This is a genomic window from Shewanella sp. FJAT-52076 (assembly GCF_019457455.1).
GTDB lineage: Bacteria > Pseudomonadota > Gammaproteobacteria > Enterobacterales > Shewanellaceae > Shewanella > Shewanella zhangzhouensis.
Genome location: NZ_CP080415.1, coordinates 270,001 through 327,671, shown reverse-complemented (window position 1 = coordinate 327,671; position 57,671 = coordinate 270,001). Strand labels below are relative to the sequence as shown.

The 57,671-nt window shown below is 56.0% G+C and carries 41 protein-coding genes and 2 rRNA genes (2 of these 43 only partly in view); 22 read left to right on the top strand and 21 right to left on the bottom strand.

The window, feature by feature from the left end; all coding sequences use genetic code 11:
• Nucleotides 1-619, bottom strand: partial view of a LacI family DNA-binding transcriptional regulator gene (locus K0H79_RS01510; protein WP_220077076.1) — the 5' portion only. Its footprint begins 389 nt before the window's first position; only the first 619 of its 1,008 coding nucleotides appear in the window; the start codon lies at nt 617-619; the stop codon falls past the left edge of the window.
• Between the two features lie 290 nt (nt 620-909).
• Here K0H79_RS01510 and K0H79_RS01505 point away from each other — a divergent pair, with 290 nt between their 5' ends.
• Genes K0H79_RS01505 through K0H79_RS01480 form a run of 6 tightly spaced genes read left to right on the top strand, consistent with a single transcriptional unit; the run spans nt 910 to nt 11,334 of the window.
• Complete coding sequence (locus K0H79_RS01505; RefSeq protein ID WP_220077075.1) at nt 910-3,258, top strand: GH92 family glycosyl hydrolase; 2,349 nt, start codon at nt 910-912, stop codon at nt 3,256-3,258.
• A gap of 54 nt (nt 3,259-3,312) precedes the next feature.
• Nucleotides 3,313-4,551, top strand: a complete 1,239-nt coding sequence (locus K0H79_RS01500; RefSeq protein ID WP_220077074.1) for a sugar MFS transporter — start codon at nt 3,313-3,315, stop codon at nt 4,549-4,551.
• Nucleotides 4,548-5,561, top strand: coding sequence for a carbohydrate kinase (locus K0H79_RS01495; protein WP_220077073.1), 1,014 nt, complete (start codon nt 4,548-4,550; stop codon nt 5,559-5,561). Before K0H79_RS01500 ends, K0H79_RS01495 begins: the two co-directional genes overlap by 4 nt.
• Nucleotides 5,558-6,745: an AGE family epimerase/isomerase gene (locus K0H79_RS01490; RefSeq protein ID WP_220077072.1), complete on the top strand. Its 1,188-nt coding sequence runs from the start codon at nt 5,558-5,560 to the stop codon at nt 6,743-6,745. Before K0H79_RS01495 ends, K0H79_RS01490 begins: the two co-directional genes overlap by 4 nt.
• Nucleotides 6,746-6,802: 57 nt before the next feature.
• Nucleotides 6,803-9,088 carry a GH92 family glycosyl hydrolase gene (locus tag K0H79_RS01485; protein WP_220077071.1) on the top strand — a complete coding sequence of 762 codons (2,286 nt, stop codon included), beginning with the start codon at nt 6,803-6,805 and terminating at the stop codon, nt 9,086-9,088.
• A 23-nt stretch (nt 9,089-9,111) separates the two neighbouring features.
• A complete protein-coding gene (locus tag K0H79_RS01480; protein ID WP_220078056.1) occupies nt 9,112-11,334 on the top strand; it encodes a GH92 family glycosyl hydrolase in 2,223 nt (740 codons plus the stop codon).
• Between the two features lie 55 nt (nt 11,335-11,389).
• On the opposite strand, the gene pulA is transcribed toward K0H79_RS01480, so the two are convergent.
• The 4 genes from pulA to K0H79_RS01460 form a co-directional block, all read right to left on the bottom strand.
• Nucleotides 11,390-15,715 carry a pullulanase-type alpha-1,6-glucosidase gene (gene pulA, locus K0H79_RS01475; RefSeq protein ID WP_220077070.1) on the bottom strand — a complete coding sequence of 1,442 codons (4,326 nt, stop codon included), beginning with the start codon at nt 15,713-15,715 and terminating at the stop codon, nt 11,390-11,392.
• Nucleotides 15,716-15,767: 52 nt separating this feature from the next.
• Complete coding sequence (locus K0H79_RS01470) at nt 15,768-18,698, bottom strand: TonB-dependent receptor (protein WP_220077069.1); 2,931 nt, start codon at nt 18,696-18,698, stop codon at nt 15,768-15,770.
• A 287-nt stretch (nt 18,699-18,985) separates the two neighbouring features.
• A complete protein-coding gene (gene yjjG / locus K0H79_RS01465) occupies nt 18,986-19,675 on the bottom strand; it encodes a pyrimidine 5'-nucleotidase (RefSeq protein WP_220077068.1) in 690 nt (229 codons plus the stop codon).
• Between the two features lie 108 nt (nt 19,676-19,783).
• Nucleotides 19,784-21,217, bottom strand: a complete 1,434-nt coding sequence (locus K0H79_RS01460; protein WP_220077067.1) for a sodium:alanine symporter family protein — start codon at nt 21,215-21,217, stop codon at nt 19,784-19,786.
• A gap of 116 nt (nt 21,218-21,333) precedes the next feature.
• Between K0H79_RS01460 and K0H79_RS01455 the strand changes: the two genes are divergently transcribed.
• Entirely contained in the window at nt 21,334-21,702 is a 369-nt protein-coding gene (locus K0H79_RS01455; RefSeq protein WP_220077066.1) for a PleD family two-component system response regulator, read from the top strand.
• Between the two features lie 243 nt (nt 21,703-21,945).
• Nucleotides 21,946-22,554 carry a paraquat-inducible protein A gene (locus tag K0H79_RS01450; RefSeq protein WP_220077065.1) on the top strand — a complete coding sequence of 203 codons (609 nt, stop codon included), beginning with the start codon at nt 21,946-21,948 and terminating at the stop codon, nt 22,552-22,554.
• Between the two features lie 419 nt (nt 22,555-22,973).
• Here K0H79_RS01450 and K0H79_RS01445 read toward each other — a convergent pair whose 3' ends face one another.
• The gene (locus K0H79_RS01445) at nt 22,974-23,435 is read right to left on the bottom strand and encodes a very short patch repair endonuclease (RefSeq protein ID WP_220077064.1); all 462 of its coding nucleotides are present in this window, start codon (nt 23,433-23,435) and stop codon (nt 22,974-22,976) included.
• On the bottom strand, nt 23,425-24,633 hold the full coding sequence (locus K0H79_RS01440) for a type II restriction endonuclease (protein WP_258405449.1): 1,209 nt from the start codon (nt 24,631-24,633) through the stop codon (nt 23,425-23,427). Before K0H79_RS01440 ends, K0H79_RS01445 begins: the two co-directional genes overlap by 11 nt.
• A gap of 156 nt (nt 24,634-24,789) precedes the next feature.
• Here K0H79_RS01440 and dcm point away from each other — a divergent pair, with 156 nt between their 5' ends.
• Nucleotides 24,790-26,451, top strand: coding sequence for a DNA (cytosine-5-)-methyltransferase (dcm, locus tag K0H79_RS01435; protein WP_220077062.1), 1,662 nt, complete (start codon nt 24,790-24,792; stop codon nt 26,449-26,451).
• 366 nt (nt 26,452-26,817) lie between these two features.
• Here the strand turns inward: dcm and K0H79_RS01430 are convergent, their stop codons facing one another.
• Entirely contained in the window at nt 26,818-27,321 is a 504-nt protein-coding gene (locus tag K0H79_RS01430) for a lactoylglutathione lyase family protein (protein ID WP_011758396.1), read from the bottom strand.
• 253 nt (nt 27,322-27,574) lie between these two features.
• Here K0H79_RS01430 and K0H79_RS01425 point away from each other — a divergent pair, with 253 nt between their 5' ends.
• On the top strand, nt 27,575-28,543 hold the full coding sequence (locus K0H79_RS01425; RefSeq protein ID WP_220077061.1) for a LysR family transcriptional regulator: 969 nt from the start codon (nt 27,575-27,577) through the stop codon (nt 28,541-28,543).
• Between the two features lie 8 nt (nt 28,544-28,551).
• Nucleotides 28,552-29,241: a sulfotransferase family protein gene (locus K0H79_RS01420; protein ID WP_220077060.1), complete on the top strand. Its 690-nt coding sequence runs from the start codon at nt 28,552-28,554 to the stop codon at nt 29,239-29,241.
• Nucleotides 29,242-29,319: 78 nt separating this feature from the next.
• Here K0H79_RS01420 and K0H79_RS01415 read toward each other — a convergent pair whose 3' ends face one another.
• The 5 genes from K0H79_RS01415 to K0H79_RS01395 form a co-directional block, all read right to left on the bottom strand.
• Complete coding sequence (locus K0H79_RS01415; protein WP_220077059.1) at nt 29,320-30,756, bottom strand: MFS transporter; 1,437 nt, start codon at nt 30,754-30,756, stop codon at nt 29,320-29,322.
• A 155-nt stretch (nt 30,757-30,911) separates the two neighbouring features.
• Nucleotides 30,912-31,679, bottom strand: coding sequence for a prolipoprotein diacylglyceryl transferase (gene lgt / locus K0H79_RS01410; RefSeq protein WP_220077058.1), 768 nt, complete (start codon nt 31,677-31,679; stop codon nt 30,912-30,914).
• Nucleotides 31,680-31,761: 82 nt separating this feature from the next.
• Nucleotides 31,762-32,826 (bottom strand): phosphotransferase enzyme family protein, encoded by a 1,065-nt coding sequence (locus K0H79_RS01405; RefSeq protein WP_220077057.1) that lies wholly within the window; start codon nt 32,824-32,826, stop codon nt 31,762-31,764.
• Nucleotides 32,819-33,685 (bottom strand): NTP transferase domain-containing protein, encoded by an 867-nt coding sequence (locus K0H79_RS01400; protein ID WP_220077056.1) that lies wholly within the window; start codon nt 33,683-33,685, stop codon nt 32,819-32,821. The genes K0H79_RS01405 and K0H79_RS01400 overlap by 8 nt, the downstream gene beginning before the upstream one ends.
• 84 nt (nt 33,686-33,769) lie before the next feature.
• The gene (locus tag K0H79_RS01395) at nt 33,770-35,251 is read right to left on the bottom strand and encodes a hypothetical protein (protein ID WP_220077055.1); all 1,482 of its coding nucleotides are present in this window, start codon (nt 35,249-35,251) and stop codon (nt 33,770-33,772) included.
• A 187-nt stretch (nt 35,252-35,438) separates the two neighbouring features.
• Here K0H79_RS01395 and gmk point away from each other — a divergent pair, with 187 nt between their 5' ends.
• The 8 genes from gmk to K0H79_RS01355 all read left to right on the top strand — a co-directional run bounded on the left by gmk (nt 35,439) and on the right by K0H79_RS01355 (nt 44,911).
• Entirely contained in the window at nt 35,439-36,062 is a 624-nt protein-coding gene (gene gmk, locus K0H79_RS01390; RefSeq protein WP_220066403.1) for a guanylate kinase, read from the top strand.
• Between the two features lie 77 nt (nt 36,063-36,139).
• Complete coding sequence (gene rpoZ, locus K0H79_RS01385) at nt 36,140-36,418, top strand: DNA-directed RNA polymerase subunit omega (RefSeq protein ID WP_011758386.1); 279 nt, start codon at nt 36,140-36,142, stop codon at nt 36,416-36,418.
• A gap of 24 nt (nt 36,419-36,442) precedes the next feature.
• Nucleotides 36,443-38,542 (top strand): bifunctional GTP diphosphokinase/guanosine-3',5'-bis pyrophosphate 3'-pyrophosphohydrolase, encoded by a 2,100-nt coding sequence (gene spoT / locus K0H79_RS01380; RefSeq protein ID WP_220066402.1) that lies wholly within the window; start codon nt 36,443-36,445, stop codon nt 38,540-38,542.
• A 25-nt stretch (nt 38,543-38,567) separates the two neighbouring features.
• A complete protein-coding gene (locus tag K0H79_RS01375) occupies nt 38,568-38,951 on the top strand; it encodes a RidA family protein (protein WP_220066401.1) in 384 nt (127 codons plus the stop codon).
• A 68-nt stretch (nt 38,952-39,019) separates the two neighbouring features.
• The gene (gene trmH, locus K0H79_RS01370) at nt 39,020-39,745 is read left to right on the top strand and encodes a tRNA (guanosine(18)-2'-O)-methyltransferase TrmH (RefSeq protein WP_220077054.1); all 726 of its coding nucleotides are present in this window, start codon (nt 39,020-39,022) and stop codon (nt 39,743-39,745) included.
• A 415-nt stretch (nt 39,746-40,160) separates the two neighbouring features.
• Nucleotides 40,161-41,816, top strand: a complete 1,656-nt coding sequence (locus K0H79_RS01365) for an AMP-binding protein (RefSeq protein ID WP_220077053.1) — start codon at nt 40,161-40,163, stop codon at nt 41,814-41,816.
• 224 nt (nt 41,817-42,040) lie between these two features.
• Nucleotides 42,041-43,300, top strand: coding sequence for an anaerobic sulfatase maturase (locus K0H79_RS01360; RefSeq protein ID WP_220077052.1), 1,260 nt, complete (start codon nt 42,041-42,043; stop codon nt 43,298-43,300).
• A 39-nt stretch (nt 43,301-43,339) separates the two neighbouring features.
• Complete coding sequence (locus K0H79_RS01355; RefSeq protein ID WP_220077051.1) at nt 43,340-44,911, top strand: arylsulfatase; 1,572 nt, start codon at nt 43,340-43,342, stop codon at nt 44,909-44,911.
• 67 nt (nt 44,912-44,978) lie between these two features.
• Here the strand turns inward: K0H79_RS01355 and argH are convergent, their stop codons facing one another.
• From argH to argC, 5 genes are all read right to left on the bottom strand, one after another.
• Nucleotides 44,979-46,349, bottom strand: a complete 1,371-nt coding sequence (argH, locus tag K0H79_RS01350; RefSeq protein ID WP_220077050.1) for an argininosuccinate lyase — start codon at nt 46,347-46,349, stop codon at nt 44,979-44,981.
• Nucleotides 46,350-46,430: 81 nt separating this feature from the next.
• Nucleotides 46,431-47,654, bottom strand: coding sequence for an argininosuccinate synthase (locus tag K0H79_RS01345; protein WP_220077049.1), 1,224 nt, complete (start codon nt 47,652-47,654; stop codon nt 46,431-46,433).
• Between the two features lie 50 nt (nt 47,655-47,704).
• Nucleotides 47,705-48,610 carry an ornithine carbamoyltransferase gene (locus K0H79_RS01340; protein ID WP_203325726.1) on the bottom strand — a complete coding sequence of 302 codons (906 nt, stop codon included), beginning with the start codon at nt 48,608-48,610 and terminating at the stop codon, nt 47,705-47,707.
• 3 nt (nt 48,611-48,613) lie between these two features.
• Entirely contained in the window at nt 48,614-49,402 is a 789-nt protein-coding gene (gene argB, locus K0H79_RS01335) for an acetylglutamate kinase (RefSeq protein WP_203325725.1), read from the bottom strand.
• A gap of 15 nt (nt 49,403-49,417) precedes the next feature.
• Nucleotides 49,418-50,398 (bottom strand): N-acetyl-gamma-glutamyl-phosphate reductase, encoded by a 981-nt coding sequence (argC, locus tag K0H79_RS01330; protein WP_220077048.1) that lies wholly within the window; start codon nt 50,396-50,398, stop codon nt 49,418-49,420.
• A gap of 271 nt (nt 50,399-50,669) precedes the next feature.
• On the opposite strand from argC, the gene argE reads away from it, so the two are divergent.
• From argE to K0H79_RS01315, 3 genes are all read left to right on the top strand, one after another.
• Nucleotides 50,670-51,821, top strand: coding sequence for an acetylornithine deacetylase (gene argE / locus K0H79_RS01325; protein WP_220077047.1), 1,152 nt, complete (start codon nt 50,670-50,672; stop codon nt 51,819-51,821).
• 141 nt (nt 51,822-51,962) lie between these two features.
• Nucleotides 51,963-54,626 carry a phosphoenolpyruvate carboxylase gene (gene ppc, locus K0H79_RS01320; RefSeq protein WP_220077046.1) on the top strand — a complete coding sequence of 888 codons (2,664 nt, stop codon included), beginning with the start codon at nt 51,963-51,965 and terminating at the stop codon, nt 54,624-54,626.
• Nucleotides 54,623-55,159: a DUF1439 domain-containing protein gene (locus K0H79_RS01315; RefSeq protein ID WP_220077045.1), complete on the top strand. Its 537-nt coding sequence runs from the start codon at nt 54,623-54,625 to the stop codon at nt 55,157-55,159. Before ppc ends, K0H79_RS01315 begins: the two co-directional genes overlap by 4 nt.
• A 61-nt stretch (nt 55,160-55,220) precedes the next feature.
• Here K0H79_RS01315 and K0H79_RS01310 read toward each other — a convergent pair whose 3' ends face one another.
• The 3 genes from K0H79_RS01310 to K0H79_RS01300 all read right to left on the bottom strand — a co-directional run.
• A complete protein-coding gene (locus tag K0H79_RS01310) occupies nt 55,221-56,495 on the bottom strand; it encodes a CinA family nicotinamide mononucleotide deamidase-related protein (protein WP_220077044.1) in 1,275 nt (424 codons plus the stop codon).
• A 195-nt stretch (nt 56,496-56,690) separates the two neighbouring features.
• Nucleotides 56,691-56,806: ribosomal RNA gene (rrf, locus tag K0H79_RS01305) — 5S ribosomal RNA — on the bottom strand.
• 124 nt (nt 56,807-56,930) lie between these two features.
• Nucleotides 56,931-57,671: ribosomal RNA gene (locus K0H79_RS01300) — 23S ribosomal RNA — on the bottom strand (it continues 2,153 nt past the right edge of the window).

Below are 57,671 nucleotides of genomic sequence, written 5' to 3'. Positions count from 1 at the left end.
CCTCACCCTTTAGCACACTCATAATGCCCGTGAGGCGATCATGGTGAATTTGGCTGCGGCGCTGGCCGGCGATGATCCCGAAATGCCTATGGCCAAAGCCTATCAGATGGTGGGCCAGGGCCCTGCCTGCGGCGTGGTTATCGAGCTCGATAAAGGGATACTTGCGATCTCCCTCGATACGTTCGCAGACACTGACCATGGGCACAGTGGCGGCCAAATCGGCATCGTTATCGGAAAAAGGAAAGGAATGATCCAGTTGGATCAGGCCATCGGCCCTGTTGGTGAGCACCATGCTGGCATACTCATGCTCCCGAGCTTCGAGCCCCTGGGTATCGCCGAGCAGCACACAATAGCCTTTTTCCTGGGCCGCCTGCTCTATCCCTTCGATAATCCGCATAAAAAACGGGTTCACCAGGTTGGGAACCAACACTACTATGGCATTGGATTTACCGGTTTTAACGCTGGTTGCCATCCAGTTTGGACGATAACCGGCTTGCTTTACTGCCTGCATGACCTTGGCACGGGTTTGCTCGCTGACTCTTTCCGGGCTCTTTAATGTCCTTGAAACAGTCGCGGTGGAGACACCCGCCAGTTCACTTACCTTCTTAATATTGGTCATTAAGTATTGAATTTCCTGATGAATATGCCATCGGGCCTGAGATAAGGCATTGCAAGCAGCTAGATTTTTACCGTAACAATCATAAAACAAATTAGCACTTTAAGGAAGATGTAATCGATACCATTGCAAGCTCAAATAGCAGATTTAATGCTTTATATGGGGATTTTACCGGGTAAACGATACGATAACCTAGACTGCATAAATGTAATCGATTACAGTGAGACAAATCCCCCTACAAAGTCACAAGTGGGCAACATGCTTGTGACCGGATAACCTGGAGACAGAAAATAATGATAAGGTCCAAGGTCTGTATTGCTGTCATAGGACTGTCGCTGGCCGCATGCCAGACAAGCAATCACAGCGCATCTCCCACACACGCAGCTGCCACACAGCCAACCAATCTGGTCAGTCAGGATCTGGTGCAGTACGTGAACCCCCTGATGGGAACAGACTCCAAGTTCAGCCTTTCCAATGGCAACACTTACCCGGCCATCGCCACGCCCTGGGCTATGCACTTTTGGAGCCCCATGACGGCGCCCATGGGCGACGGTTGGACCTACAAGTACGACGACGATACCCTGCGCGGCATCAAGCAGACTCACCAGCCCAGCCCCTGGCTCAATGATTACGGTGCCTTTTCCCTGATGGCGGTGACCGGTGAGCTCAAGTTTAAAGAGGATGAGCGGGCCTCCTGGTTCTCCCACAAGGCCGAAACCGTCAGTCCGGATCACTACTCTGTGTACTTGGCCGACTACGATGTCACCATGGAGGTCACGCCCACCGAACGGGCGGCCCAGTTCAGATTCACCTTCCCCGAAACCGAGCAGGCCTACATTCTGCTGGATGCCTTCAATAAAGGCTCCATGGTTCGCATCCTGCCGGAGCAGCGCAAAATTGTGGGTTATGCCCGCAATAACCATGGCGGTGTACCCGACAACTTCCACAACTACTTTGTGATTGAGTTCGATAAAGATTTCGAGCTGACCCACACATGGCACAATGATTGGGCATTACAGCCAAACCAGCTCAAGAGCGAAGGCGAGCATGTGGGTGCCATCATCGGCTTTAAAACCCAGCGCGGTGAGCAGGTGCATGCCAAGGTTGCTTCCTCATTTATCAGCCCGGAGCAGGCCGAAATTAACCTGCGCCGCGAAATTGGTGAGCAGAGCTTTACCCAGACCCAGGCCGCAGCCAGACAAAGCTGGCAAAAGGAGCTGTCGCGCATCCGGGTAGAAGATCAGGACATGGAGCAGGTAAAGACCTTTTACTCTGCCCTCTATCGGGTGCTGCTGTTTCCACGCAAGTTTTACGAGTACGACGCCAACAACCAGCTGGTCCATTACAGCCCCTATAATGGCGAAGTCCTGCCCGGATATATGTTTACCGACAATGGCTTCTGGGACACCTTCCGCGCCGTATTCCCCTTCTTCACCCTGATGTATCCAGAGCTGGATGCCCAAATCATGGAAGGTCTGGCCAATACCTACAAAGAATCCGGCTGGTTGCCTGAGTGGGCCAGCCCCGGCCATAGAAACGTGATGGTAGGCTCCAACTCGGCCATCAACATTGCCGATGCCTATTTAAAGGGGATTCGCGGATTTGATATCGAAACCCTGTACGAGGCCGCCAGGAAAAACGCCGAGGTAAACGAAGGCCGACCCATGACATCCGTGGGCCGCGAAGGCGTGGATTACTACAATAAGCTGGGCTATGTCCCCTATGATGTGGGCATCAATGAAAACGCCGCCCGAACCCTGGAATACGCCTTTGCCGACTTCAATCTGTACAAGCTGGCCGAGGCCCTTGGCAAAACCCAGGACGCCGAAATGTTCAGGCAGCGCGCCTATAACTATCGCCACCTGTTTGATACCGAAACCGGCTGGATGCGCGGTAAAAATCAGGACGGCAGCTTCCAGTCGCCCTTCAACCCGCTCAAATGGGGTGATGCCTTTACCGAAGGCAACGCACTGCACTACAGCTGGTCGGTGTTTCACGATATTGAAGGCCTGAAGCAACTCATGGGCGGCCAACAGGGCTTTATCGACAAGCTGGATCAGGTGTTCGATATGCCGCCGCTGTTCGATGATTCCTACTACGGCTTTACCATCCACGAAATCCGCGAGATGCAAATCGTCAACATGGGCAATTACGCCCATGGCAATCAGCCTATCCAGCACATGATTTATCTCTACAATCATGCCGGTCAGCCCTGGAAGGCCCAGCAAAAAGTCCGTGACGTGATGAATCGTCTCTATTCGGCAACCCCGGATGGTTACTGTGGCGATGAGGATAACGGCCAAACGTCGGCCTGGTACGTGTTCAGTGCACTGGGCTTTTACCCGGTCACACCGGGCACCCCCGAGTATGTGATTGGCAGTCCCCTGTTCGACAAGGTCACCCTGACACTGGAAGACGGAAAGACCTTCGTTATCCAGTCAGACAATAACCTGGATGCCAACCCCTATATTCAGCAGGCCTTGCTCAATGGCAAGACCTTGAACCGGAGCTGGCTCGATCATCATGAGATCCAGGACGGTGGTACCCTGAACTTCGACATGGGTGCCACCCCCAATAAAGCCTGGGCCAGCGATGCCAATGCCCAGCCTTACTCCATGTCGTTGGAAATAACGCGTCCTTAAACCATGTCCCTGAAACAAGGACGCGTCAGCGTCCTTCGACACACGAGAACCACTATGGCAATGATTCCATCAACTCCAGCACAGGGCGGACAGGGCAAAAGCAGCCACTTTGCCTTTGCCGCCATGACGACGCTGTTTTTTATCTGGGGCTTTATCACAGCCCTGAACGATATTCTGATCCCACACCTGAAAGCGGCCTTCGAGCTCAGTTACACCCAGGCCATGCTGGTGCAGTTTTGCTTCTTTGGCGCCTATTTCATCGTCTCGCCCTTTGCCGGCAAGCTGATTGAAAAAATTGGTTATATCCGCGGCATAGTCACAGGTCTGTGTACCATGGCAACCGGCTGTTTGCTGTTTTACCCGGCGGCAGAAGTCTCGGTTTACGCCCTGTTTTTGCTGGGTCTTTTCGTATTGGCGAGCGGCATCACCATATTGCAGGTATCTGCCAACCCCTATGTGGCGATTTTGGGGCCTGAGCGCACTGCGGCCAGCCGCCTGAGTCTGGCCCAGGCCATCAACTCACTGGGCCATACCCTGGCCCCCCTGTTTGGTGCGGCGCTTATTTTCGGTGCCGCAAGCAACGCCCATGCGGTGCAGCTGCCCTACCTCATTCTGGCCGGTGCCGTACTGCTAACCGCCGTGGGCTTTGTGTTTTTGAAGCTTCCTGCCCTGCAAACCGACCACGAAACCCATGTCAGCGCCAACGACAGCATTTGGCAGCACAAACACCTGGTGTTGGGCGCCCTGGCCATCTTTCTCTATGTGGGCGCCGAAGTATCAGTTGGCAGCTTTTTGGTGAACTATTTTTCCGAGAGCCATATTGCCGCCCTGACCGAGCAGGAGGCCAGCCGCATGGTGTCTTACTATTGGGGTGGTGCCATGGTGGGCCGCTTTGTGGGCTCAGCCCTGACCCGCATTCTGCAGCCAACCTATGTGCTGGCCACCAATGCCCTGATGGCCATACTGCTTTTAGTCCTGACCATGAACAGCAGCGGCTCTCTGGCCATGTGGTCTGTGCTGGCGGTGGGTTTCTTTAACTCCATCATGTTCCCCACCATCTTCACCCTGGCCATCCGAGGCCTCGGCCCCTTAACCAGCCGGGGTTCGGGTTTGCTGTGTCAGGCCATTGTGGGCGGTGCCATACTGCCGCTGCTGCAAGGCGTGGTTGCCGACAGCAGCTCGGTGCAGTTCAGTTTTATCATCCCCATGGTGGCGTATTTGTATATCGGCTGGTATGCCCTGCGTGGCAGCAAAGCCTGTGAAAAAGCCAAGATTGTAGAGGCCCAGTCATGAAAAAAATCCTGTGTTTTGGTGAGGCGCTGATTGATTTTCTCAACATAGGTGCCAGCCATCAGGGACCCCTTACCCTCCCGGAGTTCCGTCAGTATCCGGGCGGCGCACCGGCCAATGCCGCCGTTGCCGTTGCCAGACTTGGTGGCCACGCCTGCTTTGCCGGTCAGGTAGGCCAGGACCCCTTCGGGGAGTTTCTGGCGGCCGCGCTGCAGGAATACGGCGTGGATACCCGCTTCCTGCTCAAGCATCCCGAGGCCAAAACCGCGCTGGCCTTTGTGATGCTGGATGCCGATGGCGACCGCAGTTTTTCATTCCATCGCCATGAAACCGCCGATGTGATTCTGACTCAGGAACAGGTAAGCGACGACTGGTTCAGCGGCGACACCATAGTGCATTTTTGCAGTAACACCCTAACCACGCCGCAGATAGCCCAGTGCACCCGTCATGTGCTGAATCAGGCCAGAAGCGCCGGCAACCTCATCAGTTTTGATGTGAACCTGCGCCATAACCTCTGGCCCCAGGGTGCGGCAGACCGCGCCCTGGTGAATGAACTGGTAAAACAGGCCGATGTGGTTAAGTTTTCCCGTGATGAGCTGGAGTATCTGGCCGGTGGCGACTCGGATACTTACATCCGTGAATGCCTCGCCAGCCAGTGTCAGCTATTGCTGGTAACCGACGGCGCCAACCGTATCGACTATTTCACCGCCGGGCATCAGGGGCACCTGCAGCCACCCAAGGTTAAGGTGGTGGATACCACAGCCGGTGGCGATGCCTTTATCGGCGGCTTCCTCTATGGTCTGGGTTGTATGGAGAATGCCAATGCCGTCTTCGCCGACACCCGGGAGCTTGAGTCCCTGCTGCTGTTTGCCACCCACTGTGGGGCCTACGCCGTGACCCAGCCCGGCGCCTTCCCGGCCCTGCCGGGACTGACCGATATCCAGACACAGGCGACCCAGCATGGGCACTCGATTGCTGCCTTTAACCCCGTTTTATTCCGGAGCCAGGTATGAACTTTTTCTCCCAGACGTTTCTTCTCGAACATTGCCAGAGCATTTTGGATTTCTACACCGACCGGGTAGTGGATCCCAGCGGCGGCTATCACCAGAATTTTCTGGATGACGGCAGCCTGTTCGATACCCACTTCAAGCAGCTGGTGAGCAGCACCCGTATTCTGGTGAACTATGCCACCGCAGGTATCCTGTTTGCCCGTCAGGACTATCTGGATATCGCCAAACATGGCCTGGATTATCTGGAGCAGGTGCACTGGCAGGCATCCAGCCAGACCTACGCCTGGACACTGGATAATCACAAGCCGCTGGACATGACCCAGCAGGCCTATGGATATGCCTTTGTGCTGCTGGCCTATGCCGCGGCCCGCAAGGCGGGGCTGGTTGAGGACGACAGCAAGCTGCAACAGGTATACGACTTGCTGGAGCAGCGTTTCTGGCAGGCCGAATATGGCCTCTATGCCGATGAAATCAGCCCAGAGGGCGTGCTCAGTCCATACCGTGGCCAGAATGCCAATATGCACCTGTGTGAAGCCATGCTGGCGGCCTTTGAAGCCACGGGCAAGAGCCAATATCTGGAGCGTGCTACCCTGCTGGCACAGAATATTGCCGTGCGTCAGGCGTCACTGACTGATGATCTGGTGTGGGAACACTACACCCCCGAGTTCAAACCGGACTGGGATTACAACAGGGACGACCCCAAGAATCTCTATCGCCCCTGGGGCTTTCAGCCCGGGCATCAGACCGAATGGGCCAAATTGCTGCTGATCCTCAATCGCCATGCACCTCAAGCCTGGCAGATTGAACGCGCATCCTCTTTGTTTGACCGCGCCTATCAGCAAGCCTGGGACAGTCAGGATGGTGGCCTGGTTTACGGGTTTGATCCCGAAGGCAACTGGTGTGACGATGACAAATACTTTTGGGTACAGGCCGAAAGCTTTGCCGCTGCCGCCATGCTGCATCAGGTGACCGGCGAAGATAAGTACCTGACCCAATACGATGCCCTGTGGCAGTACAGCTGGGCCCACATGGTGGACCATGAGTACGGTGCCTGGTTCAGGGTGCTGAAAAAGGACAACAGCAAGTATTCCAATCAGAAAAGCGCCGCCGGAGCCAAGTGTGACTACCACACCCTGGGCGCCTGCTTCGAAGTCCTGCGCGTGCTCGGCCACCCGGCACTGAAATAAACCGACCAGGAGGCCCGTGGATGCGGGCCTTTGCTTACCTGACTCCATGAGGATGTGATGAAAAAGATTGCCGCACTGCTGCTGACCGCGTCCCTGGCAGCATGCAACCAGCAACCCAGCCAGGTGCAAAGCCACGAGCAAAGCCCGCAACCCACAGAGCTGCCAAACGAGCTCCAACCGGACGAGGCGCCGGATCCTGTCGCCTACGTCGACCCCTTTATTGGCACCGATGGCAAGGGTAAAACCTTCCCCGGCGCCACCGTGCCCCACGGCATGGTGCAGCTCAGTCCCGACAATGGCCGTACCGGCTGGGACTGGATAGCGGGCTACTTCTACCCCGACAACATCATTGCCGGCTTCAGCCATACCCATTTGTCCGGCACAGGCGCAGGGGATCTCTATGACATCTCCTTTATGCCCCTGACCCGGCCTTTCAAGCGGGTGCAAACCGAGGGCGGTCCGGCGGATGGCACCCTAGTGTCCCATTTCAGCCACGACGAAGAGCAGGCCAGCCCCGGTTATTACCGGGTCAGATTGCAGGACTACGATATCAAGGTGGAGCTGACCGCTGCTGCGCGCTCCGGCCTGCAAAGGTACAGTTTCCCAGCCTCGGCCAATGAAGGCGTGGTGCGGCTCGATTTGGGTTATAGCCGTAACTGGGACAAAACCGTCGCGACCCATGTGGAGATAATCGATGCCTACAGCATTGGCGGGTATCGTAAATCCACCGGCTGGGCCGAGGACCAACGGGTGTATTTTTACAGCCGCTTCTCCCAACCCATCGCCAGTCAGCAGCTGTTTGTAGATGGCAAACTGTCTGTTGATGATAAGCCGGGAGTTCAAACCCGGGCCTCTGCTGAAAATCTGGCGCTGGAACTTAACTTCGATTTCGGCGAAAGCCAATCAAAGGACAGGTCTTTGCTGGTGCACACCGCCATCAGCTCGGTGAGCATAGACAATGCCAGGGCAAACCTTGAGGCCGACGGCAAGCTGCTGGACTTCCCGGGCACCCTGGCCGCCGCAAAAGATGCCTGGCGCGGCGAGCTTTCCCGAGTCAGAGTATCGGCCTCCGAGGATAACCTCAGGCAGTTTTACACCGCCATGTACCATGCCTCCCTCGCCCCCCGACTCTTCTCGGATACCGATGGCCGCTACAAGGGGCCGGATGGCGCAATCCATAAAGCCGAAGGCCATCCACGCTACGAATTCTTCTCCCTGTGGGATACCTTCCGGGCGCTGCACCCCTGGAAAACCCTGGTCGATCAGGCCCGCACCCGGGAAATGATGGACAGCATGATGGACCATTACCGGGTAGCGGGACGTTTACCCGTGTGGATTTTTCAGGGCAATGAAACCGACATGATGATGGGGTATCACTCGGTGCCGGTATTGGTCGATGCCTATCTGAAGGGCCTTACCGATATTGATGGCGAAGACTTGCTCAATGCCGCCCTGCAGAGCGCACGGCAAGACGCATTTGGCCTGGCGAGTTACCAGCAGCTGGGGTACGTCCCCTACACGGAGCGCAAGTGGAATGTGGCCCTGACGCTGGAATACGCCTTCGATGACTGGGCTATCGCCCGCCTCGCCAAAGCCTTGGGCAAAGACGATATTTATCAGGAATTTGCCACTCGGTCACAGAACTATCGCCGCCATTTTGACTCCCAAACCGGCTTTATGCGCGCCCTGGATGCCGATGGACAATTCCGTCTCCCCTTCGACCCCAACGCCTATCACCCGGAAGACTACTGTGAGGCCAATGCCTGGCAATACAGCTTCTTTGTGCCACACGATGTGGCGGGTATGGTCGGGATGATGGGCGGCAAGGCCAGTGTCAGTGCCAAACTGGATGCCATGTTCAGTACCGGGCAGGCCGTGGAGGAGTTTCCCGAGTGGATCTCCGGCTATATCGGCCAGTATGTCCACGGCAATGAGCCCAGCCACCACGTGCCCTACCTCTATCAATATCTGGGCGAAGCACATAAAACCCAGGCTCTGGTGCGGCAGATAATGCACGAGCTTTACACCACGGCGCCCGATGGTCTGGCGGGTAACGAAGATGCCGGGCAGATGTCGGCCTGGTACCTGTTCAGTGCGCTGGGCTTTTACCCCGTGGACCCGGTATCCGGTGAATATGTGCTCGGCAGCCCCGAGGTCGACAGCGCCGATATCCAGCTTGAAAATGGTAACGTCTTTAAAATTCGCACCATTAATCAAGGACCTGAGCATGTTTATGTCAAACAGGTCACTTTGAACGGCAAGCCATTGAACGGATATATTTTACGACATTCAGATATTCTGGCCGGTGGTGAACTGGTCTTTACCATGAGCCCTCAGCCATGACAGCCAAGCCTAAGTCCTCAGCCATGAACAAATTCCTGTTTGGTCTGCTCCTGACCAGCTGCTCTGCCCTGGGTGGCAACAGCCAGTACGTGAATCCCTTTATCGGTACCTCAAACTTCGGCGCCACCCACCCCGGCGCCCAGTACCCCAATGCCCTGGCCTCGGTGGCGCCCTTCAACGTGGCCCATGGCGGCGAGCAAAACAAGTTTGAAAAAGATGCCGCCTGGAACTCGCGGGTGTATATCCACGAGAACCGCTACCTGACGGGATTCAGCCACCTGAATTTAAGCGGCGTTGGCTGCCCCGATGCGGGCGTATTGCTGCTGATGCCCACCACGGGGCCACTCGAGCTCGATGCCCGGGAGTACGGCAGCAGCTACAGCAATGAGCAAGCCAGTCCCGGCTACTACAGCGCTCAGCTGGACAAATACGCCGTCAAGGCCGAGGTCACCAGCAGCCTGCGCACCGGCTTAAGCCGTTTCACCTTTCCGGCAGGCCAATCCCATGTACTGCTTAACTTGGGGCTGGGTCTGACCAACGAAACCGGCGCCAGCCTTAAGTGGGTTTCAGAGCAGGAAGTAGAAGGCAGCCGTATGCTGGGGACCTTCTGCTACCACGACGAAGATGTGCGGCCGGTGTTTTTTGTGGCCCGCTTCAGCAAGGCGCCCAAGACCTTTGGGGTGTGGAAAAAAATGCCCCGCTACCAGAATGTGGAAGCTGACTGGATTGGCTACAACGACAGCATCAAGCCTTACCCTGGCTATCGCCAGCTCGTGTCCGGCGATGATATCGGTGCCTGGCTGAGCTTCGATACCCGGGAGCAGGAGGCCATCGAGGTCAAACTGGGCATCTCCTTTGTGAGCATCGAAAATGCCAGGGAAAATCTCGATACAGAGCAGCCCGGGTTTGAGTTCGACAAGCTGAAGACACAGGCGCAACAGGCCTGGGACGGCCTGCTGGACAGAGTTGAGGTTGAAGGCAGTGACGAGCAAAAAACCTTGCTCTACACCGCCTTGTACCACAGCCTTATCCACCCCAATATCCTGCAGGATGCCAACGGCGATTACCCCTTGATGGGCCAGCAGGGCGTTGGCAACAGCAAGCAAAACCGCTACACGGTGTACTCGCTCTGGGACACCCACAGAAATGTGCATCCTTTGCTGAGCCTGCTCTACCCCGAGCTGCAGGCAGATATGGTGCGCTCGGCGGTGGCCATGGCCAAAGAGAGTGGCTGGCTGCCCAAGTGGGAGCTCTATGGCATGGAAACCCAGGTGATGGTTGGCGATCCTGCCACGGCCATGATTGCCGACAGCTATCTGCGCGGTATCCGGGAGTTCGATGTCGAGGCCGCCTATGGAGCCATGGTACGGGCAGCCGAGCAGCGCGAGCACAACCTGCTGAGGCCGGAAAACCCGGATTATCTGACGCTTGGCTATGTGCCCGTGGACGATGAAGGCCCCTACGATGGCAGCGTGGCCACCAGCCTGGAATACTACCTGGCCGATTTCAACCTGGCACAGCTGGCATTGGCGCTGGGTAAACAGGCCGACCACGACAAGTATCTCGCCAGGGCACTGAACTACCGCAAGCTGTTTGATGCCGACACCGGCATGCTCAGACCGAAAAACCGCAAGGGTGAGTGGCTGACCCCCTTCGACCCTGAACTTGGGCGCAACTTCGAACCCGCCCCGGGCTATATCGAAGGCAACGCCTGGAACTATCGCTTTTATGTGCCCCACGATACCCCGGGGCTGATAGAGCTGCTCGGTGGGCCGGATGCCTTTTTACGCCAACTGGATGCCACCTTCGACACCGGCAACTTCGATATGGCCAATGAGCCCGATATCACCTATCCCTTCCTGTATAACTACGTCGAAGGCCAGAGCTGGCGAACCTCCCAGCGAGTCAGAGAGCTGATTGCGGCGCATTTTGGCACTCACCCAGGTGGCCTGCCCGGCAATGATGACACAGGCACCATGTCTACCTGGCTGGCCTTTTCCATGTTGGGGATTTACCCGGTGAGCCCAGGCATTATGGATTATGCGCTGTTTCGCCCAAGCTTCAGCAAGGTCAGGATCAAGCTTGATCCCGACTACTATCCCGGCAAGGAGTTTGTGATTGAACACCGTGCCAGCGAGTCTCAACCGGATAAAGCCGAAGCATTCCTATTGAATGGCCGCAGCCTCAACAGACCGTTTTTGAACCATCAGGACATAGTCAAAGGCGGCGTGCTCAAGGTGGAGTAGCCCGATAAGAAGACAAAAAAATAGCCGCCCAAGGGCGGCTATTTTTATTGTCAGGTTAATTCACCCTGGTCACTGTCAGACTGGGTGCCTTGGGGTCTGGGCCTGCTACAGTGAAGCGGTAAGTGCCGGCATCAAGCACATTGAGCTTGAGGTTGGCGCCCTTGGCCGCCAGCGGCTCGGCCTCGTCCAGCGCCACATCGGCAACATCGCCTGACAGGGCACCGAAATCCACTGTGCTCCAATCTGAGCTTGCCACCTTGAACTCAACCGCACCGGCGGCGAGGCTGACTTCGGTGCTGTAGACGCCCCCGCCCTGATGCATCAGGGGGTTGTCTGTGCCCCAGCCATTCATGCCGCCGCGCAGGTACACCTGGGTGCCGGCAAAAATGTCGGTCTTGTACACGGTCAGCAAAGGCTCGCTGCGGTTCGACAGGTCGAAGATAAAGCTGTAGCTGGTGTCCTCATCAAAGTTCATGCTGAGGTTGCCACCCTTCACGGCCAGGAATTTCTCCACGCCCAGGGTCACGCTGCCATCGGCCTCACCGCTACCAAAGTCCACTGTGCTCCAGTCGCTGGAGGCAAGCTTAAAGCCCTTGCTGCCGGCGGTGAGCTGTACATCGACCCGGTAAACGCCGCCACCCAGATAGGTCATGGCGTTGTCGGTGCTCCAGCCGTTCATATCACCGCGCAGGTACACCTGGGTACCGGGGAACGGCTCCTCGTTATACACGGTCAGCTGCGGGTTATCCTTGTCACTGGCATCGAGGGAGAACACATAGGTCGCCGCCAGTGCTGCGCTGAACTTAAGGTTGGCACCCTTGGCCGCCAGTTGCTCGGCCACGCCCTCTTCCACATCGGCAACCTCTGCAGACACACCACCAAAGTCCACCGTGTTCCAGTCTTCCGACGCCAGCTTGAACTCATAATCGCCGGGTGCCAAGGTGATAGCCACCCGGTATTCGCCGTTGCCAACGTATTGCAGCGCATTGCCTGTGCCCCAGCCATTCAGGCTGCCACGGACATACACAGTGGTGCTGCCATAGGGCACCACATCGGGAGCGCCCACGGTGGCATTGGCCGACAGACCTTCGCCCTGCGCCGAGCCCTGGGTCTTAACAAACACCGCCGTGGTGTAGGCAGGCACGGTAAAGGTGCCCTCGTTATCGCCTGCGCTGAAGCTGGCGCCGCGCACCCTGGCATCGATGGAAGATGCCTGCAGCGGATGCAGGCTGAAGCCCGCGGCCGTGGGTACGGTATGGGACTGGCTGCTTGCCGTGCCATTGACCATGACCACTATGGCGTCAACCGCAGGGTCGAGATCGGTCAGACCCGCACCATCATCCAGGCTCATCACAATCACACCCTGGGTTTGGCGCTTGCCCACGTTGTGGAAGCCAACCCGGGCAATGATGTCCTCGGCGGTGGTCAGACGGAACAGCTTGCTCTGGTGACGGATTTGCAGAAACTCGCCGAACACCTCGGAGGCAAAGCCTATCTCACTGGCCGAGGCCGCGGTATTGGGGTTGGCCGAAATACCGGTGATGGTATTCCAGTTGCCCTGATTGTCCTGTGCCAGAGGCAGACCCACGTTCCAGTTGTTGCCGGACTGGGTGAAGTCCACATAGTTGAACCAGTCACCGGAGTCGTAGCTGTTGCGGTCCATGGACTTGGAGCGCAGCATGTCGCCACCCAACTGCAGGAAGGGAATACCCTGACTCAGCAGTGGCACAGTGGCAGCAATATTCTGGGTCCTAACCCTGTCTTCCAGGCTCATGCCCACGGGGAGGCTGTATTGCAGCTTGTCCCACAGGGTCTCGTTATCGTGCTTGGACACATAGTTGATGATGTCGGCCGGATCGGTGGCATAGGCCGTGGGCTGTGAGTTCCAGCTGAAGCTGCTGCCCTTGGCCGAATTGCCGTTAAAGTCCTTGAGCACATAGTCCTTGAGGTTACCAGCCATGGACAGCCTCAGGGTGTCCTGATCCCGCAGCACTTCGTCCTTGAGTTCAGTCTGGAACAGACTGCCACCACGGATGGCTTCACGAATTCTGTCGTTGAAGCTGCCCACCTCGGTGCCGGCCAGATTGGCCTGGGTGGCCTGCTCGAACAGGCGGTTGTCGGCCACCTCGCCGAAGTTCCAGCCCTCACCGTAGAAGTAGGTGTCAGGATCCACAGCACGCACCGCATCCCGCGCCGCCAGCATGGCCGACTTGGGAATATGGCCCATGATGTCGAAACGGAAACCGTCGAAACCGAAGTCCAGCGCCAGCGACACCAGGGTGTCGTTCATCAGCTTGGCCATCATGGCGTTTTCGGTGGCGGTGTTTTCGCAGCAGGTAGAGCGCTGCATGGCACCGGTCACAGGGTCGTAGCGGTGATAATAGCCGGGCACCACCTTGTCGAGCACTGAGTTGTCATACAGCCCGGAGGAGCTGGTGTGGTTGTACACCACATCGAGCACGGTGCGAAGACCAATGCCGTGCAGCGCCATGTTCATGGCTCTCAGTTCTTTCACTCTGGCCACACCATCGGGGCTGGAGGCATAGCTGCCCTCGGGTGCCAGGAAGTGCTGTGGGTCGTAGCCCCAGTTGAAGCCATCCAGACCACGCATGGCATTCACCAGTGCCTGGGCATCGGCGGAGCCGGGCAGGCTGTCTTCCAGCAGGCTCTGGATGGTGGCGCCCTTGTCCTTGGTCTTACAGGCATCGGCACTGTCGTTAATCTTGCTGCACAGCGTGCCCAGGGTGTCGGTCAGCTCTACCCGCTCATCTTCCAGCTCGTTCACCGTGGCCATGTCGGTCACAGGCAGCACATGGAAGTGAGTCAGGCCCTTCTGTGCCAATGAACGCAGATGCTCCACAGGGGCCGAACCCTCTTCGGTGAAGGCCAGATACTTGCCGCGGTTGGCGGCGCTGGTGCTCTCGTCACGAATGCTGAAGTCGCGGACATGGCCCTCGTACACCACTATGTCTTCGGGGTCTGCCACCTCGGGCACCGCATGGCCATCCCAACCCTCGGGCATGGTGTCGGTGTCACTGAGGTTAACAAACTGGCTGAAACGGCCATTGGCAGACACGTTCACCGAGTATGGGTCGGTACTCTCGACGGTTTCGAGCTTTTTGCTGACCGGATGATACAGGGTCAGTTCATAGCGGTAATAGCGGCGGTCCAGCCCGGTGCCGGTGAACGACCAGATACCGGTGGCCGGGTCTTCGGTCATGGCCTCGCTACGGGTCAGGTTTTTCGCATCGTCATACACCTTGAGGGTCACGGCCTGAGCCGTGGGGGCCCAGAGTCTCGCGGTAACCGCATCGCCATCGTAGCTGATCCCAAGGTTTGCCTCATTGGCATCGGCATCGCCGGAGGTGTAGAGGTCATCCAGGGCCCGCGCTTGTTGTACAAAGGTGGCGTAAAGGGGCTTGCCGTCGGCATCGAAGGCGGCCATTGCCAGCTGCGCCTTGGCCAAAGATTTGGCCTCTTCGGCGCTGACATCCAAATGATAGGCCTGCCAGGACGCCAGCTCAGGCGCTCTCGCCTGCTGGGCCTCGGTCAGTTCAGTGGCAGTCAGTACATGGCTGCCGCCACTGATGCCGCTGTCATCTATGGTCAGGTCGGCCTTGGCGGAATAGTGCAGCCGCACCTCGGCCACGCCTTCTTCGGTTTGATCCCACAAGAGCGTCTGACGGTCGAGCCAGTGGGCACTCATATTGCTGAACACCGCAGGCTGTGGGCCCAGATTGAGGATGGGATACTCAAATACTGAAGGGGTGCCATGGAGGGTAAAGTTCATCCGCACGAACTTTTCGTCATCCTGCTTGAGGGGCATCTTGAAGTCGCCGTCACCCAGGGCCTTGCCGCTGCCCTCGGTGCCCACGTGGATGATGAAGTTACCGCACTCGCCGTAGCCTTCCTTGAGGTTAAGGATCCAGTAGGCGCCGTAGTTGGGGTCTATGCCATCAAACTCATGGCCATTGGCCCAGTCGCTGCTGTCGAATGGCGGCGCATAGGCGTCACAGGTGTCGTTGTTCCAGGTGTGCAACCGATAGCCGTCGTAAACAGGATCGTTGGGGCTGTTATCGGCATCCTTGGGACGGTTGTAGTAGATCACCGCCTCGTTGGCCTTGGGGAAATACACAGGGTCAGGCAAGGTGGGATCGGCGCCCACCACACACTGCTCGTTTTTAGCATCGGGCACTGTGGGTGGCGGACACTGGATAGGTGGCGGCGCCACACACTGGGTGCCGGTGGCGTCGGGCACCATGGGCACATTACATGTCAGCAGCACCTCGCCGGGCTCGGATGAATCGCTGCCACAGCCCCACAGCACACTGGCAGCCAGGGCCAGTGCAAACAGTCGGGCAAGTTTAGAGATACTCAGCATGAGTCGTCCCTCGGTAAAAGTGAGTTGATGTCCTTGTCGCACCGCCTTGGGGTTACATGGCATAGGTTACCCCCAGGAAGAATTGGCGGCCGAAATACTGCAGGGTGCCTGTCTTGGCCTCGGTGCCGAAGTAGCTCTTGGTGGGCTCGTCGGTAAGGTTGTTGACTTGGAACAGCACCCCGAGATTGTCGTTAATCTGATAGGAGGCCTGATAGTCAATCACGGTTTCGGCATCGTAATTCACCACCTGACTGTTGATGGCCACCTGCTCAGACACGAAGGACGAGCGATAACGGGCACTGATACGGGTTTCAAAACCCTCGTAGCCATAGAACAGGGTCAGGTTGGCAACGTGCTTCGACAGACCTTCCAAGGTTTGCGGCACACTGTCGCCCCCCAGACTGGTGAGTTTCTGCACCTCACTGTCGGTGTAGGAGTAGCTGGTGTTCACCCCCAGGCCATCGAAGGGACTGGGCAATGATGCAAACACCTGGGTGTAGGCCAGTTCCAGACCACGGATATAGCCGCCTTCGGTGTTGTTGACCGCCGTGGTGTAGGTGCCGTTGGTGGTGGCTTTCTGCTCACCGCTGTCGGGATCCACTATGTAATCGGGTACGTTGAAGCCGTGGCCGCGGAAGTCAAAGTCGGCGATGGCCACAGTGTCGATAAAGGAGTCGATGTCCTTGTAGAACAGCGCTGCCACCAGCGCGCCTTCTTCGAAGTAGTACTCGTAAGACAGGTCATACTGGGTGGCGTAGAAGGGCATCAGGAAGGGGTTATTGGTACTGGAGCCGTTAATCTCGCCGTCATCGTTAACCGAGGCACTGACATCCCCCGCCAGGCGGTTGATGGGTGGCCGCGACATGACCTTGGCCGCCGCAAAACGCAGCTGGCTGTCGTCGGTGAGCTTGAGGCTCAGGTTCATGGATGGCAGATAGTCGGTATAGGTCACTCCCACGACCGTTGGGGCATAGAGGTCGTTGACTATGCCGTTTTCATCGACAATGTACTGGGCACCCTGGGCCGGATCGCCGCCCACGTTTTGCAGCATGGTGGCCGACTGATCCGTATCCACCACGCGCAGACCTATGTTACCGGTCAGCGGCAAACCACCGATTTCGGTGTCTATGTTGAACATCAGGTAGCTGGCCAGCACCTTTTCATACACTTCGCCGCTTTGCAGCACGGACCAGGAATAGTTGGTGGTGTAACCCATGGGGTCAAGCACCCCATCGGCATTACCCCAGGTTTGCACCGGCTGAGGAATACCATCGGGGAACCAGGCGTTGAGCGCCTTGTCGAGGTCGATGGCCAGATAGGAGGGGAAGTAGCTGAAGTCGCCGCTCCAATCCACCACGGTTACCATATCCTGGGTCAGTCGCAGTGGTGGCTCGGTGCTGGAGAAGCCGCCGTCGTTGCCATACTCAAACACCGAACGGTCGTTGCTGTAGGTTCGGTCGGACCAACGCACGCCAAACTCCACCGACGACAGCCAGTCGCTGTCCAAATCGTACTTGAAGTCCAGGCGATAGGCTTTTACTTCATCTTCGTTTTCATAGGGATAGATACCGTATTTACTCACCATCACCCGGTTGATGTCCGAGAAGGCATCGGCCTGATTGAAACCCAGATCCGGCAGGTCCAGCCCATTGAGCAGGTAGCTGATGGAGACGTTTTCATCGAACAGCGGCTTGTCGGCATTGGCATCCACGGCCACGTTCGACCACAAAAGGCCGTTACGGAAATCGCTCTTGGCGGAGGAATAAGACACGTCCGCCGCCACATTCAGGCGGTCGGTAATCTGCCAGTCGGCGTTCACCCCAAAGCTGTTGACCTGGTCAAAGTCCTGGTTGTCATCGTTCACCAGCTCCACCCGGGTGTAGCTTTGGGACGTGCGGTTAAAGGTGCCGCCTATCACTGAGTTACCATCCAGCACGGGATTGGCCACCGCAGTAGTGGGGCCGCCGAGTTTTACCCGGAAACCACGGGCAAAGGCTTCGCTGTCAAAGCGCGACAGGAAGGCATCGGCCTTGAGCTTGAAGTTACTCACCGGCGCCCACTCAATGGCGCCCATATAGCCGTTACGCACCTCGAGCCCGCCCAAATGCTGCATCTCGAAGCCTTCGCTGATGTATTCGTTGGCGGGATTGGCCTCTGGGCCATTGGTGTCGTCGGCCAGGCCGTCCACATCCTTGTTGTCGCTGTAGGCCAGACCAATAAACTGGGTGGCTACGCTGGGCTGCTCGAGCCGGGCATAACCCAGTGCCACGCCCAGGGTTTCATCGAGGAACTTGCCCTGATAGGAAAAACTCAGTCTGTGGCCGAATTCCTCGGCGCCGTAGACTTCGCTGGCCCTGTCGTTGTACATGCCACGGGCATTGAGGGTGACATTCTGATCCTTGTCCGCAGCCAGAGGGCTGGCGGTGGCCAGTTCCACTGTACCGGCCAGACCGCCTTCAATCAGCGATGCTTTTGGCGACTTGTACACGGCTGCCGAGTTGATGAGCTCAGAAGGATATTGGTCGAATTCGATGCTGCGTGAGCCACTGGTGGAGACCTGCTCACGGCCATTGAGGGTAGAAAACACAAAACCGCCGGACATACCGCGGATATTGATTTCTGCTGCCTGGCCACCGGTGCGCACCGCCGAGATCCCGGGCAGGCGCGTGAGGGCGTCGGCCATGGACACATCGGGCAAGGCGCCCAGATCATCGGCAGACAGCTGCTCGGAAACGGTATCGCCAAAGCGTTTGGCATTGAGTGAGTCGATAAGACTGCGGCGGTAACCCGTGACTTCGATGCGTTCCACATCATCCGGATTGAGTTTGGCCTGATTATCTGTCTCTTTCTCTGAGGCTTCAGCGGCTTGCGTTGGCTCGCTCTGCTGCGGCTCGGCGGCAAATGCCGCTGAATGCAGCATGGCCAAAGGCAAACCGGCAGCCGCCAACGCCAGAGTCAGGACACTGGGTTTGAGCTTGAACATGCGTTTTTCTCCCTGGTCTTACGACACTTGTTGTGGCCAACACCCGCCTGTACCTCAGACACCAAGGAGTATTGGATCCTGTGGCTCCATACTAAGCTTGGTCAAATTATCAGCTCAATCTTATGCATACGTATTCACAACAAGTGCGCAACATTTGCAACAATCGGCAACGTCAGGGGAGAGCGAAAAAACACAGGAAAAACAAAGCCGCGAGCGATGAAAGAGCGCGCGCGGCCTGGAAGGGAGAAGGAGCTGGGAAGGGTAAAGGGGCTCGTGAGAGAGCGGCGTCAGGCCAGCAAACGGGCCAGCTCGCTGTGGCAGCGGATCTCCAGATGGGGCTGGATACCCTGCTCAATGACTTTTGCATCTGGGTTGTACCAGCAGGTGTGCAGCCCGGCGTTAAGGCCCCCCAGAATGTCGCTCGACAGGGTATCGCCCACCATCAGCACCCGCTCGCGGGCCGGATTGCCCATGGCATCCAGGGCATGGTCGAAAATGGCCCGGTCGGGTTTGGCAATGCCCACCTCTTCGGAAATCACCAAGAGTTCAAAATGGTCGGCAAAGCCGGTGCGCTCGAGACGAATCCGCTGCAGCTCGGTAAAGCCGTTGGTGATGATGCCAAGGCGGTAACGCCCCTTGAGGCTTTCGAGCAGCTCAGGCACCTCGGGCAAGGGGGCACAAATGTCGGCCATGGCCGATAAAAAGCCCGAGTTCAATTCCGCCGGGGCCACACCCAGGCGCTCGCCCCACTGGGCAAATCGCTGCTCCTGCAGGGTTTTGGCACTGATGCGCCCCTCCTGGTATTCAACCCACAAAGGCTTGTTGACCTGTTGATACTCCTGATAATGGGCCGCATCAAAGTCAATGCCGAAGCGCTGGAACAGGCGCTTGAGTCCGGCAAAGGCATCGAAATGAAACAGGGTTTCATCGGCATCAAATAGTACCCAGTCAAAACCGAGCGGCTGGCAGTTGGACATCTCACTTCCTGTTAATAACGGCATCAGGGACGCCGATTGTACGCCCAAACACCCCCTTGCCCAAACCCCACCCGGGACTTTTTCGCCCGTGCTCTGCTTCGGCGGCCTTTAACGCCTTTCCACCGGGTCGTCACTGCCGACTATTTCATCCCCCTGCGATCGCAGGCGGCGGAAGTAATCTTTGGCAGCGGCCCGCACCCGTGGGGCAAGCAGCAGCGCCGCCGTCATGGTGGGAATGGCCATCAGGCCGTAGGCACCATCGATGATATTGACTATGTCGGTGAGGCTATTGGTGGCTGCGAACAAAATCGCCAGCAAATACAAATACAAATACCAGCGCTCACGCCTTGCACCAAAGAGGAAGGCGAAGCACTGACTGCCGTAAAACGCCTGGGTGAAGATGGTGGTAATGGCAAAAAAGCACACGCAAATCAGCAGCAGATAAGGGCCAACACCGGGAATGGTTTCGGCAAAGGCGGCGCTGGAAAGGCTGATGCCGTTGGCACCGCCCTGCTCCCACACGCCGGAAATCAGAATAATCAGCGCGGTTGCCGTGCACACCAACAGGGTATCGATGGCGGGGCCGAGCATGGCCACCAGCCCTTCTTTCACCGGCTCTGAGGTTTTGGCATTACCATGCACCATCACCTCGGTGCCAATGCCTGCCTCGTTGGAAAAGGCCGCCCGCTTCACGCCGGTAAGCATGGTGCCCAAAATCCCGCCCGCCACCGACTGCACCGAAAAGGCATCTTCCACTATGCGCCACAGGTGCATGGGCACTTCGCCGAGATGGCTGAAAATCACATAGAGGGCGCAGCCCACGTACAGCAGGATCATCGCCGGCACCACCCGAATCGCCACGGCGGCAATACGCTTGATCCCCCCCAAAATCACCAGTGCCACCAGGGTCATGATGGCAAGGCCCATCCCCAGCTCCAGGGCAAAATGCTCGCCACTGCCCACGGCAACGCCCGTGTCGCCGGGGGAGAGAAACAGATATTCCTTGAGGATTTGTACCAGCTGATTGGTGTTGAACAGCGGGAAGTTACCCACCAGCCCCACCAGACAAAAGAACACCGCCAGCGGCTTCCATTTGGCGCCAAGCCCATGGGTGATGATATACATGGGGCCGCCGCGCACCCGGCCGGTTTCATCTGTGCCGCGATACATAATTGCCAGAGTACAGGTAAAAAACTTGGTGGCCATACCCACCAGCGCGCTTATCCACATCCAGAAAATGGCACCGGGGCCGCCGGCCACTATCGCCAGCGCCACCCCGCCGATGTTGCCCATGCCCACGGTGCCGGCCATGGCGCTCGACAGGGCCCCGGCATGGCTGATATTGCCTGCGGCATCGGCCTCGGGATACTTACCGCGCACTATATCGATGGCGTGTTTAAGGTAGCGAAAAGGCGCAAGACCTGAATAAATCAGGAAAAACAACCCGCCGCCCACCAACAGGAACAGCATATGCGGCCCCCAGGCAAAGGCAGCAAACTGGGCGGCTAAGGAAGCAAAATCAAACGGCGTTTGTTCGTTCATAGTGTTGCTATTATGTTACGCATGATGGTGCTAACTTATCAGGCACGATTCAAGGTTGAAAGTCCGGCCTTTTAACGTCGGCAAATCAGGCAATAACGTCAAAGGGAGAGGAGCAAATGGAAAAGGCAAAAATTCTGGTCATTGACGACGACCCTGTGTGTATTGGCGTGCTCCTGTCGCTGCTGGCGGAACGCTATGAGGTGACCGCTGCCAATTCAGGCAGCACCGCACTCGAACTCTTGTCGGTAATGCGCCCCAATATTGTTCTGCTGGATATCACCATGCCCAACATCAACGGCTATCAGGTAATCCGCCAACTCAAGTCTGATACGGCAACCGCTGACATTCCTGTCATTGTGATAAGTTCACTGACAGAAGCCTCGGATCAGGAGTTCGCTTTCAAGCTGGGAGCCACCGACTATCTGCCCAAACCCATCATGCCAAACGCCATTTACGGTTTACTGGACAAATACTTAAGCCACTAAGGCGCAAACAGGGCAGCCAACAAAAGCAACCAGCACTGCGCCAAACAGTCGCCCAACGCACGGCTTTGCTTTTGTTCCATACGGTTTTTGACAGGGATGTGCCAAACGCTTACCGGCAGCGGCAACTGAATAGCAGGCGTTCAGCGTTCCTTCAGCCGGGACAGGCTAAAACACTGCCCAAATCACTGATACATGCATACCCAATGCTGCCCTGGCAGCCGATTTTTGTGTTCCGGAGATCGAATGACAACCCAACGTAAATGGCCGCAATTGCTGCTTATCCTCATCGCCCTGGCGCTGCTTATCCCCGGCCTGAGCCTGCCCATGTTGAGCCTCGACGGCCAGGCCGACAAATCCCAGTTTGCCCAAACCACCATAGAACTCATGACCGACGATGGCGAAGTGCGCGGCATCCTGGGCTCGGTATCGGCTTTTTTGGGCTTTAATCAGCTGGAAGGTCAAGTAGAGATTTACCAGAAAAGCCGCAGCATCTTAGGCACCATCAGCGACCTGTTTGACAGCGGCAACCTGCTGGTTGGCATACTCATAGGCACCTTTTCGGTGGTGATCCCTACCCTGAAACTCGTATCCCAGGCCGTGCTGCTGTTTGTCTCAGGCACCCTCGCCCAGGGGCTCAAAGGCTTTATCGATGCCATCGGCAAGTGGAGCATGGCCGACGTGTTTGTGGTGGCCATTATCGTCAGCTATCTCGCCGGTAACGCCAAAGGGCAGATGGGCGAGCTCATCATCATGCACGCCCAGTTCGAGCCCGGCTTCTGGTATTTCACCGGCTACTGCCTGTTCGCCATCGCCTCGAATGTGATGATGAGTCGAAGGTTAAAAGCGGCGTAAAGAAATGCGGCAGGGTCAACCCCTGCCCTGGTTGTCGGAACCTTGGATCCTGATGGCATCCGGCGACGGGATTTCCTGATAGTGCTGTTCACCAAGGAGCTAAGCTTTTAGAACGTCTCTCGACAGCTAAGGTATTGATAGCCAAACTTCGTTTGGCAAAGATCGTGGGTCTTCAACCCACACCCGAGGAAAGGGGGCCGTTTCGACTGGCCCCCTTATCCAATCCCCTTGCGACCCCAAACGAAGCCGAGCACTTTGGCCTTATGGGCTGAAAACGAGCACCGAGACCGACTCGCGTCCTGCTCGACGGTCTCTGCCTCAGCGTCCATGCCTCGGCTTGCCCGTTTCACTCAGCCCAACAGCCAAAGCGGCTTCGATGGGGAATAGGCGTATTCCTCGGCTCATGAGTTTTAAGTGTGCTAATTGGCAGGAAAAGGGATTTCCAGATAGTGGCTACCGGACTCAAGCCACTGGGTGATTTGCTTCAGGACCTGAGACTCGGGCAACTTTTCTGTCCCCTTGAGCGCACACTCCCACAACACCAATACCCGCCACCCAAGCTCGCGGCACTTTTCGATGTTCTCAAGATCCCGCTGCCGATTACCGACAAGCTTTTCCCGCCACCACTGCGGCCCACGGCCTTTAGTGGAGGACGATGCTGGGAATTGAAAGTAGCGACATTGGTGCATATGCCAGAAGCAGCCGTTTACAAAGATCACGGCTTGGTATTTAGAGAAAACCAGATCTGGTTTTCCCGGTAAACGTTTGTCGTGCAGCCGATAGCGAAACCCCAGTGCATGGAGCCGCTTCCTCAACCACATCTCGGGGCGGGTATCCTCACCCCGAATGCGGGACATGTTGTAGCTGCGCTTATCCTTCATCTTTGAGAGATTTGAGTTCCTCTATAAACTCGGACAATGTTGTCAGTTCACAACGGATACTTTCAGGGAAGCTTTTAAGTAGTTTTCTTGGAACAACTAACTTAACCCCAGCATTTTTCATCTCTTGGAATTGATTCTCCGACACTCCCTGCTGAAGAGTAAACAAGTGTTTTGTAGTTATTCTGTCTGCTTCATTGAGAATTTGTCGCCACCTATCTTTACAGGTAGTTTTCACAGCAAGCATTCGTAGCTTATCTGCGGGAAAGGCACGTTCTTGGTACGCGTTGATAGAAGGAAAAATAAAATCGGGTTTTTTATTTCCTTCAGTAACAGCCTGAGTAGAAAATCCACCTATTCCATTGGCTTCAAATATATTCTCAAGATGCAGCTCCAAAGATCTGCCTGATCTAGACTTCCTTCGATTACATACCGAATTGGCTTTCAGAATAAAGTCTTCAATTGTCTCAAACCCTGCCTTAATCGTTGGTAACTCGTGAATTTCTTCAATTTGGCGAAAAACCGCATATTCAACATGCCGTCTTTCCATCAACTGTGAATCAGGATCCGTTGATTTCGACTTATATAGATTAGGCAGATAACTTATCAATTCTGAACCAGACGGGAATGAAGTACTCCATTTCTCCGGCAACTTGTACTTAGCGATCCGCTCACCTACACCACTTGCTAACCCTAAGAACACATGTGCGGCATTACCAAATATTGATACCCCGGGCTGAACCTCTCCCACGAGCATCTCAAGCACGGCCTCCTCCAAAATATTTTTGCAAACCCAAAACTCTAACAAATCAAAGTCTCCACCTTTTGATTTGTGAAAACCAAATATTGCGATTGAACCGGTATATTCAACATTTTGGATGGGTGATTTTTTCCCGCCCCACCTTGTTAATCTAACCTCATTACGTCCATTTTTAATTCCAAAAAATTTAGTATTTTGAAATACCACTCTGACTTTTTGGTCAGGAACATCGTGTGAAAGACACTGCGCCGTTATAACAGTTTCCGGATTCTTTTCATTCGTCCTGTTTATGATTGGGAAGACCTCATCCATGATCTGCTTTGGTGCATATATACCGACTTGGTGTGATTCAGTAGCCCCTGTATCATTAGCTGAAAGTCGCTTTATGTAGATGACACTCTCTGACGTCGACAAACCATCCAACCAGTCACGAAGCTCCACTCTCATTTCTCCCGCAATCCAATGCTATTTTGTTGAAAAGGATAGCTTTTGACACATGCATGCATCAAGCCCCGTGGGCACTTGGCTTATAAAAATATCGAAAAGGGAAAAACGTGTGATAAAGTGCGACACAACTTTCCCAGATAGTATTTAGCCATGACCAGAGAGATAGTTGCCCTTGGCGATAAGCTTCATGAAGAACTGAACAAAGAAGATGAACAGCAAGCAAGGCGCCTGCTCAAGTTGCTGATTGAGATATACGATCAGAAAAATCTTGCCATCAAGTTGAATGATTTGGGTTTCAATACCAGTAGGGAGAGCCTGAACAAGCTTTGCAAGGATCCGGACTCCGCCAGCATTGGGCTTGATGCTCGAGCGATGGAACTGATCCGACGCAGCCTGTTACCAGCAAAACCACTGCACTGGAACAATCCTGACTTCAAATTTATTGACCTCTTTGCCGGTATTGGCGGTCTTCGTAAAGGTTTCGAAGAAGTTGGCGGGAAATGCGTATTCACCAGTGAATGGGAGCCCAAGGCACGTCGAACCTATTTGGCAAACCACTACGTGGATGAACATGAACTGCCTTATTTCCTTGACTCCGAAGAGGAAAACCCCGAGCGAAACAGCTCGTTCATGGACATCACCAAGGTAACGCTCAGCGGTAACCAACTGCTCAGCGATGAAGAAAAAGCCGAGCACATTCGCAAGCACATCCCTGAACATGATGTGTTGCTGGCCGGTTTCCCCTGTCAGCCCTTTTCCATTGCCGGTGTGTCAAAGAAGAACTCATTGGGTAGGGCCCACGGATTTGAATGCGATACTCAGGGCACCCTATTCTTTGATGTTGAAAAAATCATTGAAGCAAGGCAGCCAAAGTACTTTGTGCTTGAAAACGTTAAGAATCTGAAAAGCCACGATAAAGGCAATACATTTGCAACCATCATCCGTACCCTGGATCGCTTGGGCTACTGGGTACTGGATATCACCAATGCCGGCACTGACATTGAAGATGCCATAGCAAATGTGCGTAAGCGCAAAAATGAGCCCGCTATCATTGATGGCATTCACTTCATTCCTCAGCACAGAGAACGTATTGTTCTGGTTGGTATTCGAAATGATCTGGTGGAAGCCAATCCATCATTAAAAGAGCTGTCACTCAGCCAGATTGAAAAGCCAAAATCCCGCTATACTGTGGCCGACATTCTCTGCGACTTGAGTGATGGCGAGAAGCAAAAATACACACTGACTCCAAACCTTTGGAACTACCTGTATCACTACGCCCTGAAACACCAAACCAAGGGCAATGGTTTTGGCTTTGGTTTGGTAAATCCCAAAGACGACTCAGCAACCACACGCACTCTATCGGCCAGATACTACAAAGATGGTTCCGAGATTCTGATCAACCAATCAGAGCTTGAGCAAGATTATCTCAACGATAAAAAGCAGTTTGCCATCCAAAAAAATCAGGAGAGAGAAGCTTACGCCAAACATTTTGCCGATCAGTTCAAGACTCAACACCCAGATGCCTCTGAGGCCGAATACAAAGAAATGATCAAAACTGGCGAAGAAAAATATGACAATACTGTTGGCCGGTATGCCAAAGAGTTCGACGCACTGTATAAAACGCCGCGCCGCTTAACTCCGCAGGAATGCGCCAGACTGATGGGCTTTGAAAAGCCAGAGTTTGACAGAAACGAGCATGACACCGACTTTCGCATAGTTTGCGCTGATGCCAGTGCATACAAGCAGTTTGGCAACTCAGTTGTCGTCCCTGTATTTCGATCTGTAGCGAAACTCATCAAAACCATCATGTAAATGCTGCAAAGCTAAGGGAAACGACGCGCTTATTCCCCATCGAAGCCGCCGAAGTGCGTTAGGCGAAATGGCGTGGGCGAGGCAGGAAGCCGAGCCAGCTTCAGTCGAATCAGGGATGAGCGTCTGAAGCGCTAGCCAGTTTCGTCCACAAGACTGAGGGGATTTCGGCTTCGTCTGGGGTCGCAGGGAGATTGGACAAGGGCTCATGCTCGACAGAGCGCACATGAGCGCAAGCCAAGGAAGGCGAGCTGGCCTTTATGCACGGATGCATTCGCAAGTCGATACTGCCTCCGCGTGGCGCACAGAGCGCTTCGGCGCCAGCTAAGCGACAGAAACTATTCTGTCGCTTAGCTGGGACGAAAACACTCAGCCTGTATAGGCACCACTCGAATAGTGCAGCTCATAACTGTGGCTGTAGATCTCAAGGATATTCCCGAAGGGATCTTCCATATAAATCATGCGGTAAGGCTTTTCACCCGGGTAATAGTAGCGTGGGGCTTTCATGCGCTTTTTCCCACCGGCGGCGACGATTTTCTCGGCCAGGCCTTCAACATCCGGGTCTTGTACACAGAAGTGGAAGATACCGGTTTTCCAGTATTCGAAGTTGTCTTCCGGGTTCTCTTGGTTTTTGAACTCGAACAGCTCAACGCCGATGCGATCGCCGGTGGACAGGTGGGCGATGCGAAAACGCTCCCAACCGGCACCGAAAACATCGGTACACATTTCGCCGATGGCCGAGTCGTCTTCCACAATCTCGGTGGGAGGCATGATGAGGTACCAGCCGAGTACCTCGGTGTAAAACTTCACCGCGGCCTCAAGGTCGGGCACAGAAATACCTATGTGGGAAAAGCTGCGTGGATATGTGTTCATGGCTAACCTCGTCGTTGAAATCATGTATTCGAACAAGCAGGACATGGGTTGCAGCGCCGGTTGTATATCACTGGTAAGCGCTGCGGTATTGCCCGATGCGACAAAGGTTACGCCCGGAATAGATCAATGAAAAATTATCATATATTCTTATTTCAATAATTTTTTGTTATTAAATCGCCAGCCAATTGAGCTGTGACATGGGCCGCTCAAGCTTGGCGATTTGCCCAAAGCAGACACATTGAGAGAACCCGCCATGCTTAACCCACTGTGGCTCAGGACCTTTGTCACCCTGGTGGACACAGGCCACTTTACCCAAACGGCCAACAAACTCTTTATGACCCAGCCCGGAGTAAGCCAGCACCTGAATAAGCTGGAGCAGGCCTGTGGCCACCAGCTGCTGCTTCGCAGTCGCAGTGGCATAGAGCTGACCGAGGCAGGTTCAAGGCTATATCAGTATGCGCTGTCCCAGGCCAGGGCTGAGGCGGCGCTGCTTGGCAGTTTGGATGAAGACAATCCCTACAACGGCATCTGCCGCCTGGCCTGCTCCGGCGCGCTGGCGCAGCTGCTCTACCCCCGGCTGCTGGCACTGCAGGCGAAACATCCGGGGCTTAAGGTACATATGGAGGCCGCGCCCAATGCCCGCATCATCAACGAGGTGCAGCAGGGGGACAAAGACCTTGGCATTATCACGGCGCCGCCGCCGAGGGGGTTGTTTAATGAAGAAGAGATAGGCACTCAGGCGCTGTGTTTGGTATTACCGGCAAGCGCCGGCACCAAAGCGAGTGCGGATACCAGTACAGATGAAACCGCCCTGCCCTCAATAGACGAGCTCAAAGCCCTTGGGCTGATAAGCCACCCGGATGCAGCCCATTACCTGTCGCTGTTTTTTGCCCACAGCAAACATGAAGGCTACCAAGATGCCTTTGCCGAAGACTTTCCGGTGAGCAGCTACATCAATCAGTTGGGGCAAATCCTGCTGCCTGTGTCCTTGGGGCTTGGCTTTACTGTGCTGCCACTGTCGGTGGCAGAACAATTCAGTGACAGGGCCAAACTCAGGGTCTGTGTTGGCAATGAGCGGGTGTTCGAGCCCCTGTATCTTATTCACAAGCGCCAGCGGCAACTGCCCGCCCGATTTGATACCATCAGGGCCCTTATTGGATCTGTGCTGACCGGGAGCGCCGACCACTCCGTGCCGCAGCAGCACACCGACAGCCACTCATAAAAAACCCCATGAACCAGTCCATCAACAAGATTTTTATTATCGGCTTGCCCCGCACCGGCACCACCAGTGTGTGTGTGGCTTTGCTGGAAGCCATGCCAAAGGCCGGGCAGGCACAGCTCAAGGTGGCGCACATGGCCTTTACCAAGGCCAGCTTTGAGGCTGCCGACGCCATCGCCGATGCCCCCGTGTTCAGTGACTACCAAAAGCTGGACAAACTCTACCCCAACAGTAAGTTTGTTTACCTGGAGCGCACTATCGACAGCTGGGTTCCCTCGATGCAACGGCTGCTGGAGCGGATGTTGCCAAAGCTCGACCCAAGGGCCAAAGGCGGCTTTCATCCGCAGCTCAGGCGCAGTTTTAATGAGGTATTTGAGCTCGCTAAAGCGCAGGCAGGCCAAGTGGATATACTCTCTGCCCCGCACCTCGAGCAGTGTTTTACAAGGCACAGGCAACAGGTAGAAGCCTATTTTGCCGGACGTGACGATTTGCTGTGGTTAAACCCCGGCGATGCAGGTGCACTCGCGGCGCTGCACCGGTTTTTAGGTCTTGTGGACGTCGCCGAAGACGCCCCCTTTCCACACCTGAATCAGGCTGGCCGGGTGGCAGGCTTTGATGAGTTCAAACACCCAAACAAGATACCCGCAGAATTGTCGGGCCCTGAGCGGCGCGCCTTTTTCGACTACGGGAAACAGGGATAAATACTCTCTTTCCTGTTACTTGTTTCTTTTTCCAACCCTCTGTTCCGCCGCCAGCAGGCTGTCATCGGTCGGCTGTGTCTAACTGTCAGCGCCATCACCGTCGCGGCGTTTTCGCACCACGGTCAGGAAATCCAGCGCCACGCCGCTGATGGCGTTAAAGCCGCGGATGCGGAACACCAACCGGAGCAGATCCGGTCTTGGCCTGACCTTGGGTTCTACCGCACGCGGAATAAACCAGAGCGTGACCAGGGTGCGCAAGAAAGTAGACACCAAAAACACCACGAAGATGGGGCTGGCGAGCTCCCAGCCGGTGAAACTCAGGAAATCCGCCGCATGGCTGGCAATAAAGCCGCCCACCATGGCGCCCACAAACACCAGCGCCGCGCTCAGCGCCGACTGTACCGCGGCATAGGTGGCAAAGTCGGAGCGAAACGGGCGGATATCATAGAGATAGTTGGCCGTGCTCAGGGTAAAGCCGCTCCAGGCAAAACCGGAAAAAGCCTGAATCGCCAGGATGTACCCGTAGTTATCGGAGAACAGCCACAACAGCGGCAGGCTGGGGATAAGGCTTGAGGTAATCAACATCACCAGGCGATTGCCATAGAGATCGCTGAAACGCCCCCAAAATCTTAAGGTAACAAACTGGGTTATAACGGAGGCCACGCTGGCGAGCACAAACTCCAGGTAGCTGAAGTGCAATCCTTCCAACATGTACACCGCAAAGAAGGGCGCCGAGATGGCCACCATGGCCTGCATACCGGCCACGAACAGGCTGTACTGGCGAAAGGTCGCGTCTTTCCAGGCTTCGCGAAAATTCTTCAGGGTGCGAACAAACACCCCCGAGGTACGTACCGTTCTGGGTTCGGGGTCGTGCATCTGCCACAGCAGCCAGGCCGACACCCAGCGACCTATGGCCGCAATGGAAAACAGCAGGCTGAAGCCAAGCCAGGCCATACCGGCACTGTCACAGAGGCTCAGGATGCCTCCCCCCAGGAAAAACACCGTGAGCGATGCTCCCATGGTCAGCCGGGTACGGGCGGCAAAGAATGCGCCCCTGCGCCTTGGTGGCACCACGGCCCCCATCCAGGCCCGCCAATGGGGCTGAATAAGATTGATAAACCCATGATAGAGCGCCGCCAGGGCGATAAAAATCCACACCCCATGCTCGGGCCGAAACGCCGCCAGAGCCCCCATGGACAGCACCACCAACGCCTGCAGGGCCGCACAAAAAGCGATGAATCCCTTACGGGCAAAGTGGCTGGCCAGCCACACAGACAACAGCTGAGACAAGGCGCCGAAGAGCTGCGGCAAGCCACTGACCCAGGCCATTTGCCCAAGGGTCGCCCCCATAAAGATGGCAAAGGCAATAAAGAAGTTATCTGAGGTGGCCGTCATGGCCGACGAGGCAACCGCCTCCTGCTGTGAGCGCTTTAAGGTGTCTCTGAGCCAGCGACAACGCTCGGTGCGGCGTCCACTGGCCGGTGAGGCTTCTTCAGCAGGGATAGGTAAAGACATGGGCTCGTCGCAGGCTCGATTGGGCGATAAGGTTGCGGGAATTATGGCCAACTGCGCCTGCAAGAGCAATTGGCCCATCAGGAAAAAGCGGCGTTAACGCCTGCCGCCCGGGGTTGGCGGCGCCTTATCCGCCACCCCGGTTCATTTGCCCTGGCTCAGCTCCGCTTTCCGGTGCGGGCACGCAGCCACAGCCAGATGCCCACCAGAATAAAGGGCACGCTGAGCAGCTGACCCACAGTGAGCGGCAGCGAGGGGATGTAGCTTGCCTGCTCGGGCTTAACCAGCTCCACCAGCATGCGGATAACAAACACGCCTATGAGGAAGGCGCCAAAGAGACGCCCTTCCAGCGCCAACAAGGCGCGACGCATTTGCCACAGCAGCACGGCCAGCAGCAGGTAACCAATGGCCTCGTACAGCTGTGCCGGATGCCTTGGCAGCATGTCTACCCGGGCAAAAATCACGCCCCAGGGGCCGTCGGTCACCTTGCCGTAAATTTCTGAATTCATCAGGTTGGCCAGGCGCACGCACACGGCAAACACCAGGGTGGGAAGTGCCAGATAATCCAACAAATACATCAAACTAAGCTTGTTGCGCCTGGCAACCCAGAGCACACCCAGGATGGCGCCGAGGCCACCGCCGTGGCTGGCGAGGCCGCCCTTCCAGATGTAGAGGATTTCCATGGGATGGGCGAGATAAAAGTCGGGCTCATAGGCGAGACAATGCATCAAGCGTGCGCCCACGATAATGCCGATAAACACAGGGAAAAAGAGCTCGTCCACCAGCGCCACATTTTGCCCGGACTCTTTGAGCATCCGCTTGAGCAGGGCTGCCCCGCCCCAAATACCACAGGCAAACAAAAGCCCGTACCAGTGCAGGCTGATGCCGCCAAAGTTAAACAGTATGGGGTCGATATTCCAGGTCATAGGCTTGGCTCTCTCAAAATGGTTTCTGTATCCAGACAGGAAAACACCGCCCTTTGTGTTATCAAACGGGCGGTGCTGTCATTCAAAAAATGCAGGCTTTGAGGCGGTCGGCCTGAGTCAGCAAACTCTGATACAGGGTGAACTGATTGGCGGCCCGGTCCAGATTGTGACCTTCACGGTGCACATGGAAGTAGAGGTCGCCATTCAAATAATCCGTTATAAAGCGCACGCCAATCATCAGGCACATGATACGGGCACCCAGCCACAGGCTTTCGCGCTCTGCCGATTCCAGCACATCCCCCAGCTCAGCCAGATAACCGCGGCAGATGGCCGCAAAAATCTCCGGCCGTACCCGCACCTTGTCCAGTGCTTTGCTGTCTTCGGCCTCGGGTGAGGTAAAGGTACGCACCATGTCGCCAAAGTCATACATCAGATGGCCTTTCATGCAGGTATCCAAATCGATGATGGCCATGGCCGAATCGTCACGCTTATCAAAAAGCATGTTATTGATTTTGGTGTCGTTATGGCAAACCCGCAGCGGCAGCTTGGGCTCGAGGGCCGCCAGCTCATCCAGCAGACTGCGCTGGCCGAGGGCAAAATCGACCCATTCGCGACAAGTGGCGAGGCGACCGGCCTTGTCGTCGGCAACAGCCTGCTCCAGCGCCGCCAAACGGCCCGGCAGGAAATGAAACTTGGGAATGACGTCGCCAATCTGGGTGGCGTCGAAGTCGCACAGGGCGCGGGCAAAATGGCCAAAAGCACGGGCGGCCTGCTCGGCCTGCGCCTCGCTGCCGACCACATCGATGCTGCTTGAATGCTTGAGATAACGAATGGCGCGCCAGAAACCGACCTCGCCCAAATCAATGCCCAGCTCGCCCTCGGCAGTGGTTTTAGGGGTGACCACTTTCAGCCCGTAGTCTTTGCCTTCTTTTTCGCCCAAATGGCGACTGATGAGTTCGGCATTTTCCACCAGGGTCCAGGGCGTGGGAAATACACTGGTATTGAGACGCTGCAGTACCATGCTGCCCTCGTCCCAGGTCACCAGGAAGGTGTCATTGATGTGTCCATTGCCCAGAGCTGAAACCTTTGCAGCATTGCCTTCCAATCCATAGTGAGGCAGAACCCGCTGCCGGATAACTTCAATCACTCAATAACTCCATCAATCTTGATCTTACCCGGGGCACATCGTCTGCGTAGGTCACCCCGAGCCATTCCCCCTGAGCGGTTTCAACCCGGACTTTTTGCCCCTGGTCGATACCGGCTTGTACAACATCGGGAAGATAACATTCCTCCCCGGGTAATGGCGATGCCAAAAGAAAGGATATTAACGCGTCCTGCAACCAGCTGACAACGCTGTCATCAAATCCCCACAGGGTCATGGAAACCGGCACATCGGGCTCAAGTGGCCTCAGTTCGCCCTGAAAGCGCCCTGCCAGAGCAGCATCCGCTTCAATAATCTCTTTGTATTCTTCAACCCGGGCAAGATAGCCATCCTTTACCTGACAGATGCCGCGGTTTACCCCGCCGTGTTCCGACAGGGTGGCAGCGAGCGGATAAGCAACCATCAGCCAGCCGCCACGCTTGAGCCCTTCGGCCATACAGGCAAAGGCGTTATCGCCATAAAAGTCGTCGGCGGTGATCACCGCAAAAGGACCCTTGAGTTGGTGCCGGGCGCAGTAAAGGGCGTGGGCCGTGCCCCAGGGCTTGGTACGCCCTTCGAGCAGGGCAGCAACCTTGTCGGCAGGCAGCGGCAGGTCATCACGGGCCTGAATACAAAAATGAATGCCGAAGTCGGCGGGACCCTGAGAAGCCAGCTGCGCCGCGAGCTGCGATTCCAGCTCCGGGCGTATCACCAGCACGGCACGGCTGAAGCCGGCACGCACGGCACTTTGGATGGACAGCTCCAACATGGTTTCGCCCCTGGGGCCAAGCTGTGCCAGCTGCTTGTCGCCGCCAAAACGGCTGCCAAGCCCGGCGGCAAGAATCACCAATGTCAGTTCAGCCATAACCCCATGAATCCCCGGAAACTGCAATCACCAAAATAGGCCCGTGAGTGTACTGCATGGCCTTTTACAGGCGCCAGCAGAATATCAGGGAGCCAGGAACCCGGCGAATGCCTGATGCCCTTCGATGGCCGCCTGACTGCCTTTGAGGCTGAAGCCCTGACCACAGAGCTGCACATTCCCCCGAAGGGCCAGGTCCCGCACTATGGACTGGGTGTCCAGCGGCGAAAAGCGTGCACGGCGCATCCCCTGCTCATCAGTCACCTGCATTGGGCGATATCGGTTGCCGTTGTTAAACAGCAGGCTGGCACAATGGCGCTCGCCTTCTGCCGTGGCGAGTGACCAAATAATGCCGTTACTGGTGCTGTTGGCATGCCAGCTGAGAATAAGCGCCTCTTTATCCAATGCCAGCTCCAGGCCGGACTCGAGCCGGGTACTTGCCTGCAAAACGTCGGCCTTACTGGCTGCTGCACTGTCGCCTGCATCTTCCGGGCTACTGCTTAAGCGCATGCCGATGGCAACAACCGCGACCCCAAGCAGCACGGCTGCCGCGCCGGATAAATAGAATCGCCACCAGTTTTTAAGGTGCAGGTAGATGGCCTCCATCAGCACTTCGAGCGAACCATCACCATTGAAGGCATCACCCCAACTCCTCAGTGGCCGGGGCTCTGGCTCTAAGCTATAGGCTTCGTTGCCCGAAAGAGGCGTATCATCGGTGATGTCATCTTCCCGTACGCCAGTGGTGGCCCTGCGCTGGGTAAATTGCTGCCAGATAGGGGTGTCCTGGTGGGGGTCTGCGTCTCGGGAGTGCCGTGCGTCGATTGTCTGCCCCGGCTCGTCAGGGGAGTGCCTGCCGGCGACATCGATGCCATGATTGGCTTCGATTGCAAGGTGTTGCTCGCGGGTTGCCGACATGCCAAACACGGCCAGTGCATCGCTCTTGTCCTGCTCAGTTGCGGAATAGTCATGAACAGCGTCTTGCCGGAAGCGCTCGTGCGGCTGCGGACTGATTGGTTTGCCGTGTCCGCTGCCAGTGTCATGGTCAGCAGGGCTGACAGTGTGCCATGGGCCGCCCACCTCGGTGTGTTCTTGGTCGGGGTCGTCCCAAGCTGAATCAAAGGCGTCATCAAGCGCCTCTCCGCCGAGGGTGGGTTCACGCCTCGGGGCCAGAGGTTCGGGCGCTGGCATGTCTGCCGACCAATACCCACCGACATAATCTTTTACGGGGCGCGATGGCAATACGCTGACCAGGAGGGTGGTAGCAAGACCCAGGGCGAAGCAAATCAGCCCCAGAGCCGCATTACCCGCCATGCTCAGCACCAACAGCCAGAATGGCAAAGGCACCAAAGCCGCCACCAGATAGCCGCGGGGCCTGTGGGCGTCGCGGCAACGGCGCATCAGCGACAGGCCAAACAGCGCTGCAAGCAGCATTCCGGGCAACCACAGCCAATGGCCGCTACCAAACAGCAACACCAAAATCCCGGGAAGGGTGTAGGTCACCAGGCCAATGGCGCCGGTACGGCGACCATTGTCACAACCCACTGTGGTAAACAAACTGCCTGGCTGCAAAGCATCACCTCAGAAAACATGGCCATATAATCTTGGGCAGACTAGCCAATTTTCAGTGAAATGTCAGCGTCTGTCCTGTGTGGCTGGCGCAGAAGGCAGCAGCGGGAATATAATAGTCGGCTTATTCTTGTATTTTGACGGGCCAACATCCGGGCCCGGCGACCAGCCAGAGCGGAAAAGCCAACTGATGAGCACTCGTGGAAATCTTTTTATCGTATCGGCCCCCAGCGGTGCCGGTAAGTCTTCGCTGATTTCAGCCCTGCTGAAAGATAAACCCGCCGACAAGCAGGTGTCTGTGTCTCACACCACCCGCAAACCGCGTCCGGGCGAAGAAAACGGCGTGCATTATCATTTTGTCAGCGTGGATGAATTTAAAGCGCTGATCGCACAGGATGCTTTTTTCGAGTGGGCCGAAGTCTTTGGCAACTTTTATGGCACCTCACGCCTTACCGTACAGGAAACCCTGGAGCGCGGCATCGATGTGTTTTTGGACATTGACTGGCAAGGCGCCCAGCAGGTGAAAAAACTCATGCCCGAAGCCATGGGGATTTTTATTCTGCCCCCCAGCCGTGAAGAGCTGGAGCGCCGCCTTGTTGGCCGAGGTCAGGACAGCGATGACGTAATCGCGTCGCGCATGGCACAGGCCGTGTCTGAAATGTCCCATTACACTGAATATGAGTATGTTATCGTTAACGATAACTTTGATGAGGCCCTGGCCGATTTGCAGGCTATCATCCGCGCCGGGCGCTTAACCTGCGCTGGTCAAGCCCGCACCCACGGTGATATGCTTAAGGGTCTGTTGGCAGACTGACTGCCTTAGTGTACACTTTTGCGTCATTTTTTTACTGGACCGGTGCATTTACCGGCTAAATTTGGGAGTTCCACTACATGGCTCGCGTAACTGTAGAAGACGCCGTTAAGCAAATCGGCAACCGTTTTGACATGATCCTGGTTGCGGCGCGTCGTGCCCGTCAAATCGCCGTTCAGGGCAAAGACCCCATGGTGGAAGAGCAGAACGACAAGCCAACGGTTATCGCCCTGCGCGAAATCGAAAAAGGCCTGGTTAACGCCGGCACTCTGGACGCCGATGAGCGTCAGAGCGTACGTGAGCGCGAAGCAGCAGAAATCGCTGCCGTTGCCGCGATTGCAGAAGGTCGTTCTCTCTAATCCAAGCCCCCGGAGGTATGCCACTTGTATCTGTTTGAAGGTTTAAAGGAATCGGCTTCCGCTTACCTCGACAGCGGCCAAGTGGCATTACTCAAACAGGCTTATCAGGTCGCCCGCGATGCCCATGAAGGGCAAATGCGCACCAGCGGCGAACCTTACATCACCCATCCGGTGGCTGTAGCCAAGATTCTGTCCGACATGCGTCTCGACCACGAGACGCTGATGGCAGCCCTGCTGCACGACACCATCGAAGATACCCACGTCACCAAGGAAGATCTCGCTGAGCTGTTTGGTAATGCGGTGGCCGATCTGGTGGAGGGTGTCTCCAAACTCGATAAGCTCAAATTCCGCGATAAAAAAGAAGCCCAGGCGGAAAACTTCCGCAAGATGATGATGGCCATGACCCAGGATATCCGGGTTATCCTCATCAAGCTGGCCGACCGCACCCATAACATGCGCACCCTGGGTGCACTGCGTCCGGACAAACGTCGCCGCATCGCCCGTGAAACCCTGGAAATTTACGCCCCCATCGCCAACCGTCTCGGTATTCACAATATCAAGACTGAGTTGGAGGATTTGGGCTTCCAGGCGTATTACCCCATGCGCTACCGGGTGCTCAAAGAAGTGGTCAAGGCCGCCCGCGGCAATCGCAAAGAGCTAATCCAAAACATTAAAACCGGCATCCAGGCACGACTGGAGGACACTGGCATTCATGCCAAGGTCAAAGGCCGGGAGAAAAACCTTTACTCCATCTACAACAAGATGCGCGGTAAAGAGTTACAGTTTCAGGAAGTCATGGATATCTATGCCTTCCGGGTCATAGTGGATTCCATCGATACCTGCTATCGGGTGCTGGGGGCTATGCATGGCCTGTACAAGCCACGCCCCGGTCGCTTCAAAGACTACATTGCCATTCCCAAGGCCAACGGCTATCAGTCGCTGCACACTTCTCTGTTTGGTCCCCACGGTGTACCGGTGGAAATTCAAATCCGTACCGACGACATGGACCAAATGGCCGATAAAGGGGTAGCGGCCCACTGGGTATACAAAAATGGCAACGAAAACGGCAGCACTACGACTCAGGTCAGGGCCCGTAAGTGGATGCAAAGCCTGCTGGAGCTGCAGCAGAGCGCCAGCTCCTCGTTCGAATTTGTGGAAAACGTTAAAACCGAACTCTTCCCCGACGAAATTTACGTGTTTACCCCCGAAGGCCGCATTCTCGAGTTGCCGGTGGGCGCCACCGCGGTGGACTTTGCCTACGAGGTTCACACTGACGTGGGTAACACCTGTGTGGGCGCGCGGGTAAACCGCCAGGCCTATCCGCTAAGCCAGCCACTGATTTCTGGTCAAACCGTGGAAATTATTACGGCAAAAGGCGCAAAGCCCAATGCCGCCTGGCTCAACTTTGTGGTTACCGGTAAGGCGCGCGCCAAAATTCGCCAGGTACTGAAAAACCTCAAGCAGGATGAAGCCATAGCACTGGGTCGCCGCTTGCTTAACCACGCGTTGGGTGAAAACAAGCTCGACGGCGTGGCGCCGGAGCTGCTGGACAAAGTTATTCAGGAAACCAAGCACAAGGATTTGAACAGCCTGCTGGCCGACATAGGTTTGGGCAATGCCATGAGCATAGTTATCGCCCAGCGTCTGACCGGTGGCACCGTGCCTGAAAAGCAAAGCGAAACCCATCTGATGCCAATCCGCGGCGCCGAAGGCATGCTGGTGTCCTTCGCCAAGTGCTGCCACCCCATCCCCGGCGATGCGGTGATTGCCCACGTGAGCCCCGGCAAAGGTCTGGTGGTACACATGGAAAACTGCGCCAATATTCGCGGCTATCAGGGCGAGCCTGACAAGTACATCCCTGTGCATTGGGACAAGGTTGACGGCGTGGAATACCAGGCCAACCTGAGGGTAGAAATCGTTAACCATCAGGGTGCGCTGGCCAAGATCACCTCTATTATCGCCAGCGAAGGCTCCAACATTCATAACCTCAGCACCGAAGAGCGTGATGGTCGGGTGTATTTGATTAACCTGCGGATTTCAGTGCGGGATCGTATTCACCTTGCCAACGTGATGCGCCGCATCCGGGTTCTGCCCGAGGTGCTGAGAACCTCCCGAAATCGTTAGTCATTTCCCTATAAGAGAGAACCCTATGGCTGAAAAAACCATTATCGCCACCGACAAGGCTCCAGCGGCTATCGGTACTTATTCCCAGGCCGTGAAGGTCGGCTCTACCGTGTATCTGTCTGGTCAGATCCCACTGGATCCCGCCACCATGACCCTGGTTGGCGACGACTTTGAAGCCCAGACAGTGCAGGTGTTCGAAAACCTCAAGGCCGTGTGTGAAGCCGCCGGTGGCAGTTTTGCCGACATAGCCAAGCTGAATATCTTCCTCACTGACCTGTCGAACTTCGCCAAGGTGAATGAGATCATGGGCCGTTACTTCAGCCAGCCCTACCCTGCCCGCGCCGCCATCGGTGTGAAAGAGCTGCCACGGGGCTCGCAGGTAGAAATGGATGGCGTGATGGAGCTTTAATCGCTTCCCCATCTGCAGGGCGCCTCGGCGCCCTTTTGTTTTTTCACGATTTACACAGGAATGAATCCATGAGCCCGGAACGCTTTGCCCGCATCAATGAGATGCTGGACAACCGTCAACCGGATCTGACCGTCTTACTCGACCAGGTCCACAAGACCAACAACATAGCTGCGGTGCTGCGCAGTGCCGACGCCGTGGGTGTCCACCAGCTGCATGCGGTGTGGCCCGAGAGTTCCATGCGGGTGTCCGGCAATACCGCCTCGGGCAGCCAGCAGTGGGTTAAAACCCTGCGCCATGCCACTGTTACCGATGCTATCACCGCCCTCAAAGCAGATGGCATGCAGGTGGTGGTGACCAATTTCTCCGCCAATGCCAAAGACTTTCGCGAGATTGACTACACCAGGCCCACCGCCATAGTCCTCGGGCACGAGAAAAACGGTGTCAGTGATGAGGCCGTGCGCCTTGCCGATGCCGAAGTGATTATTCCCATGGTGGGCATGGTGCAGTCGCTGAATGTGTCAGTGGCCGGCGCCCTGGTACTGTTTGAAGCAGAGCGCCAGCGCCGGGCAGCCGGCATGTACGGCAACCGCAAACTGGATGATGCCTACTGCCAGAAGCTGCTGTTCGAACAGGGCCACCCCATCTATGCCAAGGCCTGCCGTCGCAAGGGACTTGCCTACCCCGCCATTGATGAAACCGGCCAAATCGTCGCACCGCCCGAATGGTGGCAAAAGATGCGCGAAGCCGACCCCGAGTCCCCTCGCCCCGAACGCGGCCGCCAGCGCCGCATGTAATTCAGCTTTGCATCAGGCTGAAGGGTCTATAATCCGGGATGACCACGTTGTTGTCCCGGTTTCTGTGTAGTGATAACAGCAACAGCCTCTGGCATGTTGCTTGTGGCCTCTGGCTTTTGGATTCACCGACCGGTCGCCCTTAATCAACGCTAATCACGCCAGGCAAAGGTGGATGTAAGGCGAAACAGGCAACCGCAGTCTCTTGAGCTAACTCGACACTGTCATCATGCTAACCAAATGATTTTAAAGGCCTGTTGATTTGATGATTCGGGACGGGGAGAGCACCGTCCAGCCCCACATCCCGGCAGCGTGAAACCATTTGCGAGGCCGGAGAAAAATAGACATACTGGAAGTTAAACGCGCGTTTAACACCGATTTAACGCCGATAAAGATAACAAACAAGATGGAAGTAGCGATGCAAGCCACTATCAAGACTCCTGTAGAGATGCTCGACCATTGGGTGCAGACCCAGGGTGACAAGGTTTACTTGCGCCAGCCGGTAAACGGCCAATACCGTGACTTCAGTTGGCGGGATGTGAAACGCCAGATGGAGCAAATTGCCGGTTCGCTCAGGCATCTTGGCCTGGTGCCCGGAGACAAGGTCGCCGTGCTGTCCAAGAACTGCGCCGAGTGGTTTATTACCGATCTGGCGTTAATGCACGGCGGTTATATCAGCGTACCCATCTACCCCACTGCCAATGCCGATACCATCCGCTACGTGCTGGAGCACAGCGGCGCCAAGGCCATTTTCATCGGTAAACTGGATCACTGGGCCGAGCAGGAAGCCGGTGTTGGCGGCAGTATTTTGCGCATGTCTTTCCCCTACGACACCATGCCGACCCAATATGGCTGGGACCAGTTGATGACCATGGGGCAACCGCTGACAGACGCGCCGCTGCCTGCCATGGAAGATACCATGACGCTGATTTACACCTCGGGCTCCACCGGCAGCCCCAAGGGTGCCATTCAAACCTTTGGCAGCTATTGCTGGACCTGTACCGCGGTGGTGCGCGATCTCAAGACCGACGGTGACGATAGATTGCTGTCATACTTGCCACTGGCCCATATCACCGAGCGGGTCGCCATCGAAGGTTCATCTTTCTATTCCGGCAGCGCCGTGGCCTTTGTGGAGAGCCTGGATACCTTCGTCGCCGACGTGCAGCGCATGCGCCCAACCGTATTCTTCTCGGTGCCACGTCTGTGGACCCTGTTTCAGAAAAACATTATCGACAAGGTGGGCTTCGATAAGCTCAATTTCCTGCTCAAGCTGCCCCTCATCAGCTATCTGGTAAAACGCAAAATTCACAAGGGGCTCGGCCTGGATAAGTGTCGCCTGCTGGGTTCGGGCTCTGCGCCAATCCCGCCATCACTCATTCAGTGGTACCACAGCATAGGGCTGAACATCTGTGAGGCCTGGGGTATGACAGAAAACTGTGCCTACTCCATCATCAATTATCCCTTTGATGAGCGCAAAATCGGCACCGTGGGTAAGCCCGTGGAAGGCTGTCTGGTGCGTCGCAGCGAAAGTGGTGAACTCATGGTCAAGAGTCCCGGACTGATGAGCGGTTACTACCAGCAGCCCGAAGCCTCGGCTGCCGCCTTCGATGAAGATGGTTTCTTCCATACCGGCGATCTCTGTGCCATCGATGAAGATGGCTGTGTCAGCATCACGGGCCGGGTGAAAGACAACTTCAAAACCGCCAAGGGCAAATACGTGGCGCCTGTGCCCATCGAGCGCAAGCTGGCTCAGGACCCTCATGTGGAGCTGATTTGTGTGATTGGCTCTGGCCTGCCTCACCCCATAGCACTGGTGCAGCTGTCAGACGGTGCCACCCTGCAGGCCCGGGAAGAGGTTCGCACTTCCATCAAGGCCACCCTGGATGCCGTGAATCCTCATCTGGAATCACACGAAACCGTGGATGCCGTGGTGGTGGTTAACGCGCCCTGGACCATTGAAAACGATGTGCTCACCCCAACGCTGAAAATCAAGCGCCATGTGCTGGAAACCAGATATAGCGCCAAGGTCGATGGTGTGCGTGGCGCAAAGGTGGTGTGGGAAGACGAGATCTGAGTCGCCGCCACCAGCCACAAAGAGACAAGCCCGCATCAGCGGGCTTTTTTATGTTCTTTTTCGGCGTCAGTCGACAGCATGACTTTCGCAAAAGTGCCGTTCATTCGGTGGTATTTTGTCTGTCCACCAGCAAGATATTGAGGTTCAACCAGTCGATTTTGCTTGGCACGGATAGAAAAAAAAGCGAGCTTTAGCTTAACTCAACACAGGGATGGAGCTGATACGTGACTGCAATTGATGTTGTTACCGTAACTGAGTTTCCCGCACTCAAGCGGACCAAAAATGCCACCGGAAGCCATTACCGCTTCCACACCATGATTAAGCCCAGCGGTGCCCAGTGCAACCTGGATTGTCGCTACTGTTTTTATCTGCACAAAGAGCAGCTCCTGGGTCAACCCAAGCGACCGCGCATGGATGATGAAGTACTCGAGCAGCACATCCGGCAGTATATTCAGGCCCAAACCGGCGATCAGGTGATATTCAGCTGGCAGGGAGGCGAACCCACCCTGATGGGGCTGCACTTCTTTCGCCGAGTCGTTGCCCTGCAACAAAAATATGCCCGTCCCGGGCTCAAAATTGAAAACGATCTGCAAACCAACGGCACCCTGCTGGACGAAGAATGGTGTGCGTTTCTCAAGCAGCACAAATTCCTGGTTGGCCTGTCTATCGATGGCCCCGAACAGTTCCACGACCTGCACAGGTACAGCAAAACCGGCGGCAAGACCTTTGCTGCCGTGGTGCGCGCCGCCCGCTTGCTGCATGCCCATGAAATTCCCTTCAGCGCTCTGTGCGTGATAAACCGCGACAACGCCGAATACCCGCTGGAGGTTTATCGCTTCCTGCGCGATGAAATAAGTCCCCGACTGATTCAATTTATTCCCGGCATGGAAAAAGCCGACTTTGTCAGCGCTGCCCCGGGCAGTTGGGATAAAACACGTCTGCCAAGGGAGGATGCACCCGAGGCACTGCCGGGGAACCCGGGCTCTGCTGTGGCCGACTGGTCGGTAGCGCCACTGCAGTGGGGACGTTTCCTCACCCGGGTGTGGGACGAATGGCTCGCCAGGGATTATGGCAAGGTATTTGTGGACCAGTTTGAAAATGTGCTGTCGATGATAACCGGCCAAGGCTCGCAGCAATGTGTGACCAGTCAGGTGTGCGGCAAAGCCATGGCGTTGGAGCACAATGGCGACCTCTACAGCTGCGACCACTTTGTGTATCCCGAATACCGCCTTGGCAATATCCGTACCGAGCATCAGGGCGATCTCGCCTTCAGCGAACGCCAGCAAGCCTTTGGTTACGCCAAATCCGCCAATTTACCGGCCAAGTGTAAGCAATGCGCCTATCTTAAATTGTGCTGGGGCCATTGCCCCAAAGACAGATTTTTAAAAACCACAGACAACGAGCCGGGGCTGCATTACCTCTGCCAGGGTCTGACACTGTTTTATCGTCATGTTATTCAGGAATGTGATCGTTTGTCCGGCTGAACAGCCGGATTGAGTTTATCAACACGCAAGGAGCAGGTAATGAAATTAAAACATTTGGCAGCGGCCATAGGATTAGGGATAGCCTCCCACAGTTATGCCGCAGAGCAGCCCAATATCGTGGTTATCTTTGGTGACGATGTGGGTTGGCAGAACGTCAGCGCATACGGTATGGGTACCATGGGCTACCTCACCCCCAACCTCGACAGCATTGGTAATTCAGGGATCCGTTTTACCGATCACTATGCCCAGCCCAGTTCCACCGCCGGGCGCGCCGCCTTTATTACCGGCCAATACCCCATTCGCAGCGGCATGACCACGGTCGCCATGCCGGGTGGAGATCTCGGTCTCAAGCCTGAGTCACCCTCGCTGGCCGAGGTGTTGAAAAAAGCTGGCTACGCCACCGGACAGTTTGGTAAAAACCATTTGGGCGACCATAACTTCTCACTGCCCACGGTGCATGGTTTTGATGAGTTCTTCGGTAACCTTTACCACCTCAACACCCAGGAAGAACACGAGCAGCGGGACTATAAGAACTTTGCCAAGGCTTATTCCGGTTCTATGGAAGCCTATCACAAAAAATTCGGTACCCGCGGTGTGCTCCATTGCTTCGCCACAGACAAAGTCGACAACACCAAGGACCCGCGCTTTGGCGTAGTCGGTAAGCAGCGCTGTGAAGACACAGGGCCTCTGGGGCAAGAGCGTCAAAAGGAGTTTGACCGCAACGAGATGCTGCCCACAGCCCTTAAATTTATCGACCGTGCTGTGGAGAATAAAAAGCCCTTCTTCGCCTGGGTTAACACCAGTCGCATGCACCTCTACACCCGCCTGAACGATAAATGGCGTTACGCCGCAGAAAACATCTCGTCTGACTACGACATGTACGGCAGCGGTATGATGCAGCACGACGATGACATCGGCTTCCTGCTCAAGGAGCTTGAATCTCGTGGCCTGAAGGACAACACCATCATCGTTTACAGCACAGACAATGGCCCTGAGCATTCCTCCTGGCCCCACGGTGGCACAACTCCCTTCCGGGGCGAGAAGATGACCACCTATGAGGGTGGTGTTCGGGTACCCACCATGGTCAGCTGGCCCGGTAAGATCCCATCGGGGCAAGTGCTTAACGGTATTCAGGGCCATCAGGATCTCTTCACGACTCTGGCCGCCGCAGCGGGCATACCCGATGTGAACCAGCGTATGCTGAAAGAGAAAAAGCAGTATATCGATGGAGTGAATAACCTCGACTACTGGACCGGTAAAAGCAGCAAGTCGGCCCGTGACCATATCCTCTACTACTTTGAAGGCCAGCTGTCTGCCGTTCGGGTAGGGCCATGGAAATTCCACTTCGCTATTGCCGAGCACTACTACGACAACCTGCTGCCACTGGCCAAGCCCAAGGTGTATAACCTGAGGGCCGATCCGTTCGAGAGCTACGATTCTGTCGACTCAAATGGCCATCTGGTGCAAAAAATCTCCTGGATGTTGGCGCCAGTGAGCGAGATAGTGCAGCAGCACGTTGAGAGCCTGGTGAAATACCCGCCCACTCAGGGGGGGACCACCTTCGACATGGCGAAAACCATCGAAGATGCCATGAAGAAAACCCAGCAGTAAACGGCTGGTATTCGCCCACAAAAAAGCTCGCCGGATGGCGAGCTTTTTATTACCTGCTGAGTAGGACTCAGTATTGCTGCTGTTTGGTAGCCAGCGCTGCTGTCACCTGCTTGATGGCGGTGCCACCCAGCACATCGCGCTTTGCCAGGCATTCATCAAGGCTGAGGTGCGGATACACATCATCGCCAATCACGGCGGCAAAGGATTGCAGCTCGGCCAGTGGCAAGGCTTCCAGCGCCTGTCCCTTGCTGATGGCATGCAGCACCACTTCGCCCACCACATGGTGCGCCTCACGGAAAGGCATGCCCTTGGCTACCAGATAGTCGGCAAGCTCGGTGGCGTTGGCGTAACCCGCCTGGGCCGCCTGCTTGGCGTTGTCACGGTTTACCTTCACACCTTCCAGCACCAGTGCCGCCATATCGAGACAAATACCCCAACTGTCCAGGGTATCGAACAGGCCTTCTTTGTCTTCCTGCATGTCCTTGTTGTAGGCCAGTGGCAGCGCCTTCATGGTGGTGAGAATGCCCATCAGGTTGCCGTAAACGCGGCCGGTTTTACCACGGATAAGCTCCAGCGCATCGGGGTTTTTCTTCTGGGGCATCAGGGACGAGCCCGAAGTGACGTTATCGGCCAGCTCAACAAAAGCGGCTTCACCCGTGTTAAAGAAAATCAGATCTTCCGCCAGCCGCGACAGGTGCATCATAGACAGTGATGCGGCTGCGCAGAGCTCTACCACATGGTCACGGTCGGACACCGAATCCAGACTGTTAAGGGTTGGTCCGCCAAAGCCCAGCGCGGCGGCCAGTGCATGGCGGTCGATAGCATAGGCAGTGCCCGCCAGCGCGCCCGAGCCCAGTGGGCAGGTGTTAAGGCGCTTCAAAGCATCGGCAAGACGGGACAAGTCACGCTCCAGCATTTCCACATAGGCCAGGCACCAGTGACCAAAGGTCACAGGCTGTGCCCGCTGCAGGTGGGTGTAACCGGGCATCACAGCGTCCAGCTCACGGCTTGCCAGCGCCAGCAGGGCCTGAACCACGGCGGTAAGCTTGGTTTCCAGCAGGCCGCCAGAGGCCTTGCACCAGAGCTTGAGGTCGGTGGCCACCTGGTCGTTACGGGAACGGCCGGTATGCAGCTTTTTACCGAGGTCGCCGACCTTTTCAATCAGTTTGGTTTCCACAAAGCTGTGAATGTCTTCGGCGCCGCTGCCGATGATGGCCGACTCATCTTCGCCCACTTCTTCAAGCAGCTCGGAAAGGGCAGCCTTTAGGCGGCTGCATTCGTCGGCATTCAAAATGCCCACGCTGGCAATGGCATCGGCCCAGGCGATGGAGCCTTCCACGTCCTGGACGAACAGTCGGTAATCTACCGGCAGTGAATCGTTAAAGAGTTGGAACAGGGCACTGGCTTGTCCCTGAAATCTGCCGCCCCACAAGGCCATAGCAATTCTCCTTCTGCCCGGGCGCGCCCGGAACTAAAAATGAATGGGGGCCAAAACTGGCCCCCTGACTGACACGGCGGCTTACTTGGTGTTGTAAGCGCGGATACGGCTTGCCAGCGAGTAGAGACGGATAAAACCTTCGGCGTGTTTCTGATCGTACACGCTGTCCTGACCGAAGGTGGCAAAGGCTTCTGAGTAGAGGCTGTTGGGCGAACGCTTCTTCACCGGCACTGCCTGCCCCTTGTAGAGCTTAACCACTACCTCACCGTTTACCATGGTCGCCAGCGACTCGGAGGCAGCCAGCAGAGAGTCACACAGAGGGGTGAACCAACGGCCGTCGTAAACCAGGTGCGCCATACGGGCGGCAACCTGCTCACGCCATTCACGGCTGCTCTTGTCCAGCACCAGCTCTTCCACCGCGCGCAGGGCAGCGAACATTACGGTACCGCCGGGGGTTTCGTAGCAGCCGCGGGACTTCATGCCCACCAGGCGGTTTTCGGTAATGTCGATACGGCCAACGCCATGGGGCGCGGCAATGGCGTTAAGCTTCATCAGCGCCTGATATGGGCTCAGGGCCTCGCCATTCACCTCGGTCACACGGGCATTTTCAACCTTGAGGGTCACATACTCGGGCTCGTCGGGCGCATCCAGCGGATCCACGGTCATGGTCCATACCTGCTTGGAAGGCTCGTTCCACGGGTCTTCCAGCTCGCCACCTTCGTGGGAGATGTGCCAGGCGTTGGCGTCACGGCTGTATATCTTGGTGGCAGAGGCCGAGGTCTTGATGTTGCGCTCGGCGAGATACGCCAGCAGATCTTCACGGCTTTCCATGTCCCACTCACGCCATGGGGCAATCACTTTCAGGTCGGGGGCCAGCGCAGCAAAACAGCCTTCGAAACGCACCTGGTCGTTACCCTTGCCGGTACAGCCGTGGCACAGGGCATCGGCGCCCACTTTGCGGGCCACTTCTACCTGCGCCTTGGCGATAATAGGACGGGCCATGGAGGTACCCAGCAGGTAAGTGCCTTCGTAAATGGCACCAGTCGCTATGGTGGGGTAGATGTAGTCTTTAACAAATTCTTCTTTCAGGTCAACGATATGACACTCACTCGCGCCTGAGGCAAGGGCCTTTTCGGTCAGGCCCACCAGTTCTTCTTCACCCTGGCCCACGTCGGCACAGAAGGCGACGATTTCGCAGTTATCATAGTTTTCTTTCAGCCACGGAATGATGGCCGAGGTGTCCAGACCGCCTGAATAGGCCAGTACTACTTTCTTGACGCCGGTTTTGCTGTTTTCGATTGCCATAACTGTTTCCCAAGAGGCGCGTGGGGCGCCGTTGACTCAATAGATTGAATTTATCCGAGCAGTGTGACCAACACTGCGTTTTGTGCATGCATGCGGTTCTCGGCCTGATCCAGGATGAGGGAACCTTCACCGTCCATTACCTCATCGGTCACTTCCAGGCCGCGGTGTGCAGGCAGACAGTGCATAAAATAGCTGGCTCCGGCCTTGTCCATCAGCGCCTTGTTCACCTGATAAGGCGCAAACTTGGCCTTGATGTCGGTCAGCGCCGTGTTGTCGCCCATGGAGATCCAGGTATCAGTGTAGACGGCATCGTGGCCTTCTATCGCATTGATATCAGAGGTTAACACCAGTTTGCCACCGTGGGCCGCGGCAATTTGCTGCGCCTGCTGCACCTCAAAGCCATCGGGGAAGTGTCCTGGTGGGCAGATCACCGTCATGGTGGCCCCGAGCAAGGCGGCGCCGTACATCAGTGAGTGACTGACGTTGTTGCCATCACCGACGTAGGCCAAACGTACCTTGGACAGGTCATCAAACTTTTCGGCCAGACTCAGAAAATCCGCCAACCCCTGACAGGGATGGTAGAGGTCCGACAGCGCATTGATCACCGGCACCCGACCATATTTGGCAAGACCTTCAACGGTTTCGTGGGCAAAGGTACGCGCCACTATGGCATCGGCCCAGCAAGACAGGTTGGAGGCAAAGTCTTTTACCGACTCGCGCTTGCCCAGAGCACCATTTTGCTGATCCAGATACAGGCAGTGACCACCGAGCTTGTTGATACCGATATCGAAGCTGACGCGGGTACGCAGAGAAGGCTTTTCAAACAGCATTACCACACTCTTGCCCGCCAGCGCGCGGGAGTATTTGGCCGGATCGGCCTTGATCTCCTTTGCCAGAGTCAGCAGATCCAACATCTGCTTTTGCGTCAGTTCTTTTATCGATATCAAATGCTTCATATATTACTCCTGAGGTTGTATCTGTGTGCCCACGGCCTCACCCTTGATTAATGCCGCCATTTGGCCGCTGTCACGCCACGAGGCAACCTGTACCGGTTGTCCCAGCCACTGGGCAACTTCCAGTGCTGCTTCTACTTTGACTTTCATGCCTTTTTCGATCACGCCCAGCTTGACCAGCTCATCTATCTCCTGGCTGTTCAAACTGGGGATTAACTTACCTTTACCGTCGAGCACGCCTGATACGTCGGACAGGAGCACCAGTTTGCCGCCAAGGAGCTTGGCCAACACTGAGGCCGCCTGGTCGGCATTGACGTTGAGCAGCTCACCTTCATCGCTCATGGCGATGGAGCTGATAATCGGCAGCCAGCCCTGGGCAAGAATAAATTCCAGTGCCTTGGCATCTTTGGGGCTCACTTCACCGACCATACCCAGGCGCTCATCTTTAATGACCGCAGTCACCATGTTGGCATCACACAGGCTCATACCCATGCTCACCACTCCGGCTTTGGCCGCCGCGCCCTGCAGCAACTTGTTGGAGGTACCCGCCAGCGCGCCGGCGATAATGGGCATCTGCTCGGCAGGGGTAACCCGCAGACCTTCCAGCTTGACGGTTTCCATGCCATTGGCTTTGAGCTGCTCGTCAACCAGGCAACCGCCACCGTGCACCAGCACAACCTGCTCGCCTTTTTCCAGCAGCTGTCTGGCCGTGTCCATCAGTCTGGCCATGCCCATTTCGCACTGCAGCAGGGCACCGCCCACTTTGAGAACCAATACTTTGTTAGTTACTGACATTCCGATGCTCCCGCCTTAAACGCCAAAATGAATTTTTATGCATTGAAGTGCCTGACTGGCAGCGCCCTTCATCAAATTGTCGATGGCACTGGCAACCACCAGGTAGCCGCTGTCTTCGTCAAACTTCCAACCCAGGTGACAATTGGGGGTGAATACCACATCGTCCACCTTGGGGAACTGGCCTTCTTTCACCGTCACTATGGGGCTCTGGTCATACACGCTGTAGGCCTTGGCCACATCGTCACGGCGGGTACCCGGCTTTAACTGCACCGTGATGGTGGCCAGAATGCCGCGCTTAAAATTGCCCAGATGCGGTGTGAAAATCACTTCCTGACCCAGCTGGGTGGCAATTTCCGGTTGATGTCTGTGGCCCAGCACGCCATAGGGCGTCAGGCTTACTTCGCAAAAGCTGGTGTGCAACTGCGCCTTGCGACCGGCACCGGTCACACCGCTGACGGCGTTAATCACCGGACGCGCTTCGGTCAGCATGGCTTTGAGGGGTTTCAGAGCAGTGAGCGAGGCTGTTGGGTAGCAGCCCGGCACGGCAATCATACGGGTCGCCGCCACGGCATCGGCATTCCACTCGGCGAGGCCATACACAGCCTTGGCCAGCACTTCGGGATGGCTGTGCTCAAATCCGTACCACTTGGGATACTGAGCCGTATCGGCAAAGCGGTAGGCACCGCTTAAATCAAACACGGCCAGGCCTTTTTCATAGAAATAGGCGGCAAGTTCCAGTGACACTGAGTGTTCGGTGGCAAGGGCAACCGCGTCTGCCTCGGCAACTATGGCGCCTTTGGCTTCAGCGGTCAGGGGTGACAGACAATATTTCAGATGGCTGTACACCGGATACAGAGAGGACAGAGGCTTGCCTTTGTCGGCACTGCCTTCAGACACATAAAGGCCCTGGACTTGCAGGTGCGGCTCAGCATCAATAAGGGCTGTGAGCTGCGCACCTGTGTAGCCGCTGGCACCAATAATGGCGATCTTTTTCATGATTTCCTGACTCATTAAAATTTGTTCAAACAGATAGTTGGATTGAATTACCTGAAATAGGGTTAGCAGCCCGGCATGACGCCCTGTGCAATCAGCTATCGTCGCAGGAAGTGAGGATGTGCAAACACTGTCTTGAAGTTAATGTTTAATTCAACCATATACTCATTCATCTCGAGGCCTTGGCTATGGTGCTGGTCCCGGCTGTTTGCTAGACTAACACAACTCTTTAATTATGCAATATGCATGAATATCTATTTCAAGGAATTTTGTGGTGAAAGTCATTCCAGATCTCAAGAGTCGTTTCTCCTCGCTCATTTATGCACCATCTATCAGTGCAACCGAACCACAACTGGATATGAGTAACCATTCAGTTATCGCCCTGCTGAACGACTGGTTTTCGGATCTGGGATTTGACTGTCAAGTAACAAAGGTAGCAGGCACCCGCGACAAACGGAATTTGCTGGCCAAAATCGGCAGCGGTGAAGGCGGCCTGCTGTTGGCAGGACATACTGACACAGTACCCTTTGATGAAGGTCGCTGGAGCCAGGATCCTTTTGTGCTGACCGAAAAGGACAATCGTTGGTACGGCCTGGGCAGCTGCGATATGAAAGGTTTTTTTGCGCTTATCCTCGAGGCGGTGAAGGATTTGCCCCTGAATACACTGCAAAAGCCGCTGTACATCTTTGCCAGCGCCGATGAAGAAACCACCATGGAAGGCGCCAAAGCATTTGCGGCCAATACCGGCATTCGCCCGGAATACGCCATCATTGGCGAACCCACAGGCCTTAAGCCCGTGTATATGCACAAGGGCCATCTGGCGCAGGGGATACGCATCACCGGGCGCAGCGGCCATTCATCCGATCCCGCCCGAGGCCTCAATGCCATCGAAATCATGCACAAAGTAATAGGGCAGCTGCTGAAGCTCAAACAACACCTGGCCGACAATTACCGCGAAGACGCCTTCAGCGTGCCCTATCCCACCATGAACTTTGGCCATATCCACGGCGGCGATGCTGCCAACCGGATCTGTGGCTGCTGTGATTTGCATCTGGATATTAGGCCACTGCCGGGCTTGGCACTGGACGATTTAGAGCTGATGCTGATCAACTACCTGAAGGAAATTAATCGCGACTATCCCGGTGCGGTGGAGATCCGAACCCTCTATCCGGGCAGCGAAGCCTTTGCCGGGGTAAAAGACAGCGCCTGGACCCAACTGGTGGAGAGCCTCTCGGGTCAGCAGGCCGAAGTGGTGAACTACGCCACCGAAGCCCCCTACATAAATAAACTGGGCTGCCAGACGCTGGTGCTGGGGCCGGGAAGCATCAATCAGGCCCATCAGCCCGATGAATATATGGCAATGGATCAGCTAAAACCCACGGTAGAATTATTGAAACAGTTGATCCATAAGGCCTGTATTCAATAAACCTTAAACCGATTTCGAAAATGCCACAATTGGACTGACCAATTGACCTTGCTCGGTTGACCCCGAACGCAGGGCTGTTTATTGTGCTTGAACGGCTTTGGCTGACAACCCGTGAATAGTAATCCCGCAAGTGGAGATACCATGACAGACGTAAAGGGTACCGAGAAAGTAACAGACATGTACGCTCAGCTCAGGGCGAACGTGGGCATGATGGGACAAATCCTGGGCGACACCATGAAAGAGCATATGGGTGAAGCCTTTCTGGATAAGGTTGAGCAAATCCGCCTGCTTGCCAAGGGCAGCCGCTGCGGCGATGACGAGGCAAGGGCAAAAATGCTGGCCCTGCTCGGACAACTGCCAGACGAAGAGCTGGTCCCCTTCGCTAAAGCCTTTAACCAGTTTCTGAACCTGGCCAACATAGCCGAGCAATTCCACACCATCAGCCGTAACTGTGACGAGCTGGTGTGTGTACCGGATCCCGTGGAGCAGCTCCTTGGCAGAATGCTTGGCAGTCAGGTCGATAAAAAGGAAATGCTCGCCACCCTCAAGGCGCTGGACATAGATCTGGTGCTGACGGCCCACCCGACTGAAATCAGCCGCCGCACCCTCATTCAAAAATACTCGGCTATCGTTGACTGCCTGCAGGATTTGGAAAACCAGCAGCTCACCGAGCGCGAGCATAAGAGCCAAACCCTCAGGTTGCGCCAATTGATTGCGCAAATCTGGCACACCAATGAAATTCGCCGTGAACGTCCTACCCCGGTTGACGAAGCCCGCTGGGGGCTGTCTACGATAGAGACGTCCCTGTGGCATGCAGTTCCCGACTTTCTGCGTCAGCTGAACGATCAGGTGGAAGAAGCCACCGGCACCCAGATCCCCACCGACATGGCGCCGGTGCGTTTTTCCAGCTGGATGGGTGGCGACCGTGATGGCAACCCGTTCGTTACAGCCAAGGTCACCGCCGAGGTATTGGACCGCAATCGCCACACTGCCGCACGCCTGTATCTGAAAGATGTGGTGGAGCTGGTCGGCGAGCTGTCGATGGAAGAAGCCAACGCCGAACTCATGGCCTACAGCAATAACTCCTGCGAACCATACAGGGACGTACTGCGAAGCCTGCGCAGCAAACTGCGCAACACCATCGACTTCCTCAACGCCCGCCTCGAAGGCCACAACCCTGAAGTGGCCCGTGATGAGATTATCTGGGAACAGCAGGATTTGGAGAAACCGCTCAAATTGCTGTACCAAAGCCTGTGTGACTCGGGCATGCGCCTGATTGCCAATGGCCGTTTGCTGGATATGCTGCGCCGTCTGGCCTGTTTCGGCATCCACATGCTGAGGCTGGATATTCGTCAGGACGCCGGCCGCCACGAAGCCGCCATTGCCGAGCTGACCCGTTACCTTGGCCTTGGGGACTACTCACACTGGAGCGAGGCCGAAAAGCAAGCCTTCCTGCTGAAGGAGCTCAGTGGCCGCAGACCGCTGATCCCAGGCAACTGGAAGCCTTCTGACGAGGTTGCTGAAGTACTGGCGACCTGCCGTCTGGTGGGCACGCAGCCCCAGCAAGCACTGGGGTCTTATGTCATCTCCATGGCGAGCCTGCCATCGGATGTACTGGCGGTATTGCTGCTGCTCAAAGAGTCGGGCTGCAACTACCCCATCCGTGTGGTCCCCCTGTTTGAAACCCTCGATGACCTGAACAACGCCGCCGATTGCATTACCGCACTGCTGGATATCGACTGGTATCGCGGTTACACCAAGGGCATGCAGGAAGTGATGATAGGTTACTCCGACTCTGCCAAAGATGCCGGGGTGATGGCAGCCGCCTGGGCACAGTACCGAGCTCAGGAGCAATTGGTGAAGGTTTGCAACAAGGCCGGCGTGAAGCTGACCCTGTTCCACGGCCGCGGTGGCACCATTGGTCGCGGCGGCGGCCCTGCCCACAAGGCCATTCTGTCGCAACCACCCGGCAGCGTCGACGGTCGGATTCGGGTCACAGAGCAGGGCGAGATGATCCGCTTTAAGTTCGGTCTGCCCAAGCTCGCTGTACAGTCACTGGCACTCTATACCTCTGCGGTACTGGAAGCGACCCTGCTGCCACCGCCCGAGCCGAGGCAGGAATGGCGCAATGCCATGCAGCGCATTGCCGATGAATCGGTCGAGGCATATCGCGGCATAGTGCGTCAGGAGCCTGACTTTGTGCCTTACTTCCGCGCAGCAACGCCTGAGGTAGAACTGGGTAAGCTGCCACTGGGCAGTCGTCCTGCCAAGCGTCGTGTCGATGGTGGTATCGAGAGCCTGCGTGCCATTCCCTGGATTTTTGCCTGGTCGCAAAACCGCTTGATGTTGCCTGCCTGGCTTGGTGCCGGTGAAGCACTGAAAGCCGCAGCCGATCGCGGCGAGCTTGGCCTGCTGCGGGAAATGGAGCGGGACTGGCCCTTCTTCAACACCCGCATCTCCATGCTGGAGATGGTGTACAGCAAGGCAGAGCCGAATCTGGCCCGCTACTACGAGCAGTGTCTGGTGCCCGAGCAGCTGCATCACCTGGGGGTTACCCTGCGTGAACGTCTGGCGCTCGGTGTAGACGCCGTGTTGGCGCTGACAGGAGAAGATAGTCTGATGGCCCACACGCCCTGGAATCGTGAATCCGTTCGGCTCAGAAACCCCTATATCGACCCGCTAAACTTCCTGCAGGCGGAACTTCTCGGCCGTACCCGTCGTGAAGAAACGCCATCGGAATCGGTGCAGCTGGCACTGATGCTCACCATCGCCGGTGTGGCAGCGGGCATGAGGAACACCGGATGATCCGCCTGCTGGCGGTGTCTGCGCTGTTGTTGCTGTCTGGCTGTGTGAGCCAGTACAGCATCAGTGAGCGGGAAATGGCATCCTACCTCAATAAAGAGATTGGCCTTGAGGTGAAAGACAACTCGGGCCCACTGGGCGCCCGGGTGTCGGTAAACCAAATAGAGGTCAAGCTTGGGCACAAGGCGGACACCATGGCGGTGACGGCAACCAGTCTGGCCGAGGTGAAAACGCCGCTCATTCCGCTGCGGGCAACTCTCACGACCACCTTTGAAGCCAAGCCCTGGTACGACAAACAGGCCCATGGTGTGTACCTGAGGGACTTACAATTGGTGGATGTGAGTGCCAATCCCGCAGAGCTGAAACGCCTGTTGCAGGACCTGGCGCCGGAGCTGATGCGGGTGGTCAGAGGCTTCCTCGAGAGCCAGCCTGTTTACGTGCTGGATACCGAAGATGCGACCCAGGCGAAACTGGCCGAGATGACCGAGCGGATCACGGTGAAACCCGGCAAGCTGGTGCTGGAATTCACGCCCTGATAGCAGCCTCAACCACAAATAAAAACGCGGCCCTTAAGCCGCGTTTTATTTGGTTAGATCATTACTTGGGATAACGACTGATGGAGCTGTAATCCACAATCACGGCTTCACCATTAAGTTCACGGCGCAGCATGTCATAGGCCACCGCAGCACTCACCTTACGCACCATGTCCCGGGATCGGCGCGGCAACTTCACCATCTGGCTGTATACCCCGCCCTTGGTGGCAAGTGCAATCGCTACAGTACCCACTGGCTTTTCCTCAGTACCGCCATCCGGGCCAGCAATGCCACTGGTCGCCAGCGCGTAGTCACTGTCCAAAATAGCGCGGGCGCCCCTGGCCATCTCCTCAACAGTTTGGATAGATACGGCGCCGTAGTCATCCAATGTCTGGGGCGATACCCCAAGCACCCTGACCTTGGACTCATTACTGTAAGTCACCAACCCCTGATGCAAATAAGAAGAGCTGCCGGGAAAGCCAACCAACTGACTGGTGATAAGGCCACCGGTACAGGACTCGGCCACACTGAGGCTCATGCCTGAGTTGTGCAGTCTGGCGTGGATCTCCTCCTCCAGTGAGGTACGGTTTTCCGCGACCACCACATTACCCAGCCGCGCAGCTATTTCGTCGGTCACGGTCTCCAGCGCCTTAATTGCCTCGATGCCTCGGGCAAACACCTTAATTTCGATATAAGGCATAAAGGAGCGGTAGCCCAGGGTAATACCCGCAGGCAAGGTCATGGCCTCGAGCTCATCCGCCAATGAGGATTCACCACGGCCCAGAGTCAGCAACTTGCGCAGCGCAACCTGGCTGCCGGCATCGAAGGTCTGTTTCACAAAGGGAAGGAACTGCTCTTCTACCATTTGCTTGAATTCAAACGGCACACCTGGGGTGAAGAACAGCCAGGCGCGATTGAGTTTTACCCTGAAGCCACAGGCAGTCCCGACCGGGTTATCCACCATTACAGCTGATTCGGGCAGCCAAGCCTGCTTGATATTGCTCTTTGGCATTTCACGGCCGTGACGGGTGAACCAATCGTGTAAACGTTCGGCCCACTCTGCGTTCTCTACCAAGGATTCTCCCTTGGCTTTGGCCATGGCTTCTGCGGACATGTCATCAGAGGTTGGTCCCAAGCCACCATTCACCAGGATCACATCAGCATGGAGACTACGCTCCTGAAACACCGCCACCAGATCCTCAAGCCTGTCACCCACAGTGACCCGGCGCTGTACCTCAATACCGTTTTCCATCATCAGATTGGCAAACCAGGCGGCATTGGTATCCACTATCTGTCCTGCCAGCACCTCTTCACCGGTGCAAATCATCTCAAGCTTCATGCCCGCTCCTTCGATATAAGTTGGCTATAAGGTAGGGAAGCGGGGAAGTCATAGCAATAGCCCGGTGAGGTATCTGAAGTATTAAATTAGCGGAGGCTGTAAAGCTTTGTGGAAACCGTAATCATCGTTGCAGAATTGTGCGACGCAGAAAGCAAAAAGGCCACCCTATTGGGTGGCCTCTTCGACTTATTAGGCGCTTGGCAATGACCTACTCTCACATGGGGAGACCCCACACTACCATCGGCGCTGCTCCGTTTCACTACTGAGTTCGGAATGGGATCAGGTGGGACCAGAGCGCTATTGTCACCAAGCAAATTCGTTATGTCCCCGCTTCTCAGCAAGAACATGCAATTTAGAAAGCTGTTTGAGTTATCACTTCAATCAAGTCTGGTTTCTTCAAGACTATCTACACCATCTGAAACCCATCTGGGTTGTATGGTTAAGCCGCACGAGTCATTAGTACAGGTTAGCTCAACGCCTCACAACGCTTACACACCCTGCCTATCAACGTCCTGGTCTCGGACGGCTCTTCAGTGGACTCAAGGTCCAAGGGAAGACTCATCTTGGGGCTCGCTTCCCGCTTAGATGCTTTCAGCGGTTATCGATTCCGAACGTAGCTACCGGGCAATGCCATTGGCATGACAACCCGAACACCAGCGGTTCGTTCACTCCGGTCCTCTCGTACTAGGAGCAACCCCCCTCAATCTTCCAACGCCCACGGCAGATAGGGACCGAACTGTCTCACGACGTTCTGAACCCAGCTCGCGTACCACTTTAAATGGCGAACAGCCATACCCTTGGGACCGACTTCAGCCCCAGGATGTGATGAGCCGACATCGAGGTGCCAAACACCGCCGTCGATATGAACTCTTGGGCGGTATCAGCCTGTTATCCCCGGAGTACCTTTTATCCGTTGAGCGATGGCCCTTCCATGCAGAACCACCGGATCACTATGACCTACTTTCGTACCTGCTCGACGTGTCTGTCTCGCAGTTAAGCTGGCTTGTGCCATTACACTAACCACACGATGTCCGACCGTGTTTAGCCAACCTTCGTGCTCCTCCGTTACTCTTTGGGAGGAGACCGCCCCAGTCAAACTACCCACCAGGCACTGTCCCTAGTCCAGATTCATGGACCGAGGTTAGAACACCAACACTACAAGGGTGGTATTTCAAG

What these genes read in the sequence shown, in the direction of transcription:
- K0H79_RS01505 (WP_220077075.1), top strand. Translation starts at nt 910, where the DNA reads ATGATAAGGTCCAAGGTCTGTATTGCTGTCATAGGACTGTCGCTGGCC.
- K0H79_RS01500 (WP_220077074.1), top strand. Translation starts at nt 3,313, where the DNA reads ATGGCAATGATTCCATCAACTCCAGCACAGGGCGGACAGGGCAAAAGC.
- K0H79_RS01495 (WP_220077073.1), top strand. Translation starts at nt 4,548, where the DNA reads ATGAAAAAAATCCTGTGTTTTGGTGAGGCGCTGATTGATTTTCTCAAC.
- K0H79_RS01490 (WP_220077072.1), top strand. Translation starts at nt 5,558, where the DNA reads ATGAACTTTTTCTCCCAGACGTTTCTTCTCGAACATTGCCAGAGCATT.
- K0H79_RS01485 (WP_220077071.1), top strand. Translation starts at nt 6,803, where the DNA reads ATGAAAAAGATTGCCGCACTGCTGCTGACCGCGTCCCTGGCAGCATGC.
- K0H79_RS01480 (WP_220078056.1), top strand. Translation starts at nt 9,112, where the DNA reads ATGAACAAATTCCTGTTTGGTCTGCTCCTGACCAGCTGCTCTGCCCTG.
- pulA (WP_220077070.1), bottom strand. Translation starts at nt 15,715, where the DNA reads ATGCTGAGTATCTCTAAACTTGCCCGACTGTTTGCACTGGCCCTGGCT.
- K0H79_RS01470 (WP_220077069.1), bottom strand. Translation starts at nt 18,698, where the DNA reads ATGTTCAAGCTCAAACCCAGTGTCCTGACTCTGGCGTTGGCGGCTGCC.
- yjjG (WP_220077068.1), bottom strand. Translation starts at nt 19,675, where the DNA reads ATGTCCAACTGCCAGCCGCTCGGTTTTGACTGGGTACTATTTGATGCC.
- K0H79_RS01460 (WP_220077067.1), bottom strand. Translation starts at nt 21,217, where the DNA reads ATGAACGAACAAACGCCGTTTGATTTTGCTTCCTTAGCCGCCCAGTTT.
- K0H79_RS01455 (WP_220077066.1), top strand. Translation starts at nt 21,334, where the DNA reads ATGGAAAAGGCAAAAATTCTGGTCATTGACGACGACCCTGTGTGTATT.
- K0H79_RS01450 (WP_220077065.1), top strand. Translation starts at nt 21,946, where the DNA reads ATGACAACCCAACGTAAATGGCCGCAATTGCTGCTTATCCTCATCGCC.
- K0H79_RS01445 (WP_220077064.1), bottom strand. Translation starts at nt 23,435, where the DNA reads ATGAAGGATAAGCGCAGCTACAACATGTCCCGCATTCGGGGTGAGGAT.
- dcm (WP_220077062.1), top strand. Translation starts at nt 24,790, where the DNA reads ATGACCAGAGAGATAGTTGCCCTTGGCGATAAGCTTCATGAAGAACTG.
- K0H79_RS01430 (WP_011758396.1), bottom strand. Translation starts at nt 27,321, where the DNA reads ATGAACACATATCCACGCAGCTTTTCCCACATAGGTATTTCTGTGCCC.
- K0H79_RS01425 (WP_220077061.1), top strand. Translation starts at nt 27,575, where the DNA reads ATGCTTAACCCACTGTGGCTCAGGACCTTTGTCACCCTGGTGGACACA.
- K0H79_RS01420 (WP_220077060.1), top strand. Translation starts at nt 28,552, where the DNA reads ATGAACCAGTCCATCAACAAGATTTTTATTATCGGCTTGCCCCGCACC.
- K0H79_RS01415 (WP_220077059.1), bottom strand. Translation starts at nt 30,756, where the DNA reads ATGTCTTTACCTATCCCTGCTGAAGAAGCCTCACCGGCCAGTGGACGC.
- lgt (WP_220077058.1), bottom strand. Translation starts at nt 31,679, where the DNA reads ATGACCTGGAATATCGACCCCATACTGTTTAACTTTGGCGGCATCAGC.
- K0H79_RS01400 (WP_220077056.1), bottom strand. Translation starts at nt 33,685, where the DNA reads ATGGCTGAACTGACATTGGTGATTCTTGCCGCCGGGCTTGGCAGCCGT.
- gmk (WP_220066403.1), top strand. Translation starts at nt 35,439, where the DNA reads ATGAGCACTCGTGGAAATCTTTTTATCGTATCGGCCCCCAGCGGTGCC.
- rpoZ (WP_011758386.1), top strand. Translation starts at nt 36,140, where the DNA reads ATGGCTCGCGTAACTGTAGAAGACGCCGTTAAGCAAATCGGCAACCGT.
- K0H79_RS01375 (WP_220066401.1), top strand. Translation starts at nt 38,568, where the DNA reads ATGGCTGAAAAAACCATTATCGCCACCGACAAGGCTCCAGCGGCTATC.
- trmH (WP_220077054.1), top strand. Translation starts at nt 39,020, where the DNA reads ATGAGCCCGGAACGCTTTGCCCGCATCAATGAGATGCTGGACAACCGT.
- K0H79_RS01365 (WP_220077053.1), top strand. Translation starts at nt 40,161, where the DNA reads ATGCAAGCCACTATCAAGACTCCTGTAGAGATGCTCGACCATTGGGTG.
- K0H79_RS01355 (WP_220077051.1), top strand. Translation starts at nt 43,340, where the DNA reads ATGAAATTAAAACATTTGGCAGCGGCCATAGGATTAGGGATAGCCTCC.
- argH (WP_220077050.1), bottom strand. Translation starts at nt 46,349, where the DNA reads ATGGCCTTGTGGGGCGGCAGATTTCAGGGACAAGCCAGTGCCCTGTTC.
- K0H79_RS01345 (WP_220077049.1), bottom strand. Translation starts at nt 47,654, where the DNA reads ATGGCAATCGAAAACAGCAAAACCGGCGTCAAGAAAGTAGTACTGGCC.
- K0H79_RS01340 (WP_203325726.1), bottom strand. Translation starts at nt 48,610, where the DNA reads ATGAAGCATTTGATATCGATAAAAGAACTGACGCAAAAGCAGATGTTG.
- argB (WP_203325725.1), bottom strand. Translation starts at nt 49,402, where the DNA reads ATGTCAGTAACTAACAAAGTATTGGTTCTCAAAGTGGGCGGTGCCCTG.
- argC (WP_220077048.1), bottom strand. Translation starts at nt 50,398, where the DNA reads ATGAAAAAGATCGCCATTATTGGTGCCAGCGGCTACACAGGTGCGCAG.
- ppc (WP_220077046.1), top strand. Translation starts at nt 51,963, where the DNA reads ATGACAGACGTAAAGGGTACCGAGAAAGTAACAGACATGTACGCTCAG.
- K0H79_RS01315 (WP_220077045.1), top strand. Translation starts at nt 54,623, where the DNA reads ATGATCCGCCTGCTGGCGGTGTCTGCGCTGTTGTTGCTGTCTGGCTGT.
- K0H79_RS01310 (WP_220077044.1), bottom strand. Translation starts at nt 56,495, where the DNA reads ATGAAGCTTGAGATGATTTGCACCGGTGAAGAGGTGCTGGCAGGACAG.